The sequence below is a fragment of the Limnobacter sp. MED105 genome (genome assembly GCF_000170915.1).
In the GTDB taxonomy this organism is placed as follows: Bacteria; Pseudomonadota; Gammaproteobacteria; order Burkholderiales; family Burkholderiaceae_B; genus Limnobacter.
The window spans coordinates 1-56,830 of record NZ_ABCT01000012.1; the positions used below are offsets into that span (position 1 = coordinate 1).

General features: G+C 53.6%; 57 protein-coding genes (1 of these 57 cut by a window edge). 30 read left to right on the forward strand and 27 right to left on the reverse strand.

What is annotated here, in order from left to right:
• Together LMED105_RS11090 and LMED105_RS11095 are read right to left on the reverse strand one after the other, a co-directional pair.
• Positions 1–438, reverse strand: a 438-nt coding sequence (locus LMED105_RS11090) for a peroxidase family protein (RefSeq protein ID WP_008251230.1), incomplete at its 3' end; no start/stop codon positions are given.
• 162 nt (positions 439–600) lie between these two features.
• Positions 601–1,515: a LysR family transcriptional regulator gene (locus tag LMED105_RS11095; RefSeq protein WP_008251232.1), complete on the reverse strand. Its 915-nt coding sequence runs from the start codon at positions 1,513–1,515 to the stop codon at positions 601–603.
• Positions 1,516–1,639: 124 nt separating this feature from the next.
• On the opposite strand from LMED105_RS11095, the gene ycaC reads away from it, so the two are divergent.
• The 7 genes from ycaC to LMED105_RS11130 all read left to right on the forward strand — a co-directional run bounded on the left by ycaC (position 1,640) and on the right by LMED105_RS11130 (position 7,297).
• The gene (ycaC, locus tag LMED105_RS11100; RefSeq protein WP_008251246.1) at positions 1,640–2,260 is read left to right on the forward strand and encodes an isochorismate family cysteine hydrolase YcaC; all 621 of its coding nucleotides are present in this window, start codon (positions 1,640–1,642) and stop codon (positions 2,258–2,260) included.
• Between the two features lie 23 nt (positions 2,261–2,283).
• Positions 2,284–3,174, forward strand: a complete 891-nt coding sequence (locus LMED105_RS11105) for a pirin family protein (RefSeq protein ID WP_008251248.1) — start codon at positions 2,284–2,286, stop codon at positions 3,172–3,174.
• A gap of 107 nt (positions 3,175–3,281) precedes the next feature.
• Positions 3,282–4,451 (forward strand): acyl-CoA dehydrogenase family protein, encoded by a 1,170-nt coding sequence (locus LMED105_RS11110; RefSeq protein ID WP_008251249.1) that lies wholly within the window; start codon positions 3,282–3,284, stop codon positions 4,449–4,451.
• 9 nt (positions 4,452–4,460) lie between these two features.
• A complete protein-coding gene (locus tag LMED105_RS11115) occupies positions 4,461–5,234 on the forward strand; it encodes an SDR family NAD(P)-dependent oxidoreductase (protein ID WP_040513300.1) in 774 nt (257 codons plus the stop codon).
• A gap of 1 nt (position 5,235) precedes the next feature.
• Positions 5,236–6,252 (forward strand): phosphotransferase family protein, encoded by a 1,017-nt coding sequence (locus tag LMED105_RS11120; RefSeq protein WP_008251251.1) that lies wholly within the window; start codon positions 5,236–5,238, stop codon positions 6,250–6,252.
• Complete coding sequence (locus tag LMED105_RS11125; RefSeq protein WP_156799666.1) at positions 6,219–6,626, forward strand: DUF6285 domain-containing protein; 408 nt, start codon at positions 6,219–6,221, stop codon at positions 6,624–6,626. The genes LMED105_RS11120 and LMED105_RS11125 overlap by 34 nt, the downstream gene beginning before the upstream one ends.
• Positions 6,623–7,297, forward strand: a complete 675-nt coding sequence (locus tag LMED105_RS11130; protein WP_008251253.1) for a histidine phosphatase family protein — start codon at positions 6,623–6,625, stop codon at positions 7,295–7,297. Before LMED105_RS11125 ends, LMED105_RS11130 begins: the two co-directional genes overlap by 4 nt.
• Positions 7,298–7,319: 22 nt before the next feature.
• Here LMED105_RS11130 and LMED105_RS11135 read toward each other — a convergent pair whose 3' ends face one another.
• From LMED105_RS11135 to LMED105_RS11155, 5 genes are all read right to left on the reverse strand, one after another.
• Positions 7,320–7,706 carry a YciI family protein gene (locus tag LMED105_RS11135; RefSeq protein WP_008251254.1) on the reverse strand — a complete coding sequence of 129 codons (387 nt, stop codon included), beginning with the start codon at positions 7,704–7,706 and terminating at the stop codon, positions 7,320–7,322.
• Positions 7,707–7,708: 2 nt separating this feature from the next.
• Positions 7,709–8,083: a YciI family protein gene (locus tag LMED105_RS11140; RefSeq protein ID WP_008251255.1), complete on the reverse strand. Its 375-nt coding sequence runs from the start codon at positions 8,081–8,083 to the stop codon at positions 7,709–7,711.
• Positions 8,080–8,505: a VOC family protein gene (locus tag LMED105_RS11145; RefSeq protein WP_040513311.1), complete on the reverse strand. Its 426-nt coding sequence runs from the start codon at positions 8,503–8,505 to the stop codon at positions 8,080–8,082. Before LMED105_RS11145 ends, LMED105_RS11140 begins: the two co-directional genes overlap by 4 nt.
• A gap of 11 nt (positions 8,506–8,516) precedes the next feature.
• Complete coding sequence (locus LMED105_RS11150) at positions 8,517–8,936, reverse strand: nuclear transport factor 2 family protein (RefSeq protein ID WP_008251257.1); 420 nt, start codon at positions 8,934–8,936, stop codon at positions 8,517–8,519.
• A 75-nt stretch (positions 8,937–9,011) separates the two neighbouring features.
• Positions 9,012–10,271 carry an RNA polymerase sigma factor gene (locus LMED105_RS11155; RefSeq protein WP_008251258.1) on the reverse strand — a complete coding sequence of 420 codons (1,260 nt, stop codon included), beginning with the start codon at positions 10,269–10,271 and terminating at the stop codon, positions 9,012–9,014.
• An 83-nt stretch (positions 10,272–10,354) separates the two neighbouring features.
• Here LMED105_RS11155 and LMED105_RS11160 point away from each other — a divergent pair, with 83 nt between their 5' ends.
• Complete coding sequence (locus LMED105_RS11160; RefSeq protein ID WP_008251259.1) at positions 10,355–12,508, forward strand: TonB-dependent siderophore receptor; 2,154 nt, start codon at positions 10,355–10,357, stop codon at positions 12,506–12,508.
• Here LMED105_RS11160 and LMED105_RS11165 read toward each other — a convergent pair.
• The gene (locus LMED105_RS11165) at positions 12,505–13,413 is read right to left on the reverse strand and encodes a mechanosensitive ion channel family protein (protein ID WP_008251260.1); all 909 of its coding nucleotides are present in this window, start codon (positions 13,411–13,413) and stop codon (positions 12,505–12,507) included. The two genes, LMED105_RS11160 and LMED105_RS11165, sit on opposite strands and share 4 nt — an antisense overlap.
• A 181-nt stretch (positions 13,414–13,594) precedes the next feature.
• Between LMED105_RS11165 and LMED105_RS11170 the strand changes: the two genes are divergently transcribed.
• The gene (locus tag LMED105_RS11170) at positions 13,595–14,704 is read left to right on the forward strand and encodes a putative solute-binding protein (protein WP_008251262.1); all 1,110 of its coding nucleotides are present in this window, start codon (positions 13,595–13,597) and stop codon (positions 14,702–14,704) included.
• Positions 14,705–14,725: 21 nt separating this feature from the next.
• On the opposite strand, the gene LMED105_RS11175 is transcribed toward LMED105_RS11170, so the two are convergent.
• Complete coding sequence (locus LMED105_RS11175; protein WP_008251270.1) at positions 14,726–15,988, reverse strand: DUF3089 domain-containing protein; 1,263 nt, start codon at positions 15,986–15,988, stop codon at positions 14,726–14,728.
• Positions 15,985–18,447: a neutral/alkaline non-lysosomal ceramidase N-terminal domain-containing protein gene (locus LMED105_RS11180; RefSeq protein WP_008251272.1), complete on the reverse strand. Its 2,463-nt coding sequence runs from the start codon at positions 18,445–18,447 to the stop codon at positions 15,985–15,987. Before LMED105_RS11180 ends, LMED105_RS11175 begins: the two co-directional genes overlap by 4 nt.
• 179 nt (positions 18,448–18,626) lie before the next feature.
• Here LMED105_RS11180 and LMED105_RS11185 point away from each other — a divergent pair, with 179 nt between their 5' ends.
• Positions 18,627–19,937, forward strand: coding sequence for a di-heme oxidoredictase family protein (locus LMED105_RS11185; protein WP_008251273.1), 1,311 nt, complete (start codon positions 18,627–18,629; stop codon positions 19,935–19,937).
• A 6-nt stretch (positions 19,938–19,943) separates the two neighbouring features.
• On the opposite strand, the gene LMED105_RS11190 is transcribed toward LMED105_RS11185, so the two are convergent.
• From LMED105_RS11190 to LMED105_RS11200, 3 genes are all read right to left on the reverse strand, one after another.
• Complete coding sequence (locus LMED105_RS11190) at positions 19,944–20,546, reverse strand: nitroreductase family protein (RefSeq protein WP_040513316.1); 603 nt, start codon at positions 20,544–20,546, stop codon at positions 19,944–19,946.
• 98 nt (positions 20,547–20,644) lie between these two features.
• Positions 20,645–21,643: a catalase family peroxidase gene (locus LMED105_RS11195; RefSeq protein ID WP_040513317.1), complete on the reverse strand. Its 999-nt coding sequence runs from the start codon at positions 21,641–21,643 to the stop codon at positions 20,645–20,647.
• A gap of 115 nt (positions 21,644–21,758) precedes the next feature.
• Positions 21,759–22,973, reverse strand: a complete 1,215-nt coding sequence (locus tag LMED105_RS11200) for an iron-containing alcohol dehydrogenase (protein ID WP_008251276.1) — start codon at positions 22,971–22,973, stop codon at positions 21,759–21,761.
• Between the two features lie 176 nt (positions 22,974–23,149).
• Here LMED105_RS11200 and LMED105_RS11205 point away from each other — a divergent pair, with 176 nt between their 5' ends.
• On the forward strand, positions 23,150–25,183 hold the full coding sequence (locus LMED105_RS11205) for a TonB-dependent receptor (protein ID WP_008251277.1): 2,034 nt from the start codon (positions 23,150–23,152) through the stop codon (positions 25,181–25,183).
• A gap of 9 nt (positions 25,184–25,192) precedes the next feature.
• On the opposite strand, the gene LMED105_RS11210 is transcribed toward LMED105_RS11205, so the two are convergent.
• The gene (locus tag LMED105_RS11210; RefSeq protein ID WP_008251279.1) at positions 25,193–25,492 is read right to left on the reverse strand and encodes an addiction module antidote protein; all 300 of its coding nucleotides are present in this window, start codon (positions 25,490–25,492) and stop codon (positions 25,193–25,195) included.
• Positions 25,493–25,501: 9 nt separating this feature from the next.
• Entirely contained in the window at positions 25,502–25,792 is a 291-nt protein-coding gene (locus tag LMED105_RS11215) for a type II toxin-antitoxin system RelE/ParE family toxin (RefSeq protein ID WP_008251281.1), read from the reverse strand.
• 214 nt (positions 25,793–26,006) lie between these two features.
• Between LMED105_RS11215 and LMED105_RS11220 the strand changes: the two genes are divergently transcribed.
• From LMED105_RS11220 to LMED105_RS11300, 17 genes are all read left to right on the forward strand, one after another.
• Complete coding sequence (locus tag LMED105_RS11220) at positions 26,007–27,110, forward strand: alpha/beta fold hydrolase (protein ID WP_008251282.1); 1,104 nt, start codon at positions 26,007–26,009, stop codon at positions 27,108–27,110.
• A gap of 68 nt (positions 27,111–27,178) precedes the next feature.
• The gene (locus tag LMED105_RS11225) at positions 27,179–27,772 is read left to right on the forward strand and encodes a putative dioxygenase (RefSeq protein ID WP_008251284.1); all 594 of its coding nucleotides are present in this window, start codon (positions 27,179–27,181) and stop codon (positions 27,770–27,772) included.
• A gap of 5 nt (positions 27,773–27,777) precedes the next feature.
• The gene (locus LMED105_RS11230; RefSeq protein WP_008251287.1) at positions 27,778–28,617 is read left to right on the forward strand and encodes a ChaN family lipoprotein; all 840 of its coding nucleotides are present in this window, start codon (positions 27,778–27,780) and stop codon (positions 28,615–28,617) included.
• Between the two features lie 27 nt (positions 28,618–28,644).
• Positions 28,645–29,313, forward strand: coding sequence for a hypothetical protein (locus LMED105_RS11235; protein WP_156799668.1), 669 nt, complete (start codon positions 28,645–28,647; stop codon positions 29,311–29,313).
• Between the two features lie 60 nt (positions 29,314–29,373).
• Complete coding sequence (locus LMED105_RS11240; RefSeq protein WP_008251290.1) at positions 29,374–30,240, forward strand: dienelactone hydrolase family protein; 867 nt, start codon at positions 29,374–29,376, stop codon at positions 30,238–30,240.
• A 144-nt stretch (positions 30,241–30,384) separates the two neighbouring features.
• On the forward strand, positions 30,385–30,822 hold the full coding sequence (locus tag LMED105_RS11245) for a MarR family winged helix-turn-helix transcriptional regulator (RefSeq protein ID WP_008251292.1): 438 nt from the start codon (positions 30,385–30,387) through the stop codon (positions 30,820–30,822).
• Between the two features lie 127 nt (positions 30,823–30,949).
• Complete coding sequence (locus LMED105_RS11250; RefSeq protein WP_008251294.1) at positions 30,950–31,372, forward strand: organic hydroperoxide resistance protein; 423 nt, start codon at positions 30,950–30,952, stop codon at positions 31,370–31,372.
• Positions 31,373–31,454: 82 nt separating this feature from the next.
• Entirely contained in the window at positions 31,455–32,444 is a 990-nt protein-coding gene (locus tag LMED105_RS11255) for an amidoligase family protein (protein WP_008251296.1), read from the forward strand.
• Positions 32,396–33,100: a gamma-glutamyl-gamma-aminobutyrate hydrolase family protein gene (locus tag LMED105_RS11260; protein WP_198006848.1), complete on the forward strand. Its 705-nt coding sequence runs from the start codon at positions 32,396–32,398 to the stop codon at positions 33,098–33,100. The genes LMED105_RS11255 and LMED105_RS11260 overlap by 49 nt, the downstream gene beginning before the upstream one ends.
• 3 nt (positions 33,101–33,103) lie before the next feature.
• A complete protein-coding gene (locus LMED105_RS11265) occupies positions 33,104–33,535 on the forward strand; it encodes a YqaA family protein (protein WP_008251301.1) in 432 nt (143 codons plus the stop codon).
• Between the two features lie 32 nt (positions 33,536–33,567).
• Positions 33,568–34,278 carry an arsenical resistance protein ArsH gene (gene arsH, locus LMED105_RS11270; RefSeq protein WP_008251303.1) on the forward strand — a complete coding sequence of 237 codons (711 nt, stop codon included), beginning with the start codon at positions 33,568–33,570 and terminating at the stop codon, positions 34,276–34,278.
• 24 nt (positions 34,279–34,302) lie between these two features.
• Entirely contained in the window at positions 34,303–35,067 is a 765-nt protein-coding gene (gene modA, locus LMED105_RS11275; protein WP_008251305.1) for a molybdate ABC transporter substrate-binding protein, read from the forward strand.
• Positions 35,064–35,732: a molybdate ABC transporter permease subunit gene (gene modB / locus LMED105_RS11280; protein ID WP_232222747.1), complete on the forward strand. Its 669-nt coding sequence runs from the start codon at positions 35,064–35,066 to the stop codon at positions 35,730–35,732. The genes modA and modB overlap by 4 nt, the downstream gene beginning before the upstream one ends.
• Positions 35,729–36,874 carry an ABC transporter ATP-binding protein gene (locus LMED105_RS11285; protein WP_008251317.1) on the forward strand — a complete coding sequence of 382 codons (1,146 nt, stop codon included), beginning with the start codon at positions 35,729–35,731 and terminating at the stop codon, positions 36,872–36,874. Before modB ends, LMED105_RS11285 begins: the two co-directional genes overlap by 4 nt.
• A 121-nt stretch (positions 36,875–36,995) precedes the next feature.
• Positions 36,996–39,593, forward strand: a complete 2,598-nt coding sequence (locus LMED105_RS11290; RefSeq protein WP_008251320.1) for a DUF6351 family protein — start codon at positions 36,996–36,998, stop codon at positions 39,591–39,593.
• Between the two features lie 40 nt (positions 39,594–39,633).
• On the forward strand, positions 39,634–41,274 hold the full coding sequence (locus LMED105_RS11295; protein WP_008251321.1) for an ATP-binding protein: 1,641 nt from the start codon (positions 39,634–39,636) through the stop codon (positions 41,272–41,274).
• Between the two features lie 42 nt (positions 41,275–41,316).
• The gene (locus LMED105_RS11300; protein WP_008251322.1) at positions 41,317–42,171 is read left to right on the forward strand and encodes a MurR/RpiR family transcriptional regulator; all 855 of its coding nucleotides are present in this window, start codon (positions 41,317–41,319) and stop codon (positions 42,169–42,171) included.
• Here the strand turns inward: LMED105_RS11300 and LMED105_RS11305 are convergent.
• The 6 genes from LMED105_RS11305 to LMED105_RS11330 form a co-directional block, all read right to left on the reverse strand.
• Positions 42,159–43,055 carry an SMP-30/gluconolactonase/LRE family protein gene (locus tag LMED105_RS11305; RefSeq protein ID WP_008251323.1) on the reverse strand — a complete coding sequence of 299 codons (897 nt, stop codon included), beginning with the start codon at positions 43,053–43,055 and terminating at the stop codon, positions 42,159–42,161. The genes LMED105_RS11300 and LMED105_RS11305 overlap by 13 nt on opposite strands.
• Positions 43,052–44,599, reverse strand: a complete 1,548-nt coding sequence (locus tag LMED105_RS11310) for a hypothetical protein (RefSeq protein ID WP_008251324.1) — start codon at positions 44,597–44,599, stop codon at positions 43,052–43,054. The genes LMED105_RS11305 and LMED105_RS11310 overlap by 4 nt, the downstream gene beginning before the upstream one ends.
• Positions 44,600–44,701: 102 nt before the next feature.
• On the reverse strand, positions 44,702–45,115 hold the full coding sequence (locus LMED105_RS11315) for a biopolymer transporter ExbD (RefSeq protein ID WP_008251325.1): 414 nt from the start codon (positions 45,113–45,115) through the stop codon (positions 44,702–44,704).
• A gap of 3 nt (positions 45,116–45,118) precedes the next feature.
• Positions 45,119–45,838 carry a MotA/TolQ/ExbB proton channel family protein gene (locus LMED105_RS11320; RefSeq protein ID WP_008251326.1) on the reverse strand — a complete coding sequence of 240 codons (720 nt, stop codon included), beginning with the start codon at positions 45,836–45,838 and terminating at the stop codon, positions 45,119–45,121.
• Positions 45,839–45,868: 30 nt separating this feature from the next.
• Positions 45,869–46,579: an energy transducer TonB gene (locus tag LMED105_RS11325; protein WP_008251327.1), complete on the reverse strand. Its 711-nt coding sequence runs from the start codon at positions 46,577–46,579 to the stop codon at positions 45,869–45,871.
• Positions 46,580–46,693: 114 nt separating this feature from the next.
• Positions 46,694–48,889: a TonB-dependent siderophore receptor gene (locus tag LMED105_RS11330; protein WP_008251328.1), complete on the reverse strand. Its 2,196-nt coding sequence runs from the start codon at positions 48,887–48,889 to the stop codon at positions 46,694–46,696.
• A gap of 303 nt (positions 48,890–49,192) precedes the next feature.
• Between LMED105_RS11330 and bfr the strand changes: the two genes are divergently transcribed.
• Both bfr and LMED105_RS11340 read left to right on the forward strand, forming a co-directional pair.
• Positions 49,193–49,669 (forward strand): bacterioferritin, encoded by a 477-nt coding sequence (gene bfr, locus LMED105_RS11335; protein ID WP_008251329.1) that lies wholly within the window; start codon positions 49,193–49,195, stop codon positions 49,667–49,669.
• A gap of 99 nt (positions 49,670–49,768) precedes the next feature.
• Entirely contained in the window at positions 49,769–49,969 is a 201-nt protein-coding gene (locus tag LMED105_RS11340; RefSeq protein WP_008251330.1) for a bacterioferritin-associated ferredoxin, read from the forward strand.
• Positions 49,970–50,002: 33 nt separating this feature from the next.
• On the opposite strand, the gene LMED105_RS11345 is transcribed toward LMED105_RS11340, so the two are convergent.
• The 6 genes from LMED105_RS11345 to LMED105_RS11370 all read right to left on the reverse strand — a co-directional run.
• Positions 50,003–50,689, reverse strand: coding sequence for a hypothetical protein (locus tag LMED105_RS11345; protein WP_008251331.1), 687 nt, complete (start codon positions 50,687–50,689; stop codon positions 50,003–50,005).
• A gap of 124 nt (positions 50,690–50,813) precedes the next feature.
• The gene (locus LMED105_RS11350; RefSeq protein ID WP_008251332.1) at positions 50,814–51,989 is read right to left on the reverse strand and encodes a type III PLP-dependent enzyme; all 1,176 of its coding nucleotides are present in this window, start codon (positions 51,987–51,989) and stop codon (positions 50,814–50,816) included.
• Positions 51,958–53,712: an IucA/IucC family siderophore biosynthesis protein gene (locus LMED105_RS11355; protein ID WP_008251340.1), complete on the reverse strand. Its 1,755-nt coding sequence runs from the start codon at positions 53,710–53,712 to the stop codon at positions 51,958–51,960. Before LMED105_RS11355 ends, LMED105_RS11350 begins: the two co-directional genes overlap by 32 nt.
• Entirely contained in the window at positions 53,670–54,866 is a 1,197-nt protein-coding gene (locus tag LMED105_RS11360; protein WP_008251342.1) for an MFS transporter, read from the reverse strand. Before LMED105_RS11360 ends, LMED105_RS11355 begins: the two co-directional genes overlap by 43 nt.
• Positions 54,863–56,569: an IucA/IucC family protein gene (locus tag LMED105_RS11365; protein ID WP_008251344.1), complete on the reverse strand. Its 1,707-nt coding sequence runs from the start codon at positions 56,567–56,569 to the stop codon at positions 54,863–54,865. Before LMED105_RS11365 ends, LMED105_RS11360 begins: the two co-directional genes overlap by 4 nt.
• Positions 56,566–56,830, reverse strand: the 3' portion of a protein-coding gene (locus LMED105_RS11370) for a siderophore biosynthesis protein PvsA (protein ID WP_008251346.1). Its footprint extends 893 nt past the window's final position; only the last 265 of its 1,158 coding nucleotides appear in the window; the start codon falls outside the window, past its right edge; it ends in the stop codon at positions 56,566–56,568. Before LMED105_RS11370 ends, LMED105_RS11365 begins: the two co-directional genes overlap by 4 nt.

The window sequence follows — 56,830 nt, forward strand, 5'->3', positions numbered from 1 at the left end:
CTTGCCATATTTTTGCTTGATGGGCCACAACAGGCGACGTGCCTTGTCCAGGTTGCCGTTGTCGGGCCAGCTGTTCAGTGGCGCAAAACGCTGCATGCCGGTGCCAGCACCGCCACGGCCGTCGGCGATACGGTAAGTACCAGCGGCGTGCCATGTCATGCGAACGAAGAATGGGCCATAGTGGCCATAATCGGCAGGCCACCACTCTTGGGAATTGGTGTACAGCGCTTCCAGGTCTTTCAGAAGGGCGGGTACGTCGAGTTTCTTGACTTCTTCTACGTAGTCGAAGTCTTCACCCATGGGGTCTGTCAATGGGGAGTTCTGGTTCAACAACTTAATGTTCAACGCGTTGGGCCACCAGCTTGCGTTAGTGGGTGTGCCGGCAATCGCTGTTTTGGGACCGTCGCCCGTGAAGGGGCACTTTGCATCATTTGACATACATCTCTCCTTTGTTGCCGTTAATTATTAACTGCTGAATTCAGTGTAGGGTGCTAAATCCTATCAATCAAGTTGTTTTTATAAATTTACCCTATAGGCAGGGGCAATTGATATTTTTGACCTTCAGCATGTCTTCCATATTAATACCGGAAAAAAAATGGGTCACTCCTCGTCGAAGGAGTCGTACTTCTCGCAAAGAAAGTCGATCAGTGCGCGCACGGCAGGCAACATGCCGCGTCTGGAAGGAAACACCACATGAATGATCTCGCGACGCGGCGACCAGTCTGGCAATAGCTTGACCAGCTCGCCATTGGCCACTTGCTTGGGCACCATCAGGTTGGGCAGTTGAACTACACCTACACCCGCCATGGCACTGGCGCGCAATGCAACCATGTCGGTCGTGACCAGCCGTGGCGAATGAGGTATGACGATTCGTTCGCCACTGGCGTGCGTCAGGCACCACTCAAAAGCGGTTTGAACCTGGCCTTGGGTTTGCCCCAGGCCCAAGCTTGGCCAGTGAATCAAATCTTTCGGGTGCTTGGGCGCGCCCATCTTGTTGATCAGGCAGGGCGAGGCCACCAAACACAGGCCCCTGTCCGAAAGCACTTTCAGCACCAAATCACTGCTGTCCAGGGGCAAGGGGCGAACCCGTATGGCAAGGTCGACACCCTCGGCCACCACGTCCACCCGACGATTACTGGCCTCCATGTGGACAGTGACTTGCGGATGTTTCACCAAAAACTCGGCCAGCATGTCGCCGATGTGTGCGTGCAGCAGGGCAATGGGGCAAGTCATGCGGATCAGGCCACGTGGCTCGGCGTGATTGTGTTCAATCACTTCCTGCGCGCTCTCTGCTTCGATCAACATGGCCTTGCAGTGCTGGTAATAGGTTTTCCCGATTTCAGTGATGTGCAGTTTGCGGGTAGAGCGATACAACAGCTGCGTATTCAGACGCTTCTCAAGCTCGGCAATTCGACGGCTTATTTTCGATTTTGGTATGCCCAAGGCGCGCGCTGCCGCTGAAAAACCCTGGTGTTCAACCACTTTGGCGAAGTAGTACAGGTCGTTTAGATCCATGAATGCTTGCTCGTTACTGTTCTATTTGTAGAACGAATTGTTGAAATTGTGCCTGCTTATCAAAGATTGATTGTTTCAATAGCATATTGCCATTATCAACTGTCAATGTAAAAAGGAAGACAACATGAGCAAGCCTTACATTCGTCTCGACAAAAACAATGCTGCTGTGCTGTTGGTTGATCACCAGGCCGGTTTGCTGTCGCTGGTGCGGGACATCGATCCTGATCGTTTCAAAAACAATGTGTTGGCGCTGGCTGATTTGGCCAAATATTTCAACTTGCCCACCATTTTGACGACCAGTTTTGAGACTGGCCCAAACGGCCCTTTGGTGCCTGAGCTAAAAGAGATTTTTCCGGATGCGCCTTACATTGCACGCCCCGGACAGATCAATGCTTGGGACAACGAAGAATTCCTGGCTGCCGTGAAAGCAACCGGCAAAAAGCAACTGATTATTGCGGGTGTCGTGACCGAGGTGTGTGTTGCATTTCCAGCCTTGTCGGCCCTTGAAGAAGGTTATGAGGTGTTTGTGGTGACCGATGCATCGGGCACCTTCAATGAACTGACGCGCCATTCTGCCTGGGAAAGAATGAGCAATGCAGGCGCCCAGTTGATGACCTGGTTTGGCGTGGCCTGTGAATTGCACCGCGACTGGCGCAATGACATTGAAGGTTTGGGTGCCTTGTTCTCGAATCACATTCCCGATTATCGCAACCTGATTACCAGCTACACCGCGCTGACGAAATAGGTGCAAGGCGTTATGATTTTGACATGAACAAAATCAGACGAATTGAACTTCGAAGCGCCGATTTGGGCGAAGGCATGTTGGTGAAACGTGCCTTGCCCAGTCGCCACCAGCGCATGGTGGGGGCATGGTGTTTTCTAGACCATGCTGGGCCTGTTAATTTTGCACCCGGCAAAGGCATGCATGTGGGTGCACACCCGCACACGGCCTTGCAAACCTTCACCTGGCTGATCGACGGCGAAGTGCTTCACAAAGACAGCTTGGGCAATGAACTGATTATTCGCCCCGGGCAAGTGAATTTAATGACTGCAGGCCATGGCATTGTGCACACCGAAGATTCAGTGGTGAATGGCGGCCGCTTGCATGCTGCGCAATTGTGGATCGCCTTGCCAGAAGAACTGGCCGATTGTGAACCCGATTTTGCACATTATCCGGAATTGCCCGTTTGGCATTCTGAAGGTATTCAACACACTTTGCTGGCTGGTGCTTATGGTGATTTGGAAGCACCCACTGCTGTGTATTCAGAAATGCTGGGTATGGATTTGTTCAGCGAACAGGGCGGCACGGTTAACCTGAGTTTGAACCCGGATTTTGAATACGGATACCTGCCTTTGACAGGGCAGGTGAATGTGGCGGGTGAAACTTACACACCTGATGAGTTTGCGTATTTAGAACCGGGTTTGAACAAGCTCCAGATGACCTTGGGCACCGACTCGCGGGTGTTGCTGCTGGGTGGTTTGCCTTTTGATGCGCCGGTGCAAATGTGGTGGAATTTTGTGGGCCACAGTAAAGAAGCGATTGCGCAGGCTCAACGTGAATGGGAGCAGGGCGGGCCACGGTTTGGGGATGTGAAAGACGAAATTTCACGCACCGGCGTGGCTGCTCGATTAACAGCACCGGTGCTGCCTTGGAAATAAATATGGATGGCCTTCAGGGTTATCCATAAGTCAGCCACGCGGCCTGTGTTCGGGCTGCCGTGTTTAACTCGATTACAGTAGAAGAATCGACTGACACGGAGTGCCCCATGGATTTTTCCCTGACCCCTGCATTGAAGTCACTTCAGGCCGAAGTGCGAACTTTCATCGCAGAACACATTATTCCCCTGGAAAAAGACCCTCGACAAACTGCGCACGGTCCCTCGGAGGAATTGCGGGAGGAATTGGTGGGCCTCGCAAGAGAAGCAGGGTTGCTGACCCCGCATGCCTCCACAGAACTGGGGGGACGTGGCTGGAGTCACATTGAAAAAGCAATCGCTTTTGAAGAGGCTGGTTATTCCACACTGGGTCCCACGGCCATGAACATTCATGCGCCTGACGAAGGCAATATTCACTTGCTGGAAGTGGTTGCCACGCCCGAACAAAAAGAACGCTGGCTCAAACCCATGGTGCAGGGAAAAATTCGCTCGTGTTTCGCCATGACCGAACCTGCACCCGGTGCGGGTGCCGACCCTTCCATGATGCAAACCACGGCTGTGAAAGACCGCGATCATTATGTGATCAATGGTGACAAGTGGTTTATCACTGGCGCTGAAGGGGCAAGTTTTGCAATCATCATGGCAAAAATGGAAGACGGCACCGCCACCATGTTTTTAAGCGACATGGATGCGCCCGGCATTGAGTATGTTCGCACCATGGATGCAATGGATGCGTGCTTCACGGGTGGACATGGCGTGTTGAGATTCAACAATTTGCGCGTGCATGAAAGCAGTGTGCTGGGTGAAATCGGCAAGGGCTTTCGGTACGCCCAAGTGCGCTTGGCACCGGCGCGTTTAACCCACTGCATGCGCTGGCTGGGCCAGGCGCGCCGCACCCATGACATTGCATTGGACTACGCCCGCAAGCGGCAAGCCTTTGGTGTGCAACTGGGCGCACATGAGGGTGTGAGTTTCATGCTGGCCGACAATGAAATGGATTTGCACACGGCGCGTTTGCACATTTGGCACACAGCCTGGATGCTGGACCAGGGCGAGCGTTGCAATTTTGAATCAAGTCGTGCGAAGGTGGTTTGCTCGGAAGCCGAGTGGCGGGTGGTGGATCGCAGTGTGCAAATTTTGGGCGGGCAGGGCGTGACCGGTGAAACGATTGTGAGCCGAATTTTTACCGACATGCGTGCCTTCAGAATTTACGATGGCCCCAGTGAAGTGCACCGTTTCAGCATGGGCAAAAAGCTGATTGCAGGTCTGGATAAAAAATAAGGAAAAGCGATGATTAATAACGATCTATTTTCCATGCAGGGCAAGCTGGTTCTGGTCACCGGTGCTTCCAGTGGCTTGGGAAAACACTTTGGGCAGGTGTTGGCCCATGCAGGTGCCACGGTGGTATTGAGTGCACGCAATGTCGAGAAATTGCAGCAAGTGTTGGAGCAAATTCAGGCTTCAGGCGCAGTGGCCCATGCGGTCGCCATGGACGTGAGCAATTCAAGTTCTGTGAAGAACGCAATGGCTCAAATCGTGAAGCAGTACGGTGTACCCGATGTGTTGGTAAACAACGCGGGCCAGTCGATTGCCAAACCCATGCTGGAGCAAACCGAAGAAGACTGGGACCAAATACTGGACACCAACTTAAAGGGTTGCTGGCTGGTGGGCACCGAGCTTGCGCGTGCCCTGGCTGCTGCAGGCAAGCCGGGATCGATTGTGAACATCGCGTCCATTTTGGGCGAGCGCGTGGGTGGTGCAGTGGGACCTTATGCCATTTCGAAAGCGGGTTTGGTGCAGGCCACCAAGGCCATGGCGCTGGAGTTGGCGCGGTACAACATCCGCGTGAATGCTATTTTGCCCGGTTATGTAGCCACCGACATGAACAGTGAGTTTTTGGCCAGCGAGTTGGGCGACAAATTACGCAAGCGAATTCCAACACGGCAGTTTTGTGAGCTCAGCGATTTGACTGGGCCGCTGCTGCTGTTGGCCTCGAATGCAGGGGCGGGCATGACAGGCGCTTGCGTGGCTGTGGATCGTGGACATTTGGTCAGTGCACTTTAATATGAACAGCATTCAACAACAACCGCTGGAGAAATATTTGGCGCAGGCCTTGGCCGCACGCACAGTTGAAATTCTGAAAGCGGCCTTGCTTTCAGGCGGTGCTGTACAAGAAAACTGGGCACTTGATTTGCGGGTAATTGGTGGTGCTTTTGATGGTGTGCTCAACACCGTGTTGCGTTGCGATTCTCCCACCGCTGGCGTGGCAATTAGCCACGGCCGCGCGCAGGAATTTGCCTTGTTGCAAACCGTGTTCAACGCAGGCGTCACTGTGCCCCAACCCTTGTGTTTGTGCACCGATACGTCCGTGTTTGGTCGCCCGTTTTTTGTGATGCGTCGAATCGCGGGTACAGCCGCTGGCCATGTGCTGGTGAAGAACAGTACTTACGCCCCTGACCGTGTTGAACTCGCTCACCGGTTGGGTCGGGAACTGGCGCGAATTCATTCGATCAAGCCGCCTGTAGAGGCACTTGATTTTTTGCACACCTACACTGAGTCGCCGGCGCTTTACCGAATCAACACACATCGCAATTATCTGGATCAACACCACACGGCTTACCCGGCGTTGGAGTGGGGTTTGCGCTGGCTTGAACGACATGCACCACCGCGTGGTTTGATTACATTAGCGCACGGCGATTTTCGCACTGGCAATTACATGGTGGATGAAAAAGGACTCACCGGAATTCTGGATTGGGAATTCGCCGGGTGGAGTGATCCGCTGGAAGACATTGGCTGGTTCTGCGCGAAATGCTGGCGCTTTGGGCAAGACGATTTACAGGCCGGTGGCATTGGTATGCGTGAACATTTTTACCAAGGTTATGAGGCCGAGTCTGGTCGCAAGATTGATCGCGACCAAATTCATTATTGGGAAGTAATGGCGCATGTGCGTTGGGCGGTGGTGGCCATTGAACAGGCACAACGCTTTTGTTCCGGTCAGGAAAACTCACTGCTGTTGGCCCTGACTGGCCACATTGTGCCGGAACTGGAATGGGAAATTCTGAACATGACGGAGCACAACTGATGCGTGAACAACCCACGGGAGAATCGCTGTTGCAGTGCGCACGCGATGTGCTGAAAAACAATGTGTTGCCTTTGTTGCAGGGTGACGCCAAGCGAGATGTGTTGATGGTGATGAACGCCATGTCGATTGCACAACGTGAGTTACAGCAGGGCACTGCGCTTGAGCAAGAAGAACAAAATAGATTGGCCAAAGTAATGGGCGAACCTGTATTTGACGTGGCTCGGGCCAACCGTGAATTGGCGGCTCGAATTCGTGCCGGTGGTGCAGACCCCGACAAAGCGGAGCATGCTGGGGTATTGAGCCATTTGCGTGCAGTGGGTAAAAACCGTTTGTTGGCCAGCAACCCGAAAATATTGGTGAGCAACAAACCATGAGTACCTTGATTTTGATGCGGCATGGCCAGGCCTCGTTTGGTGCGGCGCGTTACGACGCCTTGTCGGAACTGGGGCAAGCCCAGGCCCGTGCCACCGGGCTGTGGTTGTGCAATCATGGTTTGCAACCCAATGTGGTGCTGCACGGTCCGCGTCAGCGGCAGGCTGGTACGGCTGCCTTGTTGCTTAAGGAAAGTGGATTTGGCATTCCCAGCCAACAACATACTGCACTGGACGAGTTTGCTGAAGGTGAAGAAATTTTCAGCGCTGCGGAACAATTACTGGGTCGATCGATGGCGCTGGATGCGGGGCGTTCACGGCTCGACGTGTTGCATGATTACGATGCAACCTGCCGTGCGTGGGCCAACGGCGAAGTGACCATTCCTGGTCGATTGAGCCTGAAGGATTTTCGTGCGCAGTTGAGCCAATGGCTGAGTGCGCATACGCATGCACAGCAGGCCAGTGGGCAAGTTGAATTGGTGGTGACCTCGGCCGGCTCCATTGCTGTATTGATGTGTGAAGTGATGGGCTTGCCCGACTCCAGTTGGTACAGCCTGCTTCGCGTGATTCGAAATGCATCGCTGACCGAGGTGCTGTACTCCAAAGGCAAAGTCAGTCTGCTGAGTTTCAATGGTGTAAGCCACCTGCCGCCGCAATTGAACACGTCGATGTAAATTTGGCGGCGGCCAGCCCAGATCAGCCGGTTTGTTCCCCGCCGGCGGTGTTGCCATGGCTTACAAGTTCACGCGCAGGGCGAACTTCAATTGAACCATAGCGGGCGGGTGGAATTTTCTCGGCCAGTGCAATGGCCTCGTTAAGGTCTTTGGCCTCCAGCATGTAAAAACCAGCGAGCTGTTCTTTGGTTTCCGCAAAAGGACCGTCTGTGGTGTGTGTTTTTCCGTTGCGCACCCGCACGGTGGTCGCGGTATTCACTGGCAACAAAGGGCTGCCCGTAATGAAGTGGCCTTTGCGGCTTAAGTTTTCCACACAGGCGATGCACTCCTTGTTCAACGCATCCCATTCCTGTTGCGACATGCCGTTCATGATGCTCTCGTCGTAGTAGACCAAGGCCAGATATTTCATATTCAGTCTCCGTAGCGATAATCTTCGCGCAGTGATTCTTCAATGGGACGAACTTCAATCGTTCCCAGCCGAGCAGAAGGCCATTGCGATGCAATTCGCAAGGCCTCGTTGAAGTCCTGGGCTTCAACCAAGAAAATACCACCCAGTTGTTCCTTGGTTTCTGCAAAAGGCCCGTCGGTTGTTACCAACCTTTGATTGCGCACTCGCACCAGTACACCATGGTTTGCACTTTGAAGCGCGTGGGTGACGATCAGATGACCGCTGGCTTTCAACGACTCCACATAGTCAAGGGTTTCCTGCCTCAAAGCCAGCCACTGCTCTTGTGGCATGGCTTTGAACAGGGCCTCTTCCTCGTGGGCAAGGCACAGGTATTTCATTGCACATCACCCTGAAAATTGATCATCCATGGAATACCAAAGCGATCCACCCACATTCCGAAACGTTCAGCCCAGAACGTACGTTCCAGCTTCATGGTCACCGTGCCTCCCTTGGACAAGGCCGCATAAATTTTTTCGGCATCGGCTGCATTGTCTACCGTGATTTGAACGTGCATACCTTGCGGTTTGGTGTACATGCCCGGTGGCGCATCACAGGCCATCAGCGTCCAAGGGCCAATTTTCAATTGAGCGTGCAGTACCTTGCCATGCCAGTGATCGGGAACATGATTCTCTGCATCGCTGCCTTCAAAATACATGCAGCATTCAAGTTCGCCGTCCAGTGCATCTGCATACGCGGCCATGGCCTCTTCGCAATTGCCGTCAAAGTTCAAATAAGAACACATGATTTCAGGTCGTTTCATGATTGGCTCCGTCATTGTGGTTGGGCATCAAAAATGGCTTTGCCAGTTTCGGGGTCGAACGGGGATGAATAATGTTCGTGCGCAATTTTCCATTCACCGTTTTGGTGGCGCATGCACACTGTAGCCCGCATCCAGGCAACGTTTTCATTGCCAAAGTCTTGCACCGAACCGCAACGCGACAGGTAGTGGCAAAAAGCCAGGTCGCTGCTGTGTTGAATGTTCAATTGATGGATTTCAAAAATAATGCCGCCACCGCACAACTGCATGCAGTATTTCCAGTGGTCTGTGTAATTGGGTTTGCCGATGATGTGCAGCGCTTTGACTGCATCAAACGACACAATGTCATCGCTGTAATGGCTCATGATCTTGTCCAGGTTTTCATCAACCACAGCTTGCTGCCAGCTTTCCAGTACTGCCTTGATTGCGTTCATGGTTTCTCCTTGTAGGGGGTGTTTTCATGAAGTAGTCGAATGGGCAAGGCGGGATTCGACAGTTGATAAAAATATTTATTTGTTTTTTGTCAGTTTGTTCTCAAGGTCACGAATGCGGTGTTGAAGAAACCGTTGTTCTGGCCCCTGCCTCGTCAAGCGTAGCGCTTCTTGATATGCGTCCTTGGCCTCCTTTAGGCGGCCAAGGCGCCGGTGAAGATCTGCGCGTGTAGCATGGGCCAAGTGGTAGTCGTGCAGGTGCCCTTGCGCCATCAGCTCGTCGAGCAGTGTCAGCCCGGCTTGCGGGCCATCGCGCATTGCAACTGCTACGGCACGATTCAACGCAACAACTGGCGAATGGGTGTGTTCAAGCAATGCGTCGTAAAGGCCAACAATTTGTATCCAGTCCGTTTCTTCGGCGTGGGAGGCCTCCGCATGCACAGCGCTGATCGCGGCTTGAAGCGTGTAGGCACCAAAGCGGCGGGTGGCCAGCGCTTGAAGTACCAGTTCGCAACCTTCGCTGATTTGTGCCTGATTCCACAATTCGCGGTTTTGATCTGCCAGCAAAATCAAATCGCCATCGGGTGTGCAGCGTGCTGCTCTGCGAGAGTCATTCAATAGCATCAATGCAAGCAGACCCACAGCTTCGGGTTCCGGCAGCAGTTCTACCAGCAGGCGGCCCAGGCGGATGGCTTCGCTGCAGAGTTCCTTGCGAATCAGGGCTTCGCCGTTCGAGGCAGAGTAGCCTTCATTGAATACCAGATAGATCACATGCAATACAGCATGCAAACGCTCCTGCAGCTGATCGGCTTGTGGCACTTCGTAAGGAATTTTTGCATCGCGAATTTTTGTTTTGGCGCGAACAATGCGCTGTGCAATGGTGGGCGTGGTGCTTAAAAATGCACTGGCCACTTCTTCGGTCGAAAGTCCGCATACCTCTCGCAAAGTGAGCGCCAATTGTGCTTCAGGCGACAGGCTGGGGTGGCAGCAAGTGAATATCAAACGCAAGCGGTCGTCTTCAATGCTTTCATCATCATCTGCAGGTTCGTGGTGTAGTTGCTCAGCCAGTTCATCTGCAACATCTTCAAACGAGGTGTCGAATTTCGCACGCCGGCGAATTTGGTCAATGGCTTTAAAGCGGGCTGTTGACACCATCCAGGCGCGGGGACTTGCGGGTATGCCGTGGCGTTGCCATTGTTGAAGGGCGATTGAGAAAGCATCGTGCATGGATTCTTCAGCCAAATCAAAGTCACCCAGTAAACGAATCAGTGTGGCCAGTATGCGGCGGGATTCAGCTTGGTAAAACGAGTCGAGCCAGGGTCGCAGGTCAGTATTCATGTTGTTGAAATTAACACTCGTTAATACAAATGATAATAATTATCATTATAATTGGACGATTATTCATTTTTTCCAATCATCTCATGATCACCCAGAATCCGAAATTAAATGGTCTCACCTTGGCTGTGTTCGCGGCTTTGTGTCCTCCTGTTTTTGCCCAAACCACCGAGTTGCCTTCCGTGCAGGTCAATGCCAGCGCCGACGCATCGGCTGAGGGTCTGGCTCCTGAATATGCGGGTAGCCAGGTGGCCTCGGGTGGACGTGTGGGTTTGCTGGGCACTCAATCGAACATGGACACGCCATTTAATCTGACCAGCTACACCTCGAAGCTGATTCAAGACCAGCAAGCAGCCAGTGTCGGCGAGGTGTTGTTGAATGACCCGGCGGTGCGTGTGGCGCGTGGTTTTGGTAATTTTCAGCAAGTGTATCTAGTGCGGGGTTTGCCAATTTTCTCCGATGACATGTCGTACAACGGCTTGTACGGTTTGCTGCCACGCCAGTACATTGCCTCGGAATTGGTGGAACGTGTAGAAGTGCTGCGCGGTGCAAATGCATTTTTGAATGGCGCCGCGCCAGGTGGTAGTGGTTTGGGGGGTGCCATCAATGTGGTGCCCAAGCGAGCACCCAATTACGACATCAATCAGGTGACTACAGGTGTGCAGGATGGTGGTGAAACCTATGTGGCTGGCGACTTTGCACGCCGCTTCAATGACGGTAGCACAGGTGTGCGGGCAACCTTTGCGCAGCGCGATGGTGATACCAATGTGGATGGCGAGTCGCGTGAACTGACTTTGTTTGCGATCGGCGCAGATTTTCGCAGCGACAGAATGAGAATTTCTGCTGACCTGGGTTATCAGGATCACAAGCTACAGGCCTCGCAGCCGAATATAACGATCGGCGCTGGATTGCCCATTCCTGCAACGCCCCGTGCAGACCGCAGCATCGCGCAGCCCTGGACCTTCTCCAACGCAGAAGACACGTTTGGCACGGTGCGTGCCGAGTATGATTTCAATGAGGTAGTGACAGGCTGGTTGGCTGGTGGCGTGCGCGAAAGCAATGAAGCGGGTAATTTTTCCAACCCAACTGTCACGGATGAACAGGGCAACACCAATTCATTGCGTTTTGCCAACGTGCGCGAGGATTCTGTTCAAACTGCCGAAGCTGGGCTGCGATTCAAGTTCCACACCGCCGGGGTGAAGCACACAGTGAATACAACCGCATCAGTTTTCGAGTTGGAGTCCAAGAACGCATTCGATTTTTCCAGCTTTGCCGGTTTCTCTAACAACATTTACAATCCGACGCCCGTTGCGGAGCCCGCCTTGGGCGCATTCCCCAGTGGCAATTTCAACAGCCCCTTGCTGACCGAGAAAACCGAAACATCCAGCCTGGCCATTGCGGACACCATGGCATTTTTGAATGAGCAATTGTTGTTGACGCTGGGTGCACGCCACCAACAAATTGAAGCCACCAGTTTTGATGGCAATACAGGTGCGCAAACAGCCAGTTACTCTGAAAGTGCAACAACGCCTGTGGCGGGTGTGGTGTTCAAATTAAGCCCGCAGTACTCGGTGTACGCCAACTACATTGAAGGCTTGGTGAAAGGTGATACGGCACCCGCCACTGCGAATGGACAAGCGGTGACCAATGCAGGCACGGTGTTCAAACCTTACATCACGGAGCAAATTGAGCTTGGTGTGAAATATGACGGTGGCAGTGTGGGCGGTTCTGTGTCGGTGTTTCAAAGTGAAAAACCCAACTACGGCATCGACAGCTCAAACACGTTTTCACAAGTGGGCGATCAAACCAATGAGGGACTGGAGATCATGGCGTTTGGCAAAGCCAGCAAGACAGTCACGGTACTTGGTGGTTTGAGCATTTTGAACACGGATGCCGATGGTCGAGATGCCATTGGTGCCCCTTCTGCACAGGCCAATATCGGCTTGGAATGGAGCCCGGAACAGGTGCAGGGACTTGCATTCGAGACCCGCGCAATTTACACCAGCAGTCAGTATGCCAATGCGGCCAATACGCAGGAATTGCCCTCGTGGACTCGCCTGGATTTGGGTGTGCGTTATGTGATGCCTGTAGGCAATGATCAAGCGCTGACACTGCGTGCACGTTTGGACAATGTGACTGATCGCAATTACTGGGCATCCGCCGGTGGCTTTCCGGGTTCCGGTTACCTGACAATTGGCAACCCACGAACTTTGACGGTGTCGGCTTCGCTCGATTTTTAATCCGACTTGACCATTCGCACATCGAGTTGCCCTGAACGCACGTGCAAGTCGCGTTGCGGGAAGGGTATTTCGATCTTGTGTTTGCGAAGCTCGGTTTCAATTTCCCACAAGAACAGGGCCTGCGTTCGTTTTGGGCGTGACATCAATTCATTGCCCACCCAAATTACCAACTCAAAGTTAAGGCTGTTGTCGCCAAACTCCACGAGCCATACCTCAGGTTTGCGAGCTGGATTGTCGGTTACAGCGCCCTCAACTCGATCAGCTGCATCCAGTGCAGCTTGCTTTACAAGATCCTTATCGCATCCGTAGGCCACGCCAAAGGGTATATGGATTCGACGAAATTTCTCGCTGAAGCTCCAGTTGATGACCTGGCCGTTGATGAATTCTGAGTTGGGCACAATGATGTCAACATTGTCGCGTGTGGTAATGCGCGTGAACCGCAATCCGATTTCATTCACAACCCCGGTGGCACCGGAAGACATTTCAACAAAGTCGCCGATTTTCAGACTACGCTCAACAATCAGGATAATGCCCGACATGAAGTTGCTGAAAATATTCTGTAAACCAAAGCCAATACCGACACCAATGGCACCGCCCAAAAACGCAAGGCCACTCAAGTTAAAGCCGATGTATGAAAGTCCCATTAATGTGCCCACAACCCAGATGGTGTAGCGCAGCAGGCGGCCCAGCAGATACATGGTGGATTCATCAATCCCCTTGTAGGTTTTGCCTTTGGTGGTGCGTTGAATGATTTTTTCAACGGTGGCAGCTCCCCACCAAGCCAGCACAATAATTGTCAAAAGACCAACAATACTGGCCATTGAAAACGTACTGTCTTCGGAATTGAACAATGGGGTGGTTAGCCACTGATAGGCCAGTGACAAGAATTCGGACAAGGGTTCCATGACGTTCCTGCTTGGTTTTAATGTACCTTTTTATTTGTAACATTGATGAGCGCGTGAAGAAACCGCTGGGGATCATATTGCGTTGCAAGATTGACCCTGCCTTGTGATTCATTCAAGATGTAACCGCTCAGTTACATCTGTGTTGCAGTGCCTCATTCCTCCGCCTTACTGGAACAACACAATGCTCACCCGTCTCCTGTTCGTCTTGGTAGTGCTGTCTAGCACCTTTGCGCCTGGCCCCGTTTTGTCTCAAGTCAAAGGTCCGGAAATTCCTCCTAACTTAATTGGCAATGTGTCTCGCCAACTGATGAAGGAGATGAAGCCACTGGACAAACCACTGCACATCAAGATTTGCATTTTTGATATTTTGGGCAAGGCTGGTCCAGTGTTCAGCGTGGCGCAGGACATTGCGCTGGAAGCACGCAAGTGGAATGTATTTGCTGAACTCATTCCCCACACCAATGAAACGGTGGCCACAGAGTCTTTTCGCACTGGTCAGTGCGAGGCGGTGGGTATCACCACCTTGCGTGCACGTTTGTTTAACCAGTTTATGGGCAGTTTTGATGCGGTCGGTGCATTGCCTTCCTACGATCATGTCAAAACAGCCTTGCAAGTGCTGATGGGAAGCGACGCACTTTACGATTTGTCCATTCAAGGCAAGTACCAGGTGGTGGGCATGGCCCCACTGGGCGCAGCGTATGTGATGGTGAATGACCGTGCCATTGATTCGATTGAAAAGGCTGCAGGAAAAAAAGTGGCTGTGATGGACTGGGACAAAAGCCAGGCCAAAATGATTCAGCAATTGGGTGCTCAGGCTGTGCCCAGCGACATTACAAACTTTGCACAAAAATTCAACAACGGTGTGGTTGATATTGTGGCCGCGCCAGCTGTGGCCTTTGCACCGCTGGAGCTTTATCGTGGCCTTGGCACCAAGGGCGGCGTGTACAAAATGCCGCTGTTGAACGTAACGGGTTCAGCCATTATCAACCGCACGCGTTTGGAGAAGGAAATTCCTGATCTGGATGATCGCTTGAAAAAAATGCGCAAGTTCGGTTTGGGGTTCATTGACCAGGCATTGGACGCAGTGAGGACCATTGAAAAGCAGGTGCCCGCCAAATACTGGATGAACGTGACGCCTGCCGATCAGGAAAAATACAATGTGATGATGCAGCAGGCGCGTGTGCAACTGACGCAAGAAGGCGTGTACGACAAACGCATGATGAGTCTGCTGAAAAAAGTGCGTTGCCACCACACACCCAGTGCTGCGGAGTGCAGCACGAATGTGGAATAAAGTGGCTCACCTTGCGCTGTTTTATTGCCGCAGGTAACTGGTTGCCTGGCGTTGTGCCAGGCGAATCAAGTCGCCTTGGGCAATCGACACATCAATCAGGTGGAAGCCCCAGTTGGTGCCGCCAATAAACTCACCGGGATAGTCGTCTGCACGGGGATCATCGGGGTCGGCAACAATGCTGGCTTCCAGATAGCTGACCCCGTTGGGCCCCACCTTGCATTCGCCCTTGATCTGCCCGGGCATGGAGTAGTAGGGCGTGGGAATGGTGAGGTTGCTGATCGGGTTGGCATACGGCCCACCAGGTCCGCGCGGAATCAGCAACACGCGAAACACCGGTGGTTGCTGGCGCGGCACAATTGGAAACAGGTCGGCTTGCCCGCCCGCCAGGGCAGCAGGGTTGGTACACAGCACTTGCGTGCCTTCTTCACTGCTTAAGCCGAAACGTGGATCTTCAAGTTGAGGATCGCCTGCGCGGTAGGTGACGTAGGCCACGACACAGCCCAGTTGGTTTGCACTTCGGCAGGCGGGTACTTTTTGAAATGAAGCGCCAACGTCGCGACCAGTGGGCACCAGTACATTGGTACCAGGAATGTGTGCGGAGATAAACCTGCTCAGCAAGGCGGGGCGGGTTTCAATTTCCTCGGCGATCAGCCTGCGCAAAATACCCGATCCCTGGGAGTGTCCTACCAGAATGAAACCACGTCCTTCGCTTTGGTTGGCAATGTATTCCTTGAAGGCATCGAGCACATCGGCATAGGCGACTTCGCCTGCGTTGGGTGCAATGTCAATGCCACCCAGGGCGCCCGTGAATGTAGTCAGTCCCAGTGCAGTCAGGGTGCGTTGGCGGTACACCGGTGCAAACTGGCGGCACACTTCGCCATAGCGGCCAAATTGCAATGCTGTGGTTTGTTGTTCTTGCAGGTCGTCATTCAAATCCGAATTGCCAGCCAGGTCGATGCTGGTGGTGGGGTACACATAAAAGCAGTCCACTGGTGGCGCAGCTGCCGGTGTATAGCTTAGCGTGGTGGCAGAGGCATCGCTGGCCACAGCGGTGCTGTCAAAGTTGCCATTGCACACATTGCTGCTTCCGAATAAATCGGGGTGGCACAACCAATTGCTGGTGCCGGTGTACAGGGTGCTTTGATAGCCCGGGAACGGATTGGTGGTGTTGGCCGCGCTTGCACCCACACGCGAGCCTGCGCTGTTTGAATTACTCGAGTCGCCGCCGCATGCAGACAGCAGCAGCGATGCGGCTGCGAGGCTGGATAAAAGTCGATAAATCACAAAACCCTCCCGTCACTACACGTGGCCCCGGTGGCCGTTACATCAAAAGCTTCGCTCACACCTTCAAATGTCCCGGGTGTTCCTGCAGGCACCGCAACTCCCCGATGCTTGATTCGATATTTGCCAGCCGGTGTATTCGCAGGAATTTTCCATTCAGCCAGGGCGGTGGACACGAAGCCGGGCAGGGGAACAGGGCTGAGGTAAGGCGTGGGCTCGAAGGGTTGCCAGCGGAAAACAAGTTCTGGCGAGCGGTCGTGGGTGAAACTTTCCCATTCACCTTTTGCATTCAGTCGCTCTACCTCTACAATCGCCAGTCCGCGGGTTTTCATGTTGCGCGGGTGGGCGCTTTGAAACTGGGCAGTCACTGTGTTGCCAGCAGCAACCGAGGGTGTGGGTTGCACCAGTACATCGCCGAAAGCAGCACCAGGTGCCTGGTCAAATGGTAGGTAGGGTGGGCGTGGAATCGGGTTGCTGGTCACTGTACGGGGTGGGCCAGCGGGTGGTTGACTCGTATTGTTCGACGAGTTGGCCAATGACAGGGCCAGCCTGCGGCTTTCCTGCTGCACAGCGGCCAGGGTCCACGGGCCGAATTGGGTGGACGCACCTTCGTATTGCTGAATCGAGTATTCCTCACGCGTGGTGAGGTAATTTACAAAATCATTGCTTAAGCCACTGATGATCACTTGGTCGATGCCCTGCGGTTCCAGCACTTCCAGCACGGTCTGGCGAATGCGCCGCCCGGCCATGGTGGTAATTTCCCAAGGCAGACCCAACACAGCCACATTGCCGATAGTGAACAACTGGAACGGCAACACATTGTTACTGAAGTTTAGGGGTGGGCCGAGTACAAACAGCACGGGTTTTTCAGCCTGACAACTCAGACTGGTGCCAAGTGGTATGGCATCAAAGGGCAGGTCGTTCAAGTTACAGAGAACAGCTGTTGCCAACACCTCCGGTGGCAGTTTGCCAGCGGCCAGCGCAGCCAGGTCGCGCGTCAGGCGGGCAGGGTCTGTGCGCGCATTGCAGCTTGCGCCTTCCACAGTAGGGCCGGGGCCGTCTTCAGCACCTGCACCAAATGAAACGCCCATGGCGGCGGTGCAGGTTTTCTTCACGGCGCTGTTCAGCGATTCCGGGTGGCGCAGTGAATTCAACACTGCAGGGTCTGTAATTTCCACAGCGTCCATCGTCACGTGAAATTGCGCAAAGTTCACACCACCGCGCACCATTTGGTTGGCATCCCGGTACAGGGTGAGCGCACGTGCCAGTTGTTTGCTGCCGTTGATTTCCACAGCCTTCAGCTCGTCTGTAGACCCACCACGTTCTTCAAATGGTTTGTCTTTGAAAAAAATATTGGGGCTGCTGTCGCCCTCATCGGTTTGTGCAAAGGCGGCCACAAAAGTATCTTTGCCGGCGGGGGCTTCGTATTGCGTTCCCATTAATTTTTCAAATGCCAACGCAGCCCAGCCTTTGTTGTCCGAAGAAATCAAGGGATTGGTGTTGCCTGTGGTGGTGGGGTGCACACCAAACCAGTTGATTTGCCCGATCGGCGTTCCATCGGCGCGGCGTAGTTTCAGCAATGCCATTTCCTTGTTCACATTCTGGCTTTCACCGCGCTGGTTCAAATACTGGTTGCGCTCTTCCTGCGGGTTTTGATCGTAGGCCACGGCTGAACGATTCACATTGGCGTTCAACAATTCACCATTGTTGACCAGCAAGCGCCCGGGTTCCGGATTGGCCTGCAGGTTGGCGTGTGCGCGGCGAATGGCTTCAACAATGCCGTCGACGATGAAGTTGTACACTTCTTCGTCATGGCCTAAACGGAAAGCGTTGAAGGCGGTGAAGTGCGCATAACCACCGGGCCCTGCGTGGGTGTGGGTGGCGTTCAGCATGATGTTCTGTTCGTTGTAAAACCCGGCCAGTTCAGTGTCGGCGGCCACTTTGTTCAGCACGCCTTGGCGCACGGCATGGAAAATCATGCCGAGGTCGTTCACCACATACACCACGCGATTGCCGTTGCACGGCGAACCGATCACATAGGCGCGAGAAAACTGGCGCGTGTGCAGACCCAGGCTTGCATGGGTGGGGCTTTCGTAACCCATCATCACGGAGCCTGCTGCCGGGCCGGTAATGTCTACGATGCCAGTGCCCATGGTGAAGGCCATGTTGTTTTTGCAGGCGCCGCTATTCAAACCCGTGCTGGGTTGTACATTGCTGTTCGGCGTGCTGGCCGGGTTGATGGATGGGCTGTCTTGCCCCTCACCAATCAACAAATTGGGGTCGGTGAGTGCACATTGCAAACCTGCGGTGTCGACAAACTCATTGTTGCCCGGGTTTTCATTGGGGTTGGTGCGGCCATCGGTTTGGGCCGGGTCGCTGCTTTCGCCCAAGCAGCCTGCCAATGTGGCCAGCGTAGTCAAAGTAAAAACGGCGCGCACTGCACGGTAGGAATTGCGATTCATATGGGTGTTTTTGTGTTGGTGTCTCCTTTGGTTCTTACTGCTGCCGTGTTGGCACAGATTCAGGCCTGGGTCTCATGCAGCGCGCTGTGTCGTGTAACCGACACTAGTCACTTTTGAATCCAATTCCAGGGGATGGCAGTAAGAATGAAAAAAACATAACCACCATTATAATTTTAGACATGATCAAGAATCCACGCCATGTGGCGACTCTTGCAGCCTTGGGATTGCTGCTCGGCGCCTGTAATTCAGAAGACCATTCATCACTTTCAAGCAGTTCATCACCCACTTCGATCCAGGCCGCAGGGCAAACACAGGTCGATTCAAACATAGCCTCGAGCCCTGCCTGGTCCGCACCAATTGATGGTTTGACACCAGCGCAACTGGTCCGGTTTGAGCAAGGCAAAGCCATGTTCGAGAAGGTGTTTACGCCCAGCAATGGTTTGGGTGCAGTGTTCAATGCGCAAAGCTGCGTGGAATGCCATGGCCAACCGGCGGTGGGTGGCACTGATCCCGCAAAAACCATTCAGCGTTTCACCACATTGCTGGCACCGCATTTTGCCGTGGGGTTGGTGACGCAGGCCGATGGTGCGCCCCACGTTCACGCGCGTTCAGTGGCCACTGAGTTCCCGGATGAGGTACCGGGCTGTGTGTTGGGTGGCGAGCTTGTGCCGCCTCACGCCATGGCCAGCACCACGCGGGTGACTCCTCACTTGTTTGGTATTGGTTTGCTGGAAAATATTCCCGACACTACCTTGATTCAAAATGGGCTGGCCAGTGCAAAAGCCAATCCTGAGGTGAGTGGTCGTCCCGGTTTGATGTTTCCTGGCGGTGTGAACGACTTGAATGCGGCGGACCAATTGATCGGTCGATTGGGCGCGCGTGGTTTTGTGGCCGATGTTCAATCTTTCACGCAAGGTGCATTTTCAACTGAATTGGGCATTGCCACTTTCCACCCTTTGTTTGCAGCTCCTGTAAGGCCCAAAGGCAACCTGGCCACTGCTGATTGCACACCTTTTGTGGGCGAGGCTGTCAGCCTTGCTGAAACACAGGCCACGGCAGACTTCCAACGTTGGCTGGCACCACCCCCCAAGCCAGAATTGACCGGAGTTGCCTTGCGAGGTCAACAGTTGTTTGATGAGATCCAGTGCAGCAGTTGCCACACTCCGATGATGAAAACCTCGCCCATGGCACCGGCTCCGCTGAATGACCGCGAGGTGTGGCTTTATTCCGATTTATTGCTGCACGACATGGGGGCGGCCCTGGCCGACAACGCACCCGAGGGCTTGGGTTTGCCCACTGAATGGAAAACAGCGCCGCTGTGGGGGGTTGGTCAAACTGAAAAGCCCTTGTTGCACGACGGACGTGCGGGCAGAGACTTTGCCAAGGCCATTGATTTTCACGGCGGTGAAGCCGAGGACGCAAAACGCCGCTTTCAGAACCTGAGTCCTGCAGACCAAGCGGCGTTGATTGCGTTTCTGAAAAAGCTTTAAAGTTGCTTAAAAGGTGTTGTTCACCAACACCTCGTTCAGGCTCAATTGACCCGGTTTTGGCCAAGGTGCTTTGGTGCCCTTGCCAATGGCCACCATGGGGCCCATCACATGGTCAGCGGGCAAGTTGATCAACTTGGCCACAGCGTCAATGTCAAATCCGATCATGGGGCAGGAGTCCAGTCCGATGCCTTTGGCAGCCAACATCAGGGTTTGCATGGCCATGCCAATCGATCGCTGGGCTTCATCGCGCTGCAGCCATTCGCGCCCGTCGTGAAATGGGCCCATCCAGCCAACCAGCAGGTCAGCCACTTCCTTGGGGGCCTGTGTCCAATAGCGTGACGGATCCTTCTGCCATGCTTTCATGTCGGCGGTCATGAGGACCAACAACGAGGCGTCGGTGATTTGGGCCTGGTCGTTGCCCAGCTTGCGCATTTCAGCACGCAGTGCTTTGTCGCGGACCACCACAAAACGCCAATGCTGAATGTTGAAACTGGTCGGTGCCTGAATGGCTGCCTCGAACAGTTTTTTTTCATCGTCTGCGGAAATGGTGTGCTCGGGATCGAAGGCCTTGATGGCCCGACGTTGATAAATTGCGTCAAATAATTCCATGTACTGCTCCTTGTCTACTGCTTTGCACTGCATAAAAAAAGCCGGAACCCTGGAGGGGGAACCGGCCAATAGTGTACAGGCTAAAAGGGGAACGTCGCTTATTTGGCCAAGCGACGCGCCTGTGACACTGCGTAGCTGCCTGCCCGTGCTGCAAGCAAAGGATCATCCGATCCTTCGATACCGGTGGGCAATACCAGTGGGTTGAAATTGATGCTGTCGCATGCGGCTTTGTCAGTCACAGCGGTTACTTTCAGACGGCCGGCCACCACTTTCTTACGGTCATCGGGCCAGGCCACTGTGGCGTTGTCGGTGGGGTCACCAGCCTGCGCCAATTGCAGCACCATGTCGAATTCCACTGGAATTTGCGACACGCGGCCTTTCAGTTCGTCTTCCAGAAACACCTTGGCATGGGTGGCCAGTTTGTCCTCAGCAATGAATTCCTGGCCTGTTACAGGCACAAACATCCACTTGGCAAATTGGGTTTTACCGGCAGCATTGGTGAATTTGAATGCATGGGTGCTCCAGTAGTTCACCGCACCATAGCTGGCGGGTACGCCTGTTTTGGCAACCCACTCCATTTGTGGTTTGAAGTCGGGGTACTTGGCTGCAGCTGCTGCAATTTTTGCGGGATCCGGTTTTTTGGTGGCTGGGTCGGGCTTGCGTGCTTCCAGGAAAGCCAGGAAACCATCGGGTGTGGCTGCGGTGAAGAAGGGCGCAGAAATGTTGGCCATCAACCATTGCTCGCCATTGGGCAAGTCAAATTGGGCTGCAAGGCCGCGCACGCCTTTGCCGCTTTCAGGAGCGTTGGGATTGCCGCCACCCACTGAGAAGCGCAGGGTGACTGGTACTGGCTTACCGGAAAAAGCGGATGCCTTGGAAATAGCCGCAGCTGCTTTGTTGCCTGTGAAAGTGCCTGCCGCACAAACCCCACGTGCGCCAGAGCGGCGGGCTGCATGGGTGCCAAACACACCCTCAAGGCCATCCACAAGGTTCACTGCGTTGGCGGGTTCGCTGGGAATTGCGGTCTGGGCGACCGCTGCTTGTGTGCCAAGGGCGGCAAGTGCCGCAACAACTGCCAAACCAATTGCTGTTCTCATTTCCTGCATCCTTCTTTTGATGGTCATCAATCTCGCAACCCACCCGGCTGTCCGGGTGGTCTACGCTATAGATCGCTGATGCAGGAAGGAAGTTACAGCGTCACAAAAATATAATTTATTGGGTAGGCAGCAGGTTCTTGATGACCGACTCGGCAACCCGCTGATTCATGTAGCGTGGCACCGCATAGGTGAAACGGGCTTCGGCAATGGCAGACTTGGCCACGGCAGGAATATCGGCTGCTTTCAAGGCGGCCAGCTGGGTTGGAATGCCAAACTTTTCATTCATGGCGCGAATGCGTGCCACGAACGCGCGGGCCAGGTGTATATCGTCGGCACCCTTGTCGCCAATGCCACAGGCACGGGCCAGAATCGCCAGGCGGTCCGCACAATTGGGCAAGGAATAGTCCAGTACATGCGGCATTACAATGGCATTGGCCAGGCCGTGGGGTGTGTGGTAGAGGGCGCCAAACTTGTGGGCAATGCCGTGCACATAACCCACACCGGCTTGGGTAAATGCGATACCTGCCAGGTGCGACGCACGTGCCATTTTCTGGCGGGCTTCCAGATTGCCACCGTCAGCAACCGCGGTTTCAAGATGCTTCATGATCAACTGCGTGGCTTCCAGCGCTTTTTCGTCGGTTTTGCGGGTGGCATTGCGCGATACAAAAGCCTCTACAGCGTGGGTCAGTGCGTCCATGCCCGTGGCCGATGTGATGTGTGCTGGTAAACCTGTCATCAAAGAACCATCGAGTGCTGCAGCGGTGGGCAACAATCGAATGTCCATGGCCGCCACCTTGCGCTTGTTCACCGTGTCGCTGACCACGGCCGCAATGGTCACTTCAGCACCGGTGCCGGCAGTGGTGGGCACTGCAAACAAGGGGATCATGCCTTTGTGCACTCGCAGCAAACCGGTCAGTTTCAGCACAGGTTTATTGTTCTTTGCACGTGCGCCAATCATTTTGGCAGCATCAATGGGGCTTCCGCCACCGACGGCCAATATGGCCTGGCAGCCGTTTTCCATCAGCATGCGGTAACCGGCTTCAATCTGTTCAACGGTGGGGTTGGGTTCTACGCCGTCGTACACCACGTATTTCACGCCTTGGGTTTCAAGCTCGGCTTTCATTTTGTCGAGCACGCCCAGCTTGACCAATACGGCGTCGGTCACAATCAAGACATTGCGGTGGCCCGCTTCAGCCATATGGCGAACCAGATCAAGCGAGGAACCGGTGCCCTCGAACATGCGGGGCCACTTGAAGGGCATCAGTGCTGTGACCACTTTGAAAATGGCCATGTAAATGCGTAAAGCGAGCACTTCGAGTGCATGCAACATGCGGGTGTCTCCTGATTCTTATTGGGGGTTAACAGTTGTTACTATGATTGTACAAAGAGTATGCAGTGTTGGAGCAGAGGAAATATTCCACTTTTCATGACGATCGGGAAAATTTCACGAACCCTTTCGGTCATGCTTGCCGCACTGTAAATCACAATATTTCAGAGACACGTTTCATGAAGCACCGCAGTACACCTTTAATTGCCGCTTTGGCCACTTTGGGCCTGGCCACCCCCACCTTCGCTCAAACTGAAAGCCTGGACAACTTTGTTGTGTCGGCCACCCGCGAAGCACGCGACCCGTTTGAAGTAGCCGCTTCGGTCGACAAAATCAACCAGAACACCCTGGAGAAAGCTGCCAGTTTTCAAGTGAATTTGTCGGAAACACTGACCCGCGTGCCCGGTTTGGTGATTAACAACCGCAACAATTTTGCGCAAGATCTGCAAATTTCAATTCGGGGCTTCGGGGCGCGGGCCACCTCGGGCGTGCGCGGTGTGCGTCTGTTTTCCGACGGCATTCCTGCTACCATGCCCGACGGTTCAGGGCAAATTTCTCACTTCAGTTTAAGTTCGACCGAATCGATTGAAGTGTTGCGCGGGCCTTTTTCATCCTTGTATGGCAATTCCTCGGGCGGCGTTATTTTGCTGACCACCGAGAATCCGCGTGTGGGCACCGAGCTTGAAGTGAACCAGATTTTTGGCACTGACAGCACGCGCAGAAGTGGTATTAAACTGAACAAAGGCAACGAGGAAGTGGGGATTGTGATCGACGCCTCCACCTTCCGAACCGATGGTTACCGTGACCACAGCAAAGCGCGACGCGACAATTTCAACAGCAAAATGGTGTGGAATTTAAGCAGCGACACACGGCTAAGCTGGGTGCTTAACTATGTGGATATTCCGCTGGCTCAAGACCCCGCTGGCCTGACTGCCGCACAACTGGCCAGCAACCGCCGGCAGGCTGGTAACAACACTGTGGCCAACAACACCAACAAAACCGTGGAGCAAAGCCAAACCGGTATTGTGTTGGAGCACAAGTTCAGCCCCAGTACCAACGTGACTTTCAGCCCCTATTACGGTGACCGCAAAATTCGGCAGGTGTTGGCCAGTACAGCTGTTATTGATTTGAAAAATGAATACAGCGGTGCCGACCTGCGTTTTGCTCATCAAACCAGTGTGCTTGATCGGCCCTTGTTTTTGAATGCTGGCTTGACTGTGGGCGAACTGGAGCAGTCCCGACTGGGTTTCTTTGGCGCCAGTACCACGCCCAACCGGGACGAAGCCAACACGGCCAGCCAGTTCGACCAATACCTGCAGGCAGAATACTTTTTCACCGACAAGTTCAGCGTGTTGGGTGGGGTTCGAAATTCATCGATCGAGATTGAATCGAACGACCAGTTCCTGAGCAACGGCGATGGCAGTGGCAGCAAAAAGTACGATGAAATCACCAGCAATTTGGGTTTCACTTACCGTTTACAGCCCAACATCAATACCTACATTTCCTACGGAGAGGGGTTTGAAACCCCAACCTTGCTGGAAACGGCTTACTTGTCGGTTGCTCCACCCAGCCCCAATTTCAACACGCAACTGGACGCCGCAAAAAGTGAACAGCTTGAAGTGGGGGTGAAGGCGAAATTTGGCGCCACCAAGGTGAACGCAGCGCTGTACACGGTGGACACCGAGAATGAAATTGTGGTGCTGGCGGCCAATGGCGGGGCCACTTCGTTTCAAAATGCGGGCTCTACCAGTCGGGAAGGTGCTGAATTGGCCCTGCAGCACGCATTCAACACGCAGTGGCAAGCCAATGCGGCGGTGAATTACATTCGTGCCACTTACGACACGTCGGTCAACAGCATTCAGGCGGGCAACAGCTTGCCCAGCATCCCGAAGAAAACCTTCTTCGGTGAGGTGGTCTACAAACCTTCAAACCTTTACGAAGCAGCCACTGAACTGCGCTATGTGGACAAACTGTTTGCCAACGACGCGAACGATGCCTTCGCACCCTCTTACTCAGTGGTCAACCTGCGTGCCAGCAAAGACTGGCCACTGGACGGTGGCTGGAATGTGCGCACCTATGCCCGAGTGGACAATGTTTTCGACAAGGAATATGTGGGGTCGGTGATTGTGAACCAGGGGGCAGGGCAGTTCTTCGAGCCTGCCAGCGAGCGCCAGTTCTTGCTGGGTGTGACTGTGGGGTTGATGTGGAAATAACACCCGTGATTAGTTGTTTGCGACCTGGGCGTGCAGTTTCAAACCCAATGCGGTCATGACTTTCAGTATTGTCTGAAAGTCGGGGCTTCGTTGCCCTGAAAGTGCTTTGTAAAGGCTTTCCCGGGACAATCCAGCATCTTGCGCAACTTTGGTCATACCTTTGGCGCGAGCAATATCCCCCAGTGCTTTCGCGATGAACGCTGCATCGTCTCCGGCTTCCTCGAAGCATGCTTCAAGATAGGCAGCCATTTCTTCAGGAGTGCGGAGATGTTCGGCGACGTCATAGCGGCTGGTTAAGGTTTTTGTCATACGGTTGTCCTAAAGATTTTGAGCGAGATTTAGAGCGATTTTGATGTCCAATGCTTGAGTACTCTTGTCTCCGCCAGCCAGTAAAATGAACAATTTTTGACCTCGGGTCGTGAAATAAACCCGATAGCCAGGGCCAAAGTTGATCCGCAATTCTGAAACACCTTTACCCACAGGTTTGACATCCCCAGCATTTCCTGTGGCCAGACGCTCTATGCGAACCTGGATTCGTGCTCGCGCGTTGATGTCACGCAAACCATCAAGCCAATTTGCGTACGTTGCAGTTTTACGAATTTCAATCATATCGTAGTCGTAGCCTGATGGCTACATTTAGTTTGGCTTAAGTAAAAGCCAAGCAAGCTAACATTCAGTGCTGTTTGTCTACAAATACCCCCTCAGTCTGTGTAACTCCTGTTTGGTAACTTCCGAGTAACATTTAGAACATCTCCACCATTGTTGGTACTTTCACCCCTGTTAGAATCTGACACACATAATTTTCACAATCAGGTTTTCCGCCATGTCCAACGCACTCAGTCTTCGTCGCATCAGCCGCATGTCCAGCAACGGCTGGGATCGTTTGTTCAAATCTGATTCCATGGTGCGGGCGGGTTTACAGCCGTTTGAAATTGTTCACCAAAGCGGTATTCACAGCGTTCGCCACTACCTTCCTTTGACCGAAGAAAGCATTGCTGTGGGCGATGAAACCCTGGCTGTGAGCAAAAAGCGAAACAAGATTCCGCTGGTGCTGATCGCCCCGCTGGCTGTGAATATGTATGTTTACGACCTGTTGCCTGAGCGTAGTTTTGTGCGCTACCTGATGGCGCAGGGCTTTGATGTTTACCTGATCGATTGGGGCAAGCCCACGCGCAAACAGGCGGGTTTGACGCTGGAAAATTACATCAAGGAATTTTTGCCCGCCTGCCTGAATGCAGTGCGTGAGCACAGTGGGTCCAAAAAACTGAACCTGCAGGGCTGGAGCATGGGCGGTGGCATGGCACTGGCCTACACCGCTTTGTTCAAAGATGAAAACATCAACAAAATAGTCACCTTTGGTACGCCAATTGACGGGCATGCCAATGGCGCGATTGGTCAGCAATACAAACGCCTGGCGCATCTGTTGAAGTCGGCCCGAATCAATTTCCGAAAGGTGCCTGCCAAACTGTTGTACACACCGGGTTGGGCCAATGTGATTGGTTTTAAGTTGCTCGACCCTGTGGGCAGCCTGAAAGGCTATTGGAATTTGGTCACCCAACTTCACGACCGCGAGTTCGTGGCCCAGCACGCCAACCAGGCTGCTTTCATCGACAGTCTGGAAGCGTATCCTGGCGGTGCGTTGCGCGACTGGTTTGCCAGTATTTGGCTGGAAAATGAAACGGCACATGGCCACTTCAAAGTGGGCAAGGCCGTGGCCAACTTCAAAGACATTACTTGCCCTGTGCTGGGCATTGCAGGCAAATCGGACAACCTGGCCAATGTGGCTTGCTGCAAGCCGATCACCAAGGTTGTTGGCTCGGAGAAGTCCGAATTCTTTATCGGCCCGGGCGGCCACATCGGCATTATGAGTGGCAAGGAATCGCCCAACACCATCTGGGCGAAAACGGTGAGCTGGCTCAACAGTTAATACCGTGCAGCTACCTCCGCTTTTGGTTATAGTGAACCCACTCAGCACCAAAAGCAGTAGGAGGTGGCATGCTGAAATTCAGACGAAAAATTCTTCAGGCCAGTGCGGGTTTGTTACTCGCCGGCCCCCTGTTCAGTCAACGCCATGCCTTGGCGCAAACCCCTGCATGTGACGACAACCCCACCCCTCGCCAAATCGAAGGCCCGTATTACTCCCCGCAAACTCCGCGGCGCAGCAACTTAATTGATGGTTTGCCTGGCCAAAAGCTCTTCCTGGAAGGCCGGGTATTGTCGGCCGACTGCAAACCAGTGGCCAAAGCGATTGTGGATTTGTGGAGTTGTGATTCCGAAGGTGTGTACGACAACACCGGTTTCAAATTACGAGGCCACCAAGTGACCGATGCACAGGGCAAGTTCCGCTTTGAAACCCTTGTGCCTGGCGCTTACGGCAACTCAAGTTTCAGGCGCACGCCACACTTGCACGTGAAGGTACAGGCACCGGCTGCCCCTTTGCTGACCACGCAGCTGTATTTTCCCGATGAACCTTTGAATCAGCGCGACAGTTTTTTTAACCCAGCCTTGTTGGTCAAGCTTCAGCAAAGCGGGCAACAAGCCAAACTGGCGTCATTCGATTTTGTTGTGCCTGTGCAGGCAAAGGGATAGTTGTCATGGCAGTACCCACACGTAGTTTGTTTGCCTTATCCGCAGCGCTGTTCGTATTGGTGACCACGGCCGCTTGCACCTCAGTGCAGCCTTCATTGCAACATTCACCCACTGTCTGGCTGATGGGCGAGGTTCACGACAATCCCGATGCGCACCAGGCCCGCTACGACATCATTGCCAAAAAAGTGAAGGCTGGTTGGCGGCCTGCCATTGCCATGGAGCAATTTGACCGCGAACATCAAGGCCTGCTACGCACAGCGCAAGATGAATGCAAAACAGCAAGCTGTATCACCTCCAAACCCTGGGCTGAAAAATGGCAGTGGGAACTTTACGCGCCCATCATTCAGCTGGCCATTGATTACCAATTGCCTTTGTTGGCGGCCAATGTGTCGCGTGATGATGCAAACCGCATTGTGAAGGGTGGCTATGCGGCGGCCCTGGATCCGGACACCATTGCGCAATATGAACTGGACAAGCCCTTGCCAACGGCAATGGCTGACCAGCATCGCCAAAACATTGTTGAAGGCCATTGCAATATGTTGCCGCCCCAGGTTGCAGAGAAGATGATTCCTGCGCAGGTGGCCCGCGATGTGTGGATGGCCAAGGTCATCGAACAGCAGGCTACTCAGCGCGATGTTGTTTTGATCGCAGGCAATGGCCATGTGCAAAAAGATGTCGGCGTGGTTCAGTGGTTGCCCGTTAAACTACAGCAAACAACAACTGTGTATGGCTTTATTGAAAGTTCGCAATCAGGTGGTTCGGCGCAATTCGATGTTCTGGCTCAAGTGCCAGAACATCCCCGCGAAGACCCTTGCGAGGCATTCAAAGCCATGATGAAAAAATAAGCCGCACACAAGGCAGGGGGCAAAAAAGTGGGTCGTTCAATACATGGGCGGTGCGTCGGCGCGCTGCTACTGGTCGCCGTGGCATTTCATTCACAACCTGTCATAGCCAATGGTTTTGAAGATTTCGAAGATGCTGAATTGATTGATCACATTGCAGGCAGTGTTGCACGTGGTTACGGTCGAATGCATGGCTATGGCGTCGATTTCAAATTAATTGGCAAAGAAACGCCGCACCAGTCGCCCTTGCTGGTTCAGTACAATGCCCCGCTGAAACGCTGTACTTTTTTCATCAGCACCCGTGACAAAACCTGGCACAGCTTTGAGCTGTACCTGGAGTTTTTTGAAGGGCTCCCCAAGCAGCTTGTGTACGAGGCTTTTTTCGCGCACGAATCAGGCCATTGTGTGCAAATGCGAGAGCAGATTGATTTTGGTCCGGTGCGACGTCGCCACCGCGAAGAATTGTATGCCGATGTATTTGCACTCTCGCATGTTGAGCGCTATTACCCCAAGCATCGCAAAGCCTTCCAAGAAGCGCAGTTAAAAATGCGTCGGGCCGCGTTGGGTATTCAAAACGAATACGACTTTTACAAAGAATTGTTGAGGTTGCATTACAGCCCCAACCTTCAATCGGCTTTGAAGGTGAAAAATCCTCAGGAAAGAGCGTACTCGATCGCCAAAGCAGTGGATCTGTTGTAATAATTGCTTATCGTAATAACAAATAGAATGAAGCGTCACAATGTCACAGGAGTAGTACACATGGATCAAATGAAATTTGGCTTGGCTGAAAAAATCAGGGAAACAACTGTCAGTCGTCGAGGCTTTTTGCTGACTTCGCTGGCCGGTGGATTTGCAGTGGCCTCCGAGCCCGTGTTCGCACAAGCCATTAAAACAGACACTCAGGGCATTACAGCGGGTGAAGTGAAAGTACCTGTCAAAGACGGGCAAATTCCGGCTTACCGCGCCATGCCTGCCAAAGGCGGTAACTTCCCGGTGATTTTGGTGATTCAGGAAATTTTTGGGGTGCACGAGTACATTCAGGACATTTGCCGTCGATTGGCCAAGCAGGGCTACTACGCAATTGCGCCTGCCATGTTCAGCCGTGAAGCCGATGTGTCCAACATGAGTCTTGATGCCATCTTGAAGGAAGTGGTGCCCGCGGTGCCCGATGCCCAGGTCATGGCCGACATTGATTCCACCGTGGCTTTTGCCAAAGCAAGTGGCAAAGCCAACACCTCGCGTTTGGGAATTGTGGGTTATTGCTGGGGTGGCCGTACCGTGTGGTTGTATGCCAACCACAACCCAGCGGTAAAAGCCGGCGTGTCTTACTACGGTTTGTTGGCTGGTTTGAAGGGCCCCAACAAGCCTGCAGACCCGGTGGATGTGGCTGCAAACCTCAAGGTACCTGTGCTGGGCCTTTATGCCGGTGAGGACAGTTTTGTTCCCGATGAAGTGGTCGACAAGATGCGTAACGAGTTGGGCAAAGGCAGCAGTGCATCTGAAATTGTGGTGTTTCCCGCTGTGAATCACGGTTTCCACGCGGATTACCGCCCCACCTATGACAGACGCGCAGCCACCTACGCCTGGAAACTGACTTTGGACTGGTTTAAAGAGCGCGGGGTATAAATTGGGGTGAACCCGATGGGGATTTGAGTCAAATTGACTGTATTTATCCAGGATTGTCTTGGATTGACTTAGACAAGGATGACTCAAATCGCGCAAGCGTTTACACTTGAAGCACCCCAATCGTTTGGTTAAAACTCCAAAAACATGAAAACCGAGAATCCTTTAGCTCTAGACAACCAGCTTTGTTTCTCTTTGTATGCAACATCCTTGGCCATTACCCAGGTTTACAAGCCTCTGCTCCAACCCTTGGGCTTAACTTTTCCACAATATCTGGTGATGATGATTTTGTGGAAAGAGGACGGTGTCAGTTTGATCAATGTGGCGCGTCAACTGGGCCAACAGCCCGGCGCGCTCACGCCAGTTATCAAACGCATGGCCGAACAGGGCCTTTTGACCCGCAATCGAAGCGCAGATGACGAGAGACAATTGCAAATTTACCTGACTGAGGAAGGCAAACGGATCCGTGAAAAGGCGCTGGATGTATACGCATGTGTGGTTGAGCAGTGTGGTATGACACCCACTGACATTCATCGACTAAAGTGCGAGTTGGATGCCCTTCGCGAACGTTTGTTGAAAGCCTGATCGCTTGCCCGTAATTAATTATTGCGATAACATTCTGGGTCATTGACGTTTTTTATGAAGGCGTCTTTTTAAATAGTTATTGCGATAACTGTTTATTGCTTCTTTCACCCAATCACAGGAGAAAACAATGCAAGTAGTGTACTCAACCAAAGCCACATCCACTGGCGGTCGTGAGGGTGGTTCAGCCACCGACGACGGCCGTTTGAAAGTACAGCTGAGCACCCCCAAAGAATTGGGTGGAGCCGGTGGCCCAGGTACCAATCCCGAGCAGTTGTTTGCTGCCGGTTACTCAGCGTGTTTTATCGGTGCAATTAAATTTGTGGCTGGGCAAGATAAAATCAACCTGCCTTCCGAGCCTGAAATTACGGCGACTGTCGGCATTGGTGGCAACCCGAAGGGTGTGGGTTTCGCCATTACCGTGGACATGAGCATCAAACTGGAAGGCATGGACAAAGCTGCCGCCAGCGCTTTGGTAGAGAAGGCGCACCAGGTGTGCCCTTACTCCAACGCAACCCGTAACAATGTGGATGTAAAGTTGACTGTGGTGTAAGCGCACACAGGCTTTGAACCGTTTGAGAAGCGGTGGGCTTGAGAAGGCCCGCCGCTTTTTGTTTTTCTGTTGGGAAGATTGAATGCACAACCACTATGCCAAACCCGCGTGGGTCAACAATGCCAAGGGCGATGTACGCTGTGCAGGTTTCGAGTTGGAATTTGCAGGACTTGATTTGCAAACCGCCGCCAATGCCGTAGCGCAGGCCGTGAACGGCGAGGTGATCAAGGACACCCAAGCGGAATGCAAAGTAAGGCACCCGCAGTTCGGTGATTTCAAAATTGAGCTGGACTGGAGCTTTGCAAAAAACATGGCACGCAAGCGGCTTGAAGAGCAGGGCGCAAGCGAAGACGCTGTGTTGGAGTTGATGACCGACTTGGCTCGGCAAGTGGTGCCTCTCGAGGTTGTGTGCCCGCCTGTTCCTGTGGATCAACTCCAGGTGCTCGATAGTATGGTGAGGGCTCTGCAACAGGCTGGCGCCCTGGGTACTTCCGACTCCCTGATTTACGCATTTGGCGTGCACATTAACACTGAATTACCAGCTCTGACTGCGCAAACCCTGGTGCCCTATTTACAGGCTTACTGTGTTTCGCAACACTGGTTGATGAAGGCACACGATGTGGACACCCTGCGTCGTTTAACGCCTTATATCGACACCTATCCAAAACGATACGTCCAAACTGTGATGGCCTACACGGTTGATACGCCGATGCAACAACTCATCGATGATTACCTGGAATACAACCCCACACGAAACCGGGGTATGGATTTGCTGCCATTGTTCAAACAGATTGATGAAGCGCGTGTGTTGGCTGCGGTACAGGATGAGCGTGTCAATGCTCGTCCCACTTTTCATTACCGTTTGCCAAACTGTGAGATTGAAAAGGCCGGTTGGGGTTTGGTCGACAGCTGGAATATTTGGTGTGTGGTGGAACACCTGGCCGCGGACCCGGTCACATTGAAGTCCATGTGTGAACAATGGACTGATTACAACGAAAACCTGATCAACTTGAAGGAAGAACCTTGGCACCAGGAATTGGCGCACATTCACGAAAACCTGTTGTCGGTGTAACCGGCAACGCCAAGTGGTGGTCGCCATCGTGGTTCAGTATCCGGTTTGCGGTGTGGTTGGCCGGGGGCACAGCCCGGCGCATCAGCGTAAAGCACGCTTGGCCTATTTCGCAAATCGATGCGCTGGTTGTGAGTGGCGGTGACGATATTCACCCCTCGCTGTATGGCGAAGAAGAGGCGCCCAAGGCGCATTACGACCCAGATCGCGATGCCCTTGAGCAAGCGCACATTGCCTGGGCCTTAAAGCACCAAATGCCCATGCTGGGCATTTGTCGCGGCACCCAGTTGATCAATGTCAGTTTGGGCGGCAGCCTGCACATCGATATTCGCGCAAGGCGCAAGTTAACCTCAAACCGGGGCACGGTGCTGCCACGCAAAACAGCGGCCTTGCGGGCCAGCAGTTGTTTGGCCACAGTGACCTGCGCCAGTCGCTTGCGCATCAACAGCCTGCATCATCAGGCGATTGACCAACTGGGTGAAGGGGTGCAAGTTGTGGCCCGCGATCTCGATGGTTTCGTGCAGGGCATTGAACCCTCTGGCCCTTGCCATTGGCTGGGTGTGCAGTGGCACCCGGAATATTTGCTCTACCGCCCGCAGCACAGGCGCCTGTTCAAATGGCTTGTGCAACAATGCAGGCAAGCCACCTTCCGCGTGTAATCCATGTCGTATTCCTTGCTGTTTGCTTCTGCCTTTCTGGCGGCCACCATTTTGCCTTTCTATTCCGAGGTGGTTTTGTTTGCCATGATTCGTGCTGGCGAACCCGCCGGCTTGTTGTTGGCTGTGGCAGCGGTGGGCAACACTCTGGGTTCGGTTGTGAACTGGGTGCTGGGGCGTTACCTGCTGCACTTTCAGCACAAAAAATGGTTTTATTTCAAACCCGAGCAGATCGAGAAAATGCAGGCCTGGTTTCAGCGCTACGGGGTTTGGAGTTTGTTATTGGCCTGGATGCCGATTGGCGGCGACCCTTTAACCCTGGTCGCCGGTATCATGCGTGTGAACTTGTGGTTGTTTATTGTGCTGGTCGGTATTGGAAAAACATTGCGCTATGTGGCGGTGATTTATTTTTCTGAAATGTCGGTGGCCTGGTTTTAATCAAATTCAGACAAGAAGGAAATGGTGTTGTCATGAACCCGAGTGATTTGCCCAACCTGGATACCAATTGTTTCAAGCAACCTGAACGCGAACTGTTGGGAGACACGCTGCTGCACCCGCCGCGCATTCTGATTTTGTATGGCTCGTTGCGTGCGCGCTCATTCAGCCGTTTGGCGGCCGAGGAGGCTGGCCGCCTGCTGACGTTGATGGGTGCCGAGGTGCGGTTTTTCAACCCGGAAGGTTTGCCTTTGGTGGATGAAGCCAATGAGCAACACCCCAAAGTGCAAGAACTTCGTGAGTTGGCCGACTGGTCTGAGGGCCAGGTGTGGAGTTCGCCCGAGCGCCACGGTGCCATGACTGGTGTGATGAAAACACAAATTGACTGGTTGCCTCTGACTGGTGGTGCCAAGCGGCCCACGCAGGGCAAAACCCTGGCTGTGATGCAGGTGTGCGGTGGTTCGCAATCGTTCAACGTGGTGAACCAGTTGCGGGTGCTGGGCAGGTGGATGCGCATGATCACCATTCCCAATCAATCTTCAATTGCCAAAGCATTCATGGAGTTTGATGAGAACAACCGAATGAAGCCCTCGGCGTATTACAACCGCTTGGTCGATGTGATGGAGGAACTGATGAAATTCACCTTGCTGACTCGCGGCCATGCGCAATACCTGGTCGACCGATACTCCGAGCGTGTAGAGTCTGAAGAACAATTGTCCAAACGTGTTAACCAGCGCAGCATTTAACTTTGAACAGGTGAGCGCACCACTGTGTTGAAAATATTGGCCTGTTTCATTTGGTTCACTTGCCTGGGCACCGCCCATGCAGGCAGTGCCACCGTGGCGGCGGCGGCCACTTTGCGCCATGCGCTGGATGAAATTTCACCTCAATTTACCAAAGCCACAGGGCACACCTTGAAGGTGGCTTATGGTTCGTCGGGTAACTTTTACAGTCAAATCAAACAGGGTGCACCGTTCGATGTGTTCCTGTCGGCCGACATGGTTTTTCCTCAAAAACTGGTCGACGAAAAACTGGCTGTAGCGCCTGCATTGCCCTATGCCGAAGGGCGTTTGGTCTTGTTGTTGCCGCGGAAAAGCCGCTTGAAACCCGATGGTACTTTGGCCGATTTGGCCGCAGCTTTGAAGGACGGTCGCCTGAGCAAGCTGGCCATTGCCAACCCCACGGTGGCGCCGTATGGCACCCGCGCGCAAGAAGCGCTGATGCATGCTGATTTGTGGGCCGGCGTGAAGCCAAGATTGGTGATTGGAGAAAACGTGGGCCAGGCCACGCAGTTTGTGGCTTCAGGTGCGGCGCAGGCCGGGCTTGTGGCCTTGTCGCTGGCGCTTGCGCCTGACTTGGCTGCACGTACCCAATATGCCTTGGTGCCCCGTGAATGGCACCAACCTTTGGTTCAAGGCATGGTGTTGATTCAACCCGAGAATCCGGCTGCAAAAGCATTGGCCGACTATCTAAAAACCGAGACCGCGCGGGCAGTATTGAAAAAGTATGGCTATGACGAGGTGCGTGGGCGATGATGGACTGGTCCGCTTTTGCCTTGTCCATGCAGCTTGCCTTTAGCACCTTGGCTGTTTTGCTGCCATTGGGTTTGCTGGCGGGTCGCTGGTTGGCGCGCACCTCGTTCAAAGGCCGAACATGGATTGAGGCTGCCATTTTATTGCCCCTCGTGCTGCCACCCACAGTCATGGGCTATTACCTGCTGGTTGCGCTGGGTGGTGCGTCGCCAGTTGGGCAATGGCTGCAAAGCAGCTTCGGCATTTCACTCACATTTAATTTCACCGGTTTGTTGCTGGCTTCAGTCGTGTTCAATATTCCATTTATGTTGCAACCCATTCAGCGCGCATTTGAATCCATTCCCCACAACTTGAACGAGGCAGCACAGGTGAGTGGTTTAAGTACCTGGGCCATTTTCACCAAGGTGGAATTGCCCTTGGCCTGGCCTGGAGTTTTGTCGGCCATGGTACTGACCTTTGTTCATACCTTGGGCGAGTTTGGCGTGGTGCTGATGATTGGTGGCAGCATTCCCGGTGAAACCCGAACCCTGGCCATTTCAATTTATGACAGCGTACAAAGTTTCGACTTGGACGCAGCCAACACCATGTCGCTGGCCCTGTTGATGTTCTCGCTGGTGGCGGTGGCCACTTCGCTGTGGTTGTCGGGTCGAAGAAGGCGCAAGCCATGACCAGCGCATTGTTTGTTGATATCGAGCAGCAAAAACCGATGCCACTGCGTGCAGGTTTTTCTTGCGAGGCTGGGCAGCTACTGGCCTTGGTGGGGCCTTCCGGGGCAGGGAAGTCGTCTATTCTGCGTGTGCTGGCAGGCTTGATGAAACCTGCAACTGGCCGCATTGAAGTGGGCGGGCAGGTTTGGCTTGATACCGCGAAAGGAATTTTTCAAACACCGCAGCAGCGTCGGGTGGGTTTGGTGTTTCAAAACTATGCCCTGATGCCGCACCTGAGCGCCGCCGCCAATGTGGCACTGGCCTTGCAGCACTTGCCCAAAGGCGATCAGATCATCGAGGCGGTGCAGTGGCTCAAGCGCGTGCGATTGACTGCAGACGAAGCCATGCGAAAACCAGCTCAATTGTCGGGTGGTCAACAGCAACGCGTGGCCCTGGCCCGTGCACTGGCCCGTCAACCTCATTTGTTGTTGCTGGATGAGCCCTTTTCTGCGGTCGATCAAATGAATCGCGAGGGCCTGTACCGTTTGCTGGCTGAACTGCGGGCCGATCTGAATATCCCGATTGTGCTGGTCACCCACGATCTGAATGAAGCCCGCATGTTGTGCGACAAACTGGTGGTGCTGGACCAGGGGCAGGTGCTGCAGGAGGGCCCAGCCTTTGATGTACACCGCAGACCTCGCAACTCCAGGGTGGCCGACTTTGTGGGCATTCAAAACCGGTTTCATGGAGCCTGGCTTGGGCCTGGCCAAGAGGCCGGCGTGGGGCATTTGCTTTGGACCCGCGCGCTGGATACCCAGCAAGCAACTGCCTCCAACGGCTTTCAGCTACGGGTGAGAGACAAAGGAAAAATTCCGCCCGGTTTTCCGGTGAACTGGGTGGTGCATGCCGATGGCTTGACTTTGAAGCCTGCCGCCTACAATTTGCAGCGCGACGGTTTTGTGGTGTTGCCTGTGCATGTAGAAGCGCACCGCGATTTGGGTGAGCTCAGCCTGATTGATTTGACCATGGATGTTGCACCGTTCGAGACGCTGAAAATGGCGGTGCCCGGGGCGCAGCGTTTGGGGCTGAAAAAAGGCGAACCCTGTGTGATCGAAATGGACTTGGCATTAATACACATCATGCCGAAAAAACACCGACAGTAATAAATGGCAAGAGTGCTTAAGTAAAGTACGAAATAAAGTAAGTAACTGATTTACAAGGTGAATCTGAAAGTGTTGGCTTGAAGTATGAAGGTTTGGAGACAATTCAAACTTACAAAAAAATATGAGCAAAACACTTCAAACCGCGCTTGCGCTCAGCACGCTTGCGCTTCTCGCCGGGTGCCTGGGTGGCAACGATTCCAGCTCAGTGGCTGGGGGCGATGGCCCCACCGTAACCAACCCCAATGAAGAAACCCCGGTCGATCTGGAGCCGGGTGATGGCATTCGGGTTTTATCAAATCGCGCCGACTTGATCAGCGACGGCAACGCCCTGATTGAGATTACTGCCGAAGACCCCACTAACCTGCAGAACGTGAAGGTGATGCTGGGCACAGTGGATGTCAGTGACCAGTTTGCGCTACGCGACAATGGCCGTTACATGGGGCGCATTCAAGGCTTGGCCTTGGGTGAAAACCGCATCATGGCGGTGTTGAAAAACACAGGTCGAATTGTGACCACGATCACGAATCACCCCAACGGTGGGCCCGTATTCTCTGGGCCGCAAGTACAACCTTGGACTTGCACCAACGAGGGTTTCATAGATGCCCAGTGCAATCAGCCGGCAGTTTTTAGTTTTTCATACCTGCCCGCCAACAAGCTGCAACACGTGCTGACCAATTCGAACTTTCAGGAACAGGAATTTGCGCCCACCTTCCTGCCTTACGATCCAGAAAACCCACCGCCTGCCGGTGAAATTGCCATGACCACCACCGACAATGGTGTGACTGTGCCTTTCATCATCCGTACGGAACGGGGTGTGCAGAACCGTGATCGCTATCAAATTCGCACCCTGTTCAATCCCTCTGAAGACTGGCAGCCCTGGAAACCCCAGGCACAGTGGAATGGCAAGGTGCTGATTCACCATGGCGGCAATGTGGGCGTAACCTACGGCCCGGGCAACCCGCCCAACGGCGACATTTCGGGCACAGCACCGGATGGTGCCGAGTTTTTGCTGGGCGACAGCATTACTGTGGCCTTGGGTCGCGGCTTTATTGCCACGTCTACAGCCTTGGCCAATTTGGGCCACAACGTAAACCTGGTGACGGCTGCAGAATCGCTGATGATGGTGAAAGAACGCATTGTTGAACAGTACGGCGAAATCCGCTACACCATGGGCACCGGTTGCTCGGGTGGCGCCATTGCCCAGCAACACATTGCCAATGCTTACCCCGGTATTTATCAGGGCATTATTGTGCAGTGTTCATACCCGGATGTATGGACCACGGCCTCACAGTTTGCCGATTACAACTTGTTGAATTCCTACTTTGGCAATCGCTATCCCGGCGTGAATGAAGCTGAAAATGCCAATCAGTTTCCCAACTTCAACCCCAACTTTTTGCCCTACGTGCAGTGGAGTGCAGTGTACGGTCACTTGCCGGTGAACCCTGTGTTGTCGGACAACGCGTTTTTCCCCAAGGCCTATCCGTTCGCAGACAACTGCCGTGGCCTGAATGGGGCCGCTACGCCTTATGACCCAGTGAACAATCCGGGCGGGCTGCGCTGTGGCTTGATCGACTACATGAGCACCCAGTTTGGTTTTAGAACACCCGATGTATGGAGTGCCAACGAAAAGAAAATTGGCCGAGGTTTTGGCGGTATTCCGCTGGACAATGTGGGCGTGCAATATGGCCTGGGCGCGCTTCAGCAAGGCACCATCACTGCGGATCAGTTTCTGGATTTGAACCGCAATATCGGTGGTTTTGATGTCGACATTCAGCGTGTGGCCACGCGCACCGTGGCAGATCCCCTGGCTTTGACCAACTCCTATAAAACAGGTGCGGTCAACACGGCAGAGCATTTAAGCAACATCCCGATTATTGACTTGCGTGGTCCCGACCCCGGTATTGCGCACGATGCATTTCACAGCTGGCAGATGCGCGCCCGCTTGAATGCCACACAGGGGCATTTCGACAACCATGTGATTTGGTTCGGGCAATTGGTACTTGCGGGCGACTCTACCTACAGTACGGAAGCCTTGCTGGTGATGGACCGTTGGCTAAGCCAGATCGAGGCGGATGACAGCAACAAGCCTTTGCCAGAAAAAGTAGTGGCCAACAAGCCAGCGTCTGCACGTGACAAATGCCTGTCTGCACAAAGCATTTATGCCGATGACGGCCCCTTCGTACCGCTGACTGGCAATTTGTTTTACCCGGAGCCAATTTTGCCAATGGCCAATTCAAGCAGTATTCCAAAGCCACCACCTGAAGCAGGTCAAATATTTGACCAGTTGAGCAATCAAGTGTGTGGCCTGGATTTCTCGGCCGTGGATTCCACAGGCATGTCAGCCCAGTTGACTGGCCCGATTGCTGAATTGCAACACGTGCTGGTGCAAACCCGCTTTGGCACACCCCGCACCGTGGCGGGCGACGACATTCGCACACTTACCAACAAGTGTGTGTTAAAGCCGGTTGACCCTGCAGACTACGCCGGTGTGGTGTCGATTACCGATGCTGCGGCTTTCGTGGCACAGGTGAAGGAAATTTTCCCGCAGGGCGTGTGCGATTACAGCAAGCCCGGCGTGGGCACGCAATCCACACAGACCTGGCTGCGCTACGGCACTGCCACCGAGAAGTTGATTGGGGGAACACCGTTGCCAGCCAAGCCAGCCAATTCAAGGCAGGGTTGGGCAGCACCCGCTTTTAGGAGTGTTAATTCACAGTAATTAATCATTTATCAATTGAACGAATAGAGGGGGCTTTGCCATGGTAATGCCCCCTTCTTTTTTTTCCCGATCGGGCACACTGGGTCTATTCAATCCAGTGAATCCGCTCCCCTTGAACTCTGAAAAAATAACTCCCGACGTGTTGGAGCACAGCCCCGTTGGCTTGATGCAGATTGATCATGCCGGGCGAATTCTTTCCCTGAATTCGTATTGCGCTGAAATTTTCGGTTACTCGGTGGTCGAGTTGCTGGATCAGCCTTTTGAAATGCTGTTGCCACCAGAGTTGAGAAACGGGCATTCCAGCCTGTTTCAGGAATTCATGCAGTCGTCCACGGGGCGGATGATGGGGCAGGGTACCGGGCAGAAATATTTTCCCGCCCATCACAAAGCTGGGCATGAAATTTCTGTACAAATTGGCTTGAACGTTAATCGCGAAGCCGAAACACCGATTGTCATTCTTGCGATAGTGGATGTGACCGACAAGGCCAAGCTGCTGAATGAACTGAAGCATGGCAATGAGCGTTTGCGTCACAAAACCAAAGAACTGATGCAAGTGGTGCGGCAGCAGAATCACTTTTTGAATGTGGTCAGCCACGAACTGCGCACCCCCTTGAACAATTCACTTGAGATGCTGAACCAGTTGTCGGCCACTCGACTGGACGAGGATCAAGCGGAGTTGTTTCAAGACCTGGACAAAGCCAATATTGATGTAACCCGCAGCGTAAAAATGTTGATGGATTACGCCGACAGCATGTTGGGCGAGCTTCAGCTGGACGAAGAAGCGTTTGATTTGCGCGCCCTTTGGCTGGACCGCTTGCGGTTGGTGCAACGCGCGCATCCCGGGCAAATTCACCTGCTGGACATTCATGAGGAATTCGATTTTGACCCTTTGGTGTTGGGTGACAAAGTGCGCATTGGTCGCATGATGCACGGTTTGATCGACAATGCCATGAAGTTTTCAGATGCCCACCAAATCAAAGTGCACATTGCATTCAAGGCCGAGCCGATCGCGGAACTTTATTTCGAGGTCAGCGATGATGGAATTGGCATGGCCGATTCACTGATCCAGTCGATCGGTCAACCGTTTGCCAACCAATCCGTGCGCCGCAACCGCGGGGGCGGTGGTATGGGGGTGGGTTTTTATCTCACCCACAAGTACCTTGAAATGATGCATGGGCAGTTTGCATTGAAAAGCCGACAGGGCGAAGGCACTTGCAGCAGCATTCAGCTGCCGCTTAACTTGCTGGGCAGGGCCAGTGCGCAGGCTGTGTCGGCCGACCGGGCCGAAGGCGAATTGCCTTTGAGTAATCTGAAGCTTTTACTGGTGGAGGACGACCCCACCGTGGCGAAGATTAATGCCATTCGACTTCGCAAGCTGGGCGCCCATGTGGTGGTGGCTGGGAACGGTCAAGTGGCCGTTGAAATGCTTCAGGACAAAAGCGTGGACATTGCCGCAATCCTGATGGATTTACACATGCCGGTCATGGATGGGTTCAGTGCCACACGCCATATTCGCGACATGGTGGAGTATGTAAAAATTCCAATTGTGGCGGTGACCGCTGGTTCGCGTTTGGCTGAATATGCACGCGCCATGGCGGCGGGTATTGATGCCTTTTATTCCAAACCTTTTGAGCCCAACGTGCTGGTTCAATACTTCAAGGCGCGTGGTGTGATTCGCTAGTACAATGTAATTTTATTACTTCGGGTTTGCCCCGGCGTGTGCATGAATTTACTTGACCGAATCCGCATGGAGCTGGAGCAGTTTTCCGGTGCCGAACAGGCCGTGGCCCAGCTGGTATTAAAAGATCCCAGTGGTTTCCAGAAAATGCCTGTGACTGAACTGGCCAAACGCGCAGGTGTCAGCAGTCCGTCGGTGGTGCGGTTTTGCCGATCGCTGGGTTACGAGGGGCTGAGTGATTTCAAATTGAAACTGGCCGCCAGTTTGAATGCAGGGGTACCGTTCATTCACCAATCGGTGAAAGCAGGTGACAGTGGTGAAACCCTGATTCAAAAAGTACTGGATAACGCCATTCACACACTGCGCACTTTCCGCAATACAGCCCCGGCCAAACCCATCGACAAAGCCACGCAGTTGCTTGCAAAAACAATTGAAAAAAAAGGTCGGCTTGTTTTCTATGGGGTGGGCAATTCGGGGTTTGTGGCGCTGGATGCAGAGCACAAGTTTTTCCGCATGGGTTGTACAGCGCATGCTTACTCCGATGGGCATTTGCAGATCATGGCTGCATCCATGTTGAACAAAGCCGATTGCCTCATCATTATTTCAAATTCAGGCCGCAGTCAGGATTTACTCGACGCCACGCAAATTGCCCGCGCAGCGGGTGCAAGTACCATTGCCATCACAGCGTCGGGTTCGCCTTTGGCCCAAGCGGTACAGGTGCATATTCCTGCAGATCATGGTGAATACTACGAGCAGTACAGCCCCATGGTGTCGCGCTTGTTGCACCTTTGTGTTGTGGATGTGCTGGCTACGCAAGTGGCGATGCGGCTGGGCGATTCAGTTCAGAAAAACATGGCGCGCTTGAAGAAAAACCTGATCGACAGCCGTTACACCAAGTGATGCGGGTTGGCGAAGTTTTCCGCCAAACCAGTGAAGTCAGTTTTGCAGGCAATCAGGCTGGTGTTTTCAAAACCCGGTTTGTTCGGAAACTTCTCATCGGCTTGTGCCGAGCACACCAGCAACACATTGCCTTGCGTACCGCCAAAGCAAGGCATGGTGGGTTTGGCCAAAGGCAATTCAATGCTTTCAACGAACTCGCCGCGTTCGCTGAAACGGTCAAGCCGATAGCCCTCCAGGATGGCAACCCAGTAGCTGCCATCGGATGAAAAACAGGCACCATCGGGCCGTGCAGTTCCTTCGGAATACTGTTTGATCAATTGCCGGTTACTGAACTCCCCAGTCTCGACCGAGTAATCAAATCGCCAAATGCATTTGTGCCGCGTGTCGCTGAGAAACACCGAGTCGCCTTTTGGAGAAAACGCGAGGCCATTGCCCACAATCAAATCGTTTATTTTTAGCTCGGCCTTTCCCGACTCAATGCGATACAGTGCGGCGGTGGCGGGGCTGCGGGCATCGACCAAGGTTGAAATCCAGATTCGGCCGTTTGTATCTGCGCGGCCATCGTTGAAGCGGTGCTTGCCTGAATCGAAAGGCGCATGCAGCTTCAGGGTGCAGCTGTTGCCCTCGATCAGCCAGCCGCCTTGCCTGCCCAGTGCCACCCAGGTGTTCGCCTTCGCAGTGGGCAGCACGCAGCCTATTTCATCGGGCAATTGCAAGGCGCTTGGTTGCGCTGAATCGTCCAAAGTTGTGTTCAATACATCGCTTTGATCCAGGCGATACAACATGCGCTTGTTGATGTCCACCCAAGCCCAGCCACCGTGTGCATACCGTGGGCTTTCGGCCAGGCTACAGGCAGGCAGTGGCAAGGCGTGCCATTTCATCATGAGGCGGAATTTTTCAGGAAATGGTTGATCAGGTGCGCGGTCACCGGGTTCTCTGCAGGGGTATGGCCAGGTGGCACGCTGTGTTCCAGTTGCTCGGCTATGCCTTTGCCCAATTCAACGCCCCATTGGTCGAAGGGATTGATATTTTGCATGGCGGCGAGCGCAGCAGTGCGGTGTTCCCACATGCACAACAGTGCGCCAAGCGAGTAGGGCGTCAGCGAATCGAGAAACACCATTTGAACAGGCCGGTGACCCGGGCAAGATTTGTAATTACTGGCGGTGTTGTTGAGCTCTTCGGGTGAGTTTAAACGCCCCACCGAGAAAGCCTCAGACTGCGCCAAGGCATGCGAGAGCAGCACCTGGTGCGACTTGACTTCATCATGGTCGGGTTGCACCACTGCGATCAACTCAACTGAGCTTGCAATTTTGCTTTGGTGCAGCATCTGGAAAAAAGCATGTTGCCCATTGGTACCCACATCGCCCCACAGAATCGGGCAGGCGGGTTTGTCGAGCAACTCGCCCTGGTTGTTCACGCCTTTGCCCAGTGATTCCATCCACAGTTGTTGAAGGTAGGGTACCAGCTGACCCAAGCGTGAATCGTAGGGGCTCAGCATCAGCGAGGCCGCGCCGTGTTCCAGGTTGTACAGGTCGCTCAGCGCCAGCAGCGTTGGAATACATTGACTGGCTTTGCTTTGCAACACATGACTATCCATCAAGGCAGCGCCTTCAAGCAGTTCATTGAACACCGGGTTGCCGTGCACCATGCGCACGCCAATCGAGACTGGGCCCCACAGGGAATAACGCCCGCCCACAGTTTCGCTGAACTCAAATACCCGGTCAGCGGCCACGCCCAACTCAATCGCTTTGTTGGGTTTGCAGGTGGCGGCCACCAGTGCTTTGGGGCGGTACTCAGGCCCTGCGGCATCGAGCCATTTGAAAATATGCTGTGCGTTGTGCAGGGTTTCGCGTGTTGAAAATGATTTGCTGGCAATGACCACCAAAGTGGTTTTCGGGTTCAGTGCAGCCAACGCAGCTTTCATTTCATGAAAGTCCACATTGGCGACAAACCGAATATTCAATGCCGGTGCTTCACCCAAATCCAGTTTGCTGAACACGTCATTCAGTAGACGGGGGCCTAGGTCAGAACCACCAATGCCCAAATGCAATACGCTGTCGTAGCGTTTGCCGTCGGGAGTGGTGTAGCGGCCCGAGCGCACCTGTTCAACGAAGGCTTCCATCTGGTGTTGCACTTGCCTGGTCAGTGCCAGTTCATCCCGACCATTGACCACCAGCGAAACTGGTGCAGGGTAGGCCTGCTGGTTGCAGGCTGCTCTCAGGGCCCAATGACCGGCTGGCCGGTGTTCTGTGCTGTTGACCACCTCGCCGCTGAACATGCGGTGAATGAATGTGGACAAATGCTGATGTGCCTGGGATTTTTCAAAGTTCAGCACATGGCTGGCGTTGTATAGCTGTCGATCCAGATTGATATGGATTGGACCAACACTGCGGGAAAGATAACCTGGGTTCAAGGCAGATGTGTTCATGAATAGGCCAATAAGAAAATAAAAAAGGCGCTGAAAACAAGCTTCAGCGCCCAGTTTCGCATGACTTCAAGAAAGTATGTTTACTCTGCCTCCAAATTTGGATCAGGGTGTGCTTTGCGGCTCTGTCATGAAGCCAAGTTTTTCAACGCCGGCGCGTTGAGCAGCGGCCATCACCTGAATCACCTTCTCGTACTCCACGGCTTTGTCGCCCTGAATACGCAACTCGGGTTGTTTTTCCTGTTGCGCCACAGCTTGTAAACGAAGTTCCAGGTTCTCAAAAGTCAGTGACTCGTCATTCCACATCAGGCTGCCATCGCGCTGTACCGTCAACGTGACCACATCGGGTTTTACCTCAGTGGGTTGTTGGCTAGCTTGCGGCAAGTCTACTTTCACCGAATGCGTAATCACTGGCACGGTGATAATGAAAATAATCAGCAGCACCAACATGACGTCCACCAGGGGTGTCATGTTGATTTCACTCATTTCCTGCTGATCGTCGTAAGAATTGAACGACATGGCTTACGCCTCCTTTTTCAAGGGCATGGTGCGCACAGCCGAATCTTTCTGCATGGGTGAGCCGGTCAGGAAATAGGCATGCAACTGGCGCGCAAAGCGGTTTAACTTGCTCAGCAAGCCCTTGTTGGCGCGGGTCAGTGCGTTGTAACCCAGCACAGCCGGAATGGCCACAGCCAAACCAAATGCCGTCATGATCAGCGCCTCGCCCACAGGGCCAGCCACTTTGTCGATACTGGCCTGACCGGAAACACCAATGCCCACCAGCGCATGGTAAATGCCCCACACCGTACCGAACAGGCCAACAAACGGGGCCGTAGAACCGACAGAAGCCAAAATGGAAAGGCCGGATTGCAGTTTCTCGGCGGCTTCATCCATGGCACCACGAAGTGCTTCACTTAGCCAGTCGGCCAGGCTGATTTGCCCGTGCAGGTCGTCCTTGTTGGTGCTGTGGTGATTGACCGCAGCCTGGCCTTCAATCGCCATATGGTGAAACGGGTTGCCGGTGTCTTTGCCTAGCACCTGCAAGCCTTCAGCAAAGCTGTGGGTGTGCCAGAACTTGTCGACCGCCCCCACATTTTTACGCAGGCGATAAAGGCGAATGCTGCGAGTGATGATGACGTACCAGGACGCAATCGACATGATCAACAGCAGCAGTGCCACGCTTTTGATGACCCAGTCACCTTGCGCCCACATGGCGGCTATACCGTAAGGATTGTTTTCCATTTCAATAAACCTCGCTTAAATTCAATGTTCTCAGTTATTCAATACGAAAGAAACCGGTTGCACATACCAAAACGGAATTGGTTTGTCGCCACGTTTGGCGGGCACGTACTTCCAGGTTTTCACAGCCTGAAGGGCTGCGTTGTCCAGCCGCGGAAAGCCGCTTGACCGGTTTAATTTGATTTCACCCACGCTGCCATCGGGAAGAATGTACACGTCCAGCATCACCCGTCCCTGTTCGCCCAGTCTGCGCGACAAGGCAGGGTATTGGGGGGCGGGGTTGTTCAGGTGTGCGGCATCTGTACGTGGTGGTGTGACAGGTGCCGGAGCCTCGGGCGCCGGCGCTGCCTGTTGAACAGGTGGGGCTGGCGGTGTGGGCGCTGCTGGGGCAGCTTGCGGCACGGGCTCCGGTGCCACTTCACGCACGGGCTCAGGCTTGGCGACAGGCTTGGGCGTGGGCTTTGGCTCGGGCTTGGGCACTGGTTTGGGTTCAGGCTTGGGCGGCGGTGGCACAGGCTTGGGAGGTGGCGGTGCAGGTTCAGGCTCAGGCGCTACCAATACACCCACCACGCTGGGTGGCGTAATCACGGGGTCACTTACGCTGAGTTGTTGTGCGGCCCAAACCAAACCCAGCACGTGCAACAGCACCACACCCGTGAAGGTGAGGGTGTTGCTGACGGCCTGTGAGTTGTTGCTCATTGGAGCACTCATTGGAACGGACATGGTGTTCAACGTTGTGTTCATTGAGTCAATTGCTTCGATCTTGCTTGCGGACTATTTAATCAGCAAGCAATTTTCATGCACTCCAGTTTTGTGAATGAGAATTAATATCAACAAGAGTGTAGCAGAACTTCACGATTAAAATTCAACCGACAGGCTCACATTGACAGTTCTCGGTGTACTGGTGCCCACACGCACCGCACCAAATGAATCGGTGGTGGTGCCAGCTTGCGCGTAGTTGTACTCTTCATCCGTGATGTTTTTCAGGTTCAGCTGCACTTTCCACCCGTCGGCCTTGTAGTAAGCCAAGGCATCCAGTTGCGCCCAGCCATCGTATTTGGCGCGGTTTTCTGTCGACACAAATGAACCGGTTTGGGCAAACACACCGAGCCCCAGGCCCAAGCCTTTGTATTGGCCGCGCTGCACTTCATACACACCAAACAAATTGCCGGAATGCTCGGGAATGCCGGGCAAGGCATTGCCCTCTTGGCCAGCCAGTGAAGGGTCTACCGCCAGGAGCTGATTGTCCAGGTAGGCGTAGCCTGCAACCACGCGGAATGCATCGTTTACCTTGCCGATTGCTTGAATGTCGAAGCCCAGGGTTTGGGTTTCGCCCAGGTTGGTGGACCACTGTTCACCTGCTGGCAAACCAGATGACGCCGGGTCGGTGACTGCCACATCGGATTTGCGCAAATCAAAAATTGCCGCGGTAATGTCCAGTTGCTTGTTCAGTAACTGTTTTTTGACACCCAATTCATACTGCTCGGTGCGTTCCGGATCGAGAGGGGCACCGCCAATGCCGTTGCCCGTGGCCGGGTTAAAGCCAGTGGCAGTGGTGGGGGTGAAGCCTTTGGCCCAGCTACCGTAGTACGACAATGTGTTGGTGGCTTTGTACACCAGACCAAACCGGGGTGAAATGTCATCGCTGTCTACGTTGGCTTGGCGGTCTTCAAATTGGGTGCTGCGCAAGCCCGCCAGCAAATTCCATTTCTCGCCGATTGAAATGAGGTCTTGAATAACAAAGCCCTGTTGACGGGCACTGCTTCCGCCTTGGGTGAACGGACCCACGACCACTCCGCCGGGCGGAATTCCGCTGTACTGCCCTGTGTTCACGTTGTAAGTGATTTGGGTGCCTGAGGCAGAAATAGTGTTGTTCACAATACGCTCGTAATCACCTTGTAACAGGAATTTGTGACCGATGTTCTGCCCGAACATACTGCCGCCATCCAGTTGCCACTGGTACTTCAGCACCATGCTGTCGCTTTCGCCCTGGCCACCCTGTTGCGACGCTCGAATGGCGACATCACCATTGTCTGCAACCACTTGCATATTGGGGCCAAGTGCTCTCGGGCTAGAGTCAAACAGAGTTTTGTCCACTCGCGTACGAGAATAGTTGGCTGTAATTGACGAGCCATTGTCAAAGAAATGTTCGGCCAGCAAGGCAAACCGGTTGTAGTCGCTTTCGGTGTTTTCATTCCAGCCGGGAATGCCATAAAACTGGGTGCCGTTCAGGCGACCACTGTAGGAATAGCCTGTGGCATTGTTGCCATCGAGCACCTGACCACGGTCCTGGGTGTAGGTGTCGGTGATGTATTCATACTGCGCGGTGACCAGTGTTTGAGGACTCAGCTTCCAGGTCAATGAAGGTGCTACCAGCTGACGATCGCGGAAGGTGAAATCCCGATGACTGCCACTGTCTTCAGATGAGACGATTAGCCGGTAAGCGAAGGTATCGCTCAGCGGCCCTGTGAAATCCGCCTCGACGCGGTAATAGTCGTCGCTACCGGCAATCACTTCGGCAGCACGGTACTCGGTGAATTTTGGTTTCTTGGTGACATAGTTGATGACACCGCCCGGTTCGCCTTGGCCGTACAGAATGGCAGCCGGGCCCTTCAATATGTCGTAACGCTCAATGTTGGCGGTTTCAGTGGTGGCAATGTTGGTGGCATTGAACACGTTGTTGATACGTGCGCCGTCTTTGTAAAGCGATTGGGAGGCATCGAAACCGCGTATTGAAAATTTTTCCTCGCCGCCGTTGCCCTGTTTGAACTTGGTGACCCCGGCCACGTTTCGCAATGCGTCTTCCACATTGTTGACTTGCTGGTCTTCCAGAATATCGATTGGGATGCTGATGGTGGTCAGCGGTGTGCTCATTGGGTCTGCTTCAAAGCCCAAGGCTGTGTTGGTGGTCGGCTCTTTGTAAACGCGTTCAAACCCGGTGACCTGAACTTCTTGAAGTGTGGTTGTTTGATTTTGTTGAGTACTTTGTGACCATGCAGCCGGGTGACAACCTACAGCTGCGCCAATCGCCACGACCAGCGCGCGTTTTTTCATGACAGCAATCCTTTGAGATAAAAGATGCACTGGCTTGCGGCGGCTGGCTGGTGCGGGAGGGTCTTTCCGAGCGAGGAAGGCCTACCGGTGAGGATGCCAACTGTTGCGAAGAAGGAGATTGATCGGTAGACCCACGGCAATCTCACTCGGAAAGATTGAAACGAGAAGTGTTCTCATTATTATTTAGCTTTTTGATTTTGGCAAGTGTTTTTTAAGAGGCCCACCAGAAAAGGGTTTCGGCTGCCTTGGCCCGCGTTGTACACTGTGGCTTGAGTTGATTTTTGAATGCAAGGGAGAAGAACAATGAAGGGTTCGAGCAAAGTGATTGCGGCGTTGAATGCGCAATTGAAGAATGAGTTGACCGCGATTAACCAGTATTTCCTGCATTCGCGAATTTTCGGCAACTGGGGTCTCGATGTGCTGAAGAAAAAGGAATACGAGGAATCTATTGGCGAAATGAAGCATGCCGATTTGCTGATTGAGCGTGTGCTGATGCTGGATGGTTTGCCCAATTTGCAAGATTTGGGTAAGTTGATGATTGGCGAAAACACACGCGAGATTCTGGAAAGCGACTTGAAAATGGAAAGCGCGGCCCAGGTGACGATCAAAGACGGCATCAAAGTTTCTGAAGACGAGCGTGATTATGTTTCTCGCGACATTCTGAAAGAAATTCTGGAAGACACCGAAGAACACATCGATTGGCTGGAAACCCAGCTGAGCTTGATTGACAGGGTAGGTTTACAGAATTACGAGCAATCCATGATGGGTGTTTCAGAGTAAATCGTCTAACATTTTTCAAATTGCGTTGAAAAAATACTTGATTATAGTAATGCGAATCATTATTATTAATTTCAAGTTCAACGCAATTTGAGGCCCACCGTGATCGTCTGCATTTGTGCCAACGTAAGCGACCGTACCATTTCTGAAGCCGTGCGCAGCGGTTGTGGATCTGTAGACGACATCACCATGAAAACCGGTGCATGTTCAGGCTGTGGCCAGTGCCGCATGCACTGTCAAAGTGAAATTGATGCGCACAACACGCTGATTCAGGTTAGCGAAATGAGCCAGCAAACAGTTTAGTAAAGCACTTGGTGGAGCACCTGGCTCCCCTGCCTACAATCCAAATTTCAGTATTCTTGCGGCTGGTCGGCTCACGCTGGAGCCACCCGAGCCTTGTTCAGGGCTGGAGCCTGGTGACTCCGCCAATCTTCTTTTCGCAATATTCCGGGGCAACACAGTGCCTGCGTCGTGGCGACACTTGTCGAAATAATCCAGCCATGGTTGAACCTGAGCATTGGCCAGTGTTTGTCCTCCACATTGTTCTACAAACTCCTGGTCGGTTCGTCTGGCTTTGTAATCGGCCAGGCAGTCCGCCAACATTCCTGTCTGCAGGCCATGAATGGAATGCGGGTTGAATTGGTACTTCAGAAAACCCGGGGTGCTGGAATGGACAATGTCAATTTTCAGGTCGGGCGCATTGTCGCGCGGCATGTGCAACACATGCGCAAAATTCGCGTCGCGTTTCAAATTCAGTCCGCCCAGTGTTTCTGTGTTCGCAAGCTCTACGCGACGAATCGCAGTGTCATTGACAACCAGATCTAGATCATGAGGCATTGGCAATGCACACGTGGCGTTGGGGTGTTCAAGTGCATGAAGGTGCATGCTGGCGCTACCCACCAAAGTGTAGTTACCGCGACCGCCCAGCAGGGTGTCCAGAGCGTGAATCAGTTTGTTTGCATCGATGCCGGGCAGAGCGCTTTCAAGGGCAGTTGTAATGAGGGGGGAAATTGCCTGCAGCATTTGAGATCGATTTGGTGACAGGTGAAGGGGATGGGAACTACCAGTTGCTGCTGAAGGGCTCATATTGATCAAGTTGGGTTGTTTAATCGAAGTAAGTAGCTTCCTTGGACAAAGAGTTCAGGTTTTAAGTTAAATAGATTATTTGGGGTGCGGCGTGCATCAAGAAATTCTGGTGTGAAATATTCCACGCGTAAGCACCTGCCAGCGTAAACACCATGTAGTCGCCCAAAGCCAATTCCTGAACCGTTAATTGCTGGTGCAGGCGGTCTTTCGGGGTACACAGTTGCCCCACTACATTCACGGTTGAATTAACTACAACAGCGGTTTGCCCGTTGCGGTGCACCCACACCGGGTGGTTGTGGCCTTGCGCCGCCGGGGTTCTGAAGTGGTGTGTGCCGCCTTTGCCAATGGCAAACCACTGCCCATGACTTTGTTTCAGGTCAATTACTTCCATCACGTAGTACCCACAAAATGCGCTCACGTAGCGGCCACATTCAAACCGGATTTGCCGTGTTTGCATGTCGTGCTGTGTGATCAATTCACCAAGTCCAGTGCAGAATTCTGCCCAGTTGAACTGTTCATCCACGCATTGGTAGTTCACCCCAATCCCGCCGCCCACATTGATCACTTTGCAGCGAATGTGCCATTGCGATTCCCATTGCCGGGTGATCTCGAAGTATCGCGCAATCAGTTTCAAGTGGTTCTCGACACATAATTGATGCGACATGGAATGAAAATGAAATCCTTCAAATTCAAGGTGCGGCGATTCTTGGAGCAGCGCCAGCGCGGTGCCTAGGTCGCAAGGGTCAAGCCCGAAAGGTGTGGCCTGACCGCCCATTTGCAGTTTGCTGCTGGCCACACCATCGAGCGTAATGTTCATGCGCAACATGATGGCTTGGGTTTGCCCTGTGTTGGCGCAAACCAATGCAAGGCGTTTCAGTTCAGTCAGGCTTTCCACATGAATGCAGGCCACTTTTTGGTGTAGTGACTGTTGCAAATCTTCAGTGGTTTTACCCGGTCCACCAAAAATAAGTGGTTTGCTAAAGTGCTGGTCATTCAGGTGGGCAAGTTCGCCAGCGGATGCGGCTTCAAAACCGTCCACATGCGGAGCAAGTGTGTTCAACAGGCGTACATCGGGGTTGGCTTTGGCCGCGTAATACAGTTCGCAATTGCGTGGCAGATGCCGTTTCATGTATTGCGCATGTGCGGCCAGGGCGGGCAAGTTGTACACATAGGCGCACCAGGGTGGTGTGCCGGAATTCGCCTGTTTAGTGAGCAGTGTGTTCAGCGTGTTTGTCATGGTGTGCAATCAGTGGGTGTGAAAGGAATGTGTAGTCGGAAAGGCGATCAGCCTTTTTGAACAAACGTGTTTTGAGGTTGTTTTTCGATGCCAGTGCATGGCCTTGCAGCAAATCGCAAAGCGCTTGCGGCGTACCCAAGGCACGGCTGGTTTGCTGGATCAGTTTTGCAAGGCATTGCCAGGCGCGTTGTTCAAGCCCCGGCGTGTGTTGGCAGGCGTGAAAAATCATCTCGGCAATGTTGTTGACCAACAGGCAGTAGCTGACCCTTTTCCAGCCTTGGTCTTCGGAATAATGCACCGAGGCAATGGCACGTTCCGAGAGGCCGTTCAGTCGATCAGAAGGCCAGTGTTGTGGAATTAGTTTGGTGCCTTCCAGGTCGCGGATCCACACGCGCACAGGCAAGCCGTTTTCCTGTGCAAGCACGGTGTTTTGCAAATGCGGTTCAAGCACCACACCGTGTTTGAACAACAGGGTCAGGGTGCCGGGCACCAGCAGTTTGAGATAGTTTTGCAGCCAAGTCAGGGTGAATTCGGCTTTACTTTCGCCGCGCCGCTGGGCTTGCTCGTCAAGCCGCTGCGCCAGTTGGCTTTGGCCTACCGTGTCCCAGGATGCAAGCGTGCCAGCCATGTGAATGTCGGTGTACTGGCTTTGCAGTTGTTCCCTGAAAATAATGCCAAAGCTTTCTTGCAGGTTTACAACATCATCGTGGCTGGCTGTTGCATCAGCCTGTGACAAGTCAATCGTGCTGGCAGCAGGTTCGCGCAACATGCGAAAGCCCGGGTGTGCGTGTTCAACCTGTTCAAATGTGTGCGCAAGCAATTGGGTCATGCCTACTGCACTTTCAAGTTCGTACCATGCATTTTTGCGGATGCAATTGGTGAGCCGCACATGGATGGAGCATTTCAGAAACACATCCAATTCGGGGTGGTACAACGTGCGCACCGATGAAGTGGGCCACACCACTTTGCCCAAGGGTCCAAGGTGGCGAATCAGTTTGTTCTGGCTTGCTTGCTGATAAATTCCGGACTGTAGAACAAGCTCCACTTCCCAGGGGTGGCATGGGTAAAGGCCCGTACGCCCGGTCAGTGTTTCAGACACTTTGTCGATCACGGGGCTGCCCAGCTCTTTCAGTAAAACCGGGTTGATTTCAAACCAGTGCAACTGGAACGCGGCCCCCACTTCTGGTGAACACAGCAGCAGTTGCTCCGCCTGCACACCCGATCGGCTTTTCGGGCTGGGGTGAAACGGATGCCCCCACAGCAGTGATTGCTCGGTGTGCTGCAAGGCGTTGATATAGGGCACCCGGGCATGCGCCAAAAACCGTTGCATGTTTTGCAGGCTGTTGTGGATTTGGACCTGTAATTCAATATTGGGTTCGGTTTGCGTCAGCATGGCCATGTGTTCAAGCAGGGCCTGAATGGCGGCATGGGTGCCCAGTACTTGCCAAGGCTTGCCCATGGGTTTGCCAAACAGTTTCGAGCCCAGTTTGATCTGGTTCAGTGCGCCCCGTGCTTGTACTTTGAAGGCTATTTTCAGCAGGGGGTAAGCCGTACGAATTCTCACGGTTTCGCCTTCCAGCAAATCGCTCTGCAGGGCTTTGGGCAGGTCGCCCTGCGCATGCCAGTCGACCAATTGATGCGGCACTGCAAATTCGCGCAGGTAGCAATTCAGCAGGTGGTTCAGGCTGTGGTGTTCGGCCTGGTGTTGTTCATAGGTATACATGGACGTGATCCTGTTTTTTGAATGTGGTGAACAAGGGGCATGGCAGCAAGGCTTGCCACGGCGGAAAGCAGAAAAGGTGAAGCAAGGTTCATGTGGTTAACTGCAAAACCGGCTGCAATGCCAGCAGCCACGCCAGCCAGTTTTCCAACGCTGTCGAGTGAGCCAAACCAGGTGCCCGCGCGCGCTGCCTGAAAAGACTTTGCGACCAGTTGATGAATACCGTGATAACCCAGCCAAATACCAACACCAAACAAAACACGGGCGGCAGCAAGGGCCAGCCCGCTGTTGAATTGCCACTGCATGCACGCTGCAACTGCAAGGGCCAGCATGCTGAAGTGGCAATTGAAAGCCCAGTTTGGCAGGCGCTTTTTCAGCAGCGGTTGAAGCAGCAGATAAACAAGGTGGGGCAGCACGTACAGCAGGGCAATGGCAGTGGTACTTGCAATGCCCGGCGCAGCATAGGGCAGGAAGTAGGGGAAGGTAACCACCATGGCAAAGCAGAACAGGGCTTGCAGGCTGCACACCGAGGCGGCCGATGCATATTGCATTGGGGCGGATGTGTTGCCGGGTGTGCTCACTGCGCTTGCTGTTGAAGATTGCGACGGGTGTGAATCTTTGGGCAGCGTGCAGGCATACAGTGCGCCCAGCATGGGTAGGGTTGCCAACACAATGTACAGGTGTTGCAGCCTGAAGTATTGAATGCCCACAGCCAGCACCAATGGTGCGGTAACCAGCGCCATGCGTGCGCTGAATTGCGTCCAGTTCAAGGTGTTGGACAGCGTTTCACGCGGCATGGTGGTGGCCAGGTAGGAATTGGCGGCAGCCAAGGTGCCGCCCATCAAACCTTGCAGGGTTAAGGCCATGAGCAGTTCTGCCACTGAACTTGAAATACCCACCCACAAAAAAGCAAGTGCCAAACCTGCCAACGCACGGATCAGCGAGAAGCGCCTGCCAAAACGATCAGCCACCTTGCCCCACAAAGGGCCGCTGAGTGCGGTCAACAGGGTGGGCCATGCAAACACAAAACCGATCCAGGGGCTGTTCGATGGCAGCCCCAAATCAGTGAACAGCACGGGCAAGTAAAGTGGCATGCCCAGCACGGTGAATGCCGCCAGAAAATGACAGGCCAGTACAGCAAACAGCACGCGGTTCATGGCAGGTCTCGCAAGGGGTTGGGGCCTGTCATGCCGTAAAACTTGTTCACATCGCTTGCACCGCATTCCTGTTTGCTCAGCAGGCTTGCGCTTTGCAACAGGTACTTCACAGGGTGCATGCGGGCGCACAGCAACAGTTCTGTGGCCAGGTCGGTGTCGAAACCTTCCAGGCGCAAGTTGTGCAAGGTGTGTTCAATGGCACGGCGCAAGGTGAGCAAGGCTTGTTGGCGGTTCAGTGCGCCGCTTTGTGCAAGCCCGTCGAGTACGACCAGCAAATTCAGTTGCAGGGTAATGGTGATGAACATGTGGGCCAGCGGTGCTTCGTCGTTCACCAGAATGCGTGCGTCTTGCAGCATGTGCACATGGTGCCCGCGGCTTGCAGCAGCCGACTCGAAGCGGTTTGGCCACAGGCGTGCGGCGTCGTTGTCTTTCATCACAAGCGTGGGTGCAAGCCCTGGGCGCAGCGACAACACCGAATTCTGTTGATTCGATTCCAGCGCAATGCCGTGTTGAATCCACAAACGCAGGTGCACGCCAATCATTAATGTGCAATAACTGGCCCACCAGCTTTGCAGGCTTTGTGCGTGTTGATCCAGGTATTCAAGCAGGTAGGGCTTGCCGCTGGGCATGGGGCTGCACAGTGTGGCCACAGTGGCCAGTGTTTCATCGGGCAATTCTGGCGGGTACTGGCGGTGCAAAAAACCTGCAGCGTTGAGCTGCTTGTAGCAGCCCGTAAACGATTCATCCACATGCCGGTACAAACCTTTTATTCCTTCGTTTGTTTGTTCGATCGACGCAAGCGCTTGCGCAAACCAGTCACCGTCTTTCAGGGTGGAGGGTTTGATGTAGCGAATGTTTTTTTGACCCAGCGTGGCAATCGGCATGGGTAGTTTGATGTGTGAGGCGGGGTGATTCAGCACGGCCACGGTACGCACCGACAGCGTGGGTTTGACGGGCAAATATGTGCGTGGTGCTTCAATGCTTTCTGGAATTTGCTGTGCAATTGCGGCGCGCATCATGGGGTGAACCGGCAGCAGTGTGTGGCTGTTGGCAAGCGATTGTGGCAAGCCCACATGCGCCAGTGTTGGCCACCACGCGGGCTCAGTGCCGGTGCCTTCAAATTCGCTTGCGGGCACGGCAAACCAGGCCAACTCGAAAGTTGGGTTGAATTCCGGTGAATAGGCTTTCAGTTCGCTGGTTTGCATGCCGAATTTGGCACGGGCCGTGGGGTAATAAGGGTGGTCCAGAAAGCTGGCCATTTGGTCGGCGTGCAACATGCGTTGTGCCCAGTTGCGTGTTGTGGAAACAAGGCCCAGTGCGTGTTGTTGTTCGGTGTAGGCCTGATCGCACAGCAGGGTTTGATCAATGGCGGCCTGCACTTCCAGTTCATAATTTTGGTACAGGGCTTTTGCTTCTTCGGGCAAACCTTGCGCCAGAAAACGGATCCATTGCCTTGCACCTTGTTGTTCAATCCACTGGCCGTGTTGCAGTGTTTCCCAGTGGGGGTTGATGGCCCGGTGTGTTTGCATGCTGGGGCTTTCTTTTACTTCGATCCGGCAGGCTTCGGGCAGGTGTTCAAACACCAGAAATGTGCGGCCTTCGCTTGCTTCAATGCGCGCCAGGCTCAGTATGTTGCGAACGTTTTCCCGTAGGCAGGCATTGATCAGCCTTAGCGCAATGCGCTGGTCGTGCAAGGCACTCATTGAACGCTCCAGGGGTTGCGGTTTTGTGTGTCGGTTCGCAGGTGTTGAAGTTCGCTGTCGGAATCGGCCTGAAAGGTGAACACGCCAATGTAGTCTTTGTTGGAATGGCTGATCTGGATGGTTTCCCCTTGCTGTTTAACGGCGCGGTACTGCACGGCGGCATTGTTTTCAATGCGTGGTGCCACGCGCAAGGTGCCGGCATGTGGAGCAACCAGGTAATCGATTTGTGCGCACCTGGGTTTTACGCGGGGTACTTCAATT

Coding starts and splice junctions, on each gene's coding strand:
- LMED105_RS11095 (WP_008251232.1), bottom strand. CDS start 1,515: ATGGATCTAAACGACCTGTACTACTTCGCCAAAGTGGTTGAACACCAG.
- ycaC (WP_008251246.1), top strand. CDS start 1,640: ATGAGCAAGCCTTACATTCGTCTCGACAAAAACAATGCTGCTGTGCTG.
- LMED105_RS11105 (WP_008251248.1), top strand. CDS start 2,284: ATGAACAAAATCAGACGAATTGAACTTCGAAGCGCCGATTTGGGCGAA.
- LMED105_RS11110 (WP_008251249.1), top strand. CDS start 3,282: ATGGATTTTTCCCTGACCCCTGCATTGAAGTCACTTCAGGCCGAAGTG.
- LMED105_RS11115 (WP_040513300.1), top strand. CDS start 4,461: ATGATTAATAACGATCTATTTTCCATGCAGGGCAAGCTGGTTCTGGTC.
- LMED105_RS11120 (WP_008251251.1), top strand. CDS start 5,236: ATGAACAGCATTCAACAACAACCGCTGGAGAAATATTTGGCGCAGGCC.
- LMED105_RS11125 (WP_156799666.1), top strand. CDS start 6,219: ATGGGAAATTCTGAACATGACGGAGCACAACTGATGCGTGAACAACCC.
- LMED105_RS11130 (WP_008251253.1), top strand. CDS start 6,623: ATGAGTACCTTGATTTTGATGCGGCATGGCCAGGCCTCGTTTGGTGCG.
- LMED105_RS11135 (WP_008251254.1), bottom strand. CDS start 7,706: ATGAAATATCTGGCCTTGGTCTACTACGACGAGAGCATCATGAACGGC.
- LMED105_RS11140 (WP_008251255.1), bottom strand. CDS start 8,083: ATGAAATACCTGTGCCTTGCCCACGAGGAAGAGGCCCTGTTCAAAGCC.
- LMED105_RS11145 (WP_040513311.1), bottom strand. CDS start 8,505: ATGAAACGACCTGAAATCATGTGTTCTTATTTGAACTTTGACGGCAAT.
- LMED105_RS11150 (WP_008251257.1), bottom strand. CDS start 8,936: ATGAACGCAATCAAGGCAGTACTGGAAAGCTGGCAGCAAGCTGTGGTT.
- LMED105_RS11155 (WP_008251258.1), bottom strand. CDS start 10,271: ATGAATACTGACCTGCGACCCTGGCTCGACTCGTTTTACCAAGCTGAA.
- LMED105_RS11160 (WP_008251259.1), top strand. CDS start 10,355: ATGATCACCCAGAATCCGAAATTAAATGGTCTCACCTTGGCTGTGTTC.
- LMED105_RS11165 (WP_008251260.1), bottom strand. CDS start 13,413: ATGGAACCCTTGTCCGAATTCTTGTCACTGGCCTATCAGTGGCTAACC.
- LMED105_RS11170 (WP_008251262.1), top strand. CDS start 13,595: ATGCTCACCCGTCTCCTGTTCGTCTTGGTAGTGCTGTCTAGCACCTTT.
- LMED105_RS11180 (WP_008251272.1), bottom strand. CDS start 18,447: ATGAATCGCAATTCCTACCGTGCAGTGCGCGCCGTTTTTACTTTGACT.
- LMED105_RS11185 (WP_008251273.1), top strand. CDS start 18,627: ATGATCAAGAATCCACGCCATGTGGCGACTCTTGCAGCCTTGGGATTG.
- LMED105_RS11190 (WP_040513316.1), bottom strand. CDS start 20,546: ATGGAATTATTTGACGCAATTTATCAACGTCGGGCCATCAAGGCCTTC.
- LMED105_RS11195 (WP_040513317.1), bottom strand. CDS start 21,643: ATGAGAACAGCAATTGGTTTGGCAGTTGTTGCGGCACTTGCCGCCCTT.
- LMED105_RS11200 (WP_008251276.1), bottom strand. CDS start 22,973: ATGTTGCATGCACTCGAAGTGCTCGCTTTACGCATTTACATGGCCATT.
- LMED105_RS11205 (WP_008251277.1), top strand. CDS start 23,150: ATGAAGCACCGCAGTACACCTTTAATTGCCGCTTTGGCCACTTTGGGC.
- LMED105_RS11210 (WP_008251279.1), bottom strand. CDS start 25,492: ATGACAAAAACCTTAACCAGCCGCTATGACGTCGCCGAACATCTCCGC.
- LMED105_RS11215 (WP_008251281.1), bottom strand. CDS start 25,792: ATGATTGAAATTCGTAAAACTGCAACGTACGCAAATTGGCTTGATGGT.
- LMED105_RS11220 (WP_008251282.1), top strand. CDS start 26,007: ATGTCCAACGCACTCAGTCTTCGTCGCATCAGCCGCATGTCCAGCAAC.
- LMED105_RS11225 (WP_008251284.1), top strand. CDS start 27,179: ATGCTGAAATTCAGACGAAAAATTCTTCAGGCCAGTGCGGGTTTGTTA.
- LMED105_RS11230 (WP_008251287.1), top strand. CDS start 27,778: ATGGCAGTACCCACACGTAGTTTGTTTGCCTTATCCGCAGCGCTGTTC.
- LMED105_RS11240 (WP_008251290.1), top strand. CDS start 29,374: ATGGATCAAATGAAATTTGGCTTGGCTGAAAAAATCAGGGAAACAACT.
- LMED105_RS11245 (WP_008251292.1), top strand. CDS start 30,385: ATGAAAACCGAGAATCCTTTAGCTCTAGACAACCAGCTTTGTTTCTCT.
- LMED105_RS11250 (WP_008251294.1), top strand. CDS start 30,950: ATGCAAGTAGTGTACTCAACCAAAGCCACATCCACTGGCGGTCGTGAG.
- LMED105_RS11255 (WP_008251296.1), top strand. CDS start 31,455: ATGCACAACCACTATGCCAAACCCGCGTGGGTCAACAATGCCAAGGGC.
- LMED105_RS11265 (WP_008251301.1), top strand. CDS start 33,104: ATGTCGTATTCCTTGCTGTTTGCTTCTGCCTTTCTGGCGGCCACCATT.
- arsH (WP_008251303.1), top strand. CDS start 33,568: ATGAACCCGAGTGATTTGCCCAACCTGGATACCAATTGTTTCAAGCAA.
- modB (WP_232222747.1), top strand. CDS start 35,064: ATGATGGACTGGTCCGCTTTTGCCTTGTCCATGCAGCTTGCCTTTAGC.
- LMED105_RS11285 (WP_008251317.1), top strand. CDS start 35,729: ATGACCAGCGCATTGTTTGTTGATATCGAGCAGCAAAAACCGATGCCA.
- LMED105_RS11290 (WP_008251320.1), top strand. CDS start 36,996: ATGAGCAAAACACTTCAAACCGCGCTTGCGCTCAGCACGCTTGCGCTT.
- LMED105_RS11295 (WP_008251321.1), top strand. CDS start 39,634: ATGGTAATGCCCCCTTCTTTTTTTTCCCGATCGGGCACACTGGGTCTA.
- LMED105_RS11300 (WP_008251322.1), top strand. CDS start 41,317: ATGAATTTACTTGACCGAATCCGCATGGAGCTGGAGCAGTTTTCCGGT.
- LMED105_RS11305 (WP_008251323.1), bottom strand. CDS start 43,055: ATGATGAAATGGCACGCCTTGCCACTGCCTGCCTGTAGCCTGGCCGAA.
- LMED105_RS11310 (WP_008251324.1), bottom strand. CDS start 44,599: ATGAACACATCTGCCTTGAACCCAGGTTATCTTTCCCGCAGTGTTGGT.
- LMED105_RS11315 (WP_008251325.1), bottom strand. CDS start 45,115: ATGTCGTTCAATTCTTACGACGATCAGCAGGAAATGAGTGAAATCAAC.
- LMED105_RS11320 (WP_008251326.1), bottom strand. CDS start 45,838: ATGGAAAACAATCCTTACGGTATAGCCGCCATGTGGGCGCAAGGTGAC.
- LMED105_RS11325 (WP_008251327.1), bottom strand. CDS start 46,579: ATGAACACAACGTTGAACACCATGTCCGTTCCAATGAGTGCTCCAATG.
- LMED105_RS11330 (WP_008251328.1), bottom strand. CDS start 48,889: ATGAAAAAACGCGCGCTGGTCGTGGCGATTGGCGCAGCTGTAGGTTGT.
- bfr (WP_008251329.1), top strand. CDS start 49,193: ATGAAGGGTTCGAGCAAAGTGATTGCGGCGTTGAATGCGCAATTGAAG.
- LMED105_RS11345 (WP_008251331.1), bottom strand. CDS start 50,689: ATGCTGCAGGCAATTTCCCCCCTCATTACAACTGCCCTTGAAAGCGCT.
- LMED105_RS11350 (WP_008251332.1), bottom strand. CDS start 51,989: ATGACAAACACGCTGAACACACTGCTCACTAAACAGGCGAATTCCGGC.
- LMED105_RS11355 (WP_008251340.1), bottom strand. CDS start 53,712: ATGTATACCTATGAACAACACCAGGCCGAACACCACAGCCTGAACCAC.
- LMED105_RS11360 (WP_008251342.1), bottom strand. CDS start 54,866: ATGAACCGCGTGCTGTTTGCTGTACTGGCCTGTCATTTTCTGGCGGCA.
- LMED105_RS11365 (WP_008251344.1), bottom strand. CDS start 56,569: ATGAGTGCCTTGCACGACCAGCGCATTGCGCTAAGGCTGATCAATGCC.